52 protein-coding genes and 2 tRNA genes (1 of these 54 cut by a window edge) are annotated in these 56,995 nt (G+C 63.6%); 45 read left to right on the top strand and 9 right to left on the bottom strand.

Annotated features, from left to right (window positions below):
- On the bottom strand, positions 1-104 hold the 5' portion of the coding sequence (locus tag AC0L30_RS32380) for a hypothetical protein (RefSeq protein WP_007591288.1). The gene continues 76 nt to the left of window position 1, outside the view; the window shows 104 of its 180 coding nt (coding positions 1-104); the start codon lies at positions 102-104; its stop codon lies beyond the left edge, outside the window.
- A 226-nt stretch (positions 105-330) separates the two neighbouring features.
- Here AC0L30_RS32380 and AC0L30_RS32375 point away from each other — a divergent pair, with 226 nt between their 5' ends.
- Both AC0L30_RS32375 and AC0L30_RS32370 read left to right on the top strand, forming a co-directional pair.
- Positions 331-480 (top strand): hypothetical protein, encoded by a 150-nt coding sequence (locus tag AC0L30_RS32375; RefSeq protein ID WP_473406078.1) that lies wholly within the window; start codon positions 331-333, stop codon positions 478-480.
- Between the two features lie 237 nt (positions 481-717).
- Positions 718-936 (top strand): hypothetical protein, encoded by a 219-nt coding sequence (locus AC0L30_RS32370; protein ID WP_007591284.1) that lies wholly within the window; start codon positions 718-720, stop codon positions 934-936.
- A gap of 126 nt (positions 937-1,062) precedes the next feature.
- Here the strand turns inward: AC0L30_RS32370 and AC0L30_RS32365 are convergent, their stop codons facing one another.
- Positions 1,063-1,290 (bottom strand): DUF2171 domain-containing protein, encoded by a 228-nt coding sequence (locus AC0L30_RS32365; protein WP_007591282.1) that lies wholly within the window; start codon positions 1,288-1,290, stop codon positions 1,063-1,065.
- Between the two features lie 150 nt (positions 1,291-1,440).
- On the opposite strand from AC0L30_RS32365, the gene AC0L30_RS32360 reads away from it, so the two are divergent.
- The gene (locus AC0L30_RS32360) at positions 1,441-2,724 is read left to right on the top strand and encodes a hypothetical protein (protein ID WP_473406077.1); all 1,284 of its coding nucleotides are present in this window, start codon (positions 1,441-1,443) and stop codon (positions 2,722-2,724) included.
- A gap of 15 nt (positions 2,725-2,739) precedes the next feature.
- On the top strand, positions 2,740-3,105 hold the full coding sequence (locus AC0L30_RS32355; RefSeq protein ID WP_007591279.1) for a hypothetical protein: 366 nt from the start codon (positions 2,740-2,742) through the stop codon (positions 3,103-3,105).
- A gap of 58 nt (positions 3,106-3,163) precedes the next feature.
- Here AC0L30_RS32355 and AC0L30_RS32350 read toward each other — a convergent pair whose 3' ends face one another.
- On the bottom strand, positions 3,164-3,406 hold the full coding sequence (locus AC0L30_RS32350) for a hypothetical protein (RefSeq protein ID WP_473366236.1): 243 nt from the start codon (positions 3,404-3,406) through the stop codon (positions 3,164-3,166).
- Between the two features lie 337 nt (positions 3,407-3,743).
- On the opposite strand from AC0L30_RS32350, the gene AC0L30_RS32345 reads away from it, so the two are divergent.
- The 19 genes from AC0L30_RS32345 to AC0L30_RS32255 all read left to right on the top strand — a co-directional run bounded on the left by AC0L30_RS32345 (position 3,744) and on the right by AC0L30_RS32255 (position 19,111).
- Positions 3,744-3,998 carry a DUF6074 family protein gene (locus AC0L30_RS32345; RefSeq protein WP_473406076.1) on the top strand — a complete coding sequence of 85 codons (255 nt, stop codon included), beginning with the start codon at positions 3,744-3,746 and terminating at the stop codon, positions 3,996-3,998.
- Positions 3,999-4,919, top strand: a complete 921-nt coding sequence (locus tag AC0L30_RS32340) for a hypothetical protein (protein ID WP_473406075.1) — start codon at positions 3,999-4,001, stop codon at positions 4,917-4,919.
- Entirely contained in the window at positions 4,916-5,146 is a 231-nt protein-coding gene (locus tag AC0L30_RS32335; RefSeq protein WP_473406074.1) for a hypothetical protein, read from the top strand. Before AC0L30_RS32340 ends, AC0L30_RS32335 begins: the two co-directional genes overlap by 4 nt.
- Positions 5,147-5,367: 221 nt before the next feature.
- Positions 5,368-5,778 (top strand): hypothetical protein, encoded by a 411-nt coding sequence (locus AC0L30_RS32330; RefSeq protein ID WP_473406073.1) that lies wholly within the window; start codon positions 5,368-5,370, stop codon positions 5,776-5,778.
- A 4-nt stretch (positions 5,779-5,782) separates the two neighbouring features.
- Positions 5,783-6,205 (top strand): hypothetical protein, encoded by a 423-nt coding sequence (locus tag AC0L30_RS32325; protein ID WP_473406072.1) that lies wholly within the window; start codon positions 5,783-5,785, stop codon positions 6,203-6,205.
- Positions 6,206-6,271: 66 nt separating this feature from the next.
- Complete coding sequence (locus AC0L30_RS32320; RefSeq protein WP_473406071.1) at positions 6,272-6,913, top strand: hypothetical protein; 642 nt, start codon at positions 6,272-6,274, stop codon at positions 6,911-6,913.
- Complete coding sequence (locus AC0L30_RS32315) at positions 6,907-8,064, top strand: phage major capsid protein (protein WP_473406070.1); 1,158 nt, start codon at positions 6,907-6,909, stop codon at positions 8,062-8,064. Before AC0L30_RS32320 ends, AC0L30_RS32315 begins: the two co-directional genes overlap by 7 nt.
- Positions 8,065-8,197: 133 nt before the next feature.
- Positions 8,198-8,368 carry a hypothetical protein gene (locus AC0L30_RS32310; RefSeq protein WP_473406069.1) on the top strand — a complete coding sequence of 57 codons (171 nt, stop codon included), beginning with the start codon at positions 8,198-8,200 and terminating at the stop codon, positions 8,366-8,368.
- A gap of 11 nt (positions 8,369-8,379) precedes the next feature.
- Complete coding sequence (locus AC0L30_RS32305) at positions 8,380-8,580, top strand: cold shock domain-containing protein (RefSeq protein ID WP_473406068.1); 201 nt, start codon at positions 8,380-8,382, stop codon at positions 8,578-8,580.
- A 50-nt stretch (positions 8,581-8,630) separates the two neighbouring features.
- Complete coding sequence (locus tag AC0L30_RS32300) at positions 8,631-8,810, top strand: hypothetical protein (RefSeq protein WP_473406067.1); 180 nt, start codon at positions 8,631-8,633, stop codon at positions 8,808-8,810.
- Positions 8,807-10,795, top strand: coding sequence for a hypothetical protein (locus AC0L30_RS32295; protein ID WP_473406066.1), 1,989 nt, complete (start codon positions 8,807-8,809; stop codon positions 10,793-10,795). Before AC0L30_RS32300 ends, AC0L30_RS32295 begins: the two co-directional genes overlap by 4 nt.
- A complete protein-coding gene (locus AC0L30_RS32290; protein ID WP_473406065.1) occupies positions 10,795-11,232 on the top strand; it encodes a hypothetical protein in 438 nt (145 codons plus the stop codon). Before AC0L30_RS32295 ends, AC0L30_RS32290 begins: the two co-directional genes overlap by 1 nt.
- A gap of 37 nt (positions 11,233-11,269) precedes the next feature.
- Complete coding sequence (locus AC0L30_RS32285) at positions 11,270-11,542, top strand: hypothetical protein (RefSeq protein ID WP_473406064.1); 273 nt, start codon at positions 11,270-11,272, stop codon at positions 11,540-11,542.
- Positions 11,529-13,508: a hypothetical protein gene (locus AC0L30_RS32280; protein ID WP_473406063.1), complete on the top strand. Its 1,980-nt coding sequence runs from the start codon at positions 11,529-11,531 to the stop codon at positions 13,506-13,508. Before AC0L30_RS32285 ends, AC0L30_RS32280 begins: the two co-directional genes overlap by 14 nt.
- The gene (locus AC0L30_RS32275; protein ID WP_473406062.1) at positions 13,477-14,232 is read left to right on the top strand and encodes a hypothetical protein; all 756 of its coding nucleotides are present in this window, start codon (positions 13,477-13,479) and stop codon (positions 14,230-14,232) included. The genes AC0L30_RS32280 and AC0L30_RS32275 overlap by 32 nt, the downstream gene beginning before the upstream one ends.
- A complete protein-coding gene (locus AC0L30_RS32270; protein WP_473406061.1) occupies positions 14,229-15,848 on the top strand; it encodes a hypothetical protein in 1,620 nt (539 codons plus the stop codon). Before AC0L30_RS32275 ends, AC0L30_RS32270 begins: the two co-directional genes overlap by 4 nt.
- 834 nt (positions 15,849-16,682) lie before the next feature.
- Positions 16,683-17,183 (top strand): hypothetical protein, encoded by a 501-nt coding sequence (locus AC0L30_RS32265; protein ID WP_473406059.1) that lies wholly within the window; start codon positions 16,683-16,685, stop codon positions 17,181-17,183.
- A gap of 392 nt (positions 17,184-17,575) precedes the next feature.
- Complete coding sequence (locus AC0L30_RS32260; protein ID WP_473406058.1) at positions 17,576-17,782, top strand: helix-turn-helix transcriptional regulator; 207 nt, start codon at positions 17,576-17,578, stop codon at positions 17,780-17,782.
- 192 nt (positions 17,783-17,974) lie between these two features.
- Positions 17,975-19,111: a tyrosine-type recombinase/integrase gene (locus AC0L30_RS32255; protein ID WP_473406057.1), complete on the top strand. Its 1,137-nt coding sequence runs from the start codon at positions 17,975-17,977 to the stop codon at positions 19,109-19,111.
- A gap of 65 nt (positions 19,112-19,176) precedes the next feature.
- Here AC0L30_RS32255 and AC0L30_RS32250 read toward each other — a convergent pair.
- Positions 19,177-19,253, bottom strand: a tRNA-Arg gene (locus tag AC0L30_RS32250).
- A gap of 402 nt (positions 19,254-19,655) precedes the next feature.
- Here AC0L30_RS32250 and AC0L30_RS32245 point away from each other — a divergent pair.
- The 6 genes from AC0L30_RS32245 to AC0L30_RS32220 all read left to right on the top strand — a co-directional run bounded on the left by AC0L30_RS32245 (position 19,656) and on the right by AC0L30_RS32220 (position 30,849).
- A complete protein-coding gene (locus AC0L30_RS32245; RefSeq protein WP_219680187.1) occupies positions 19,656-24,860 on the top strand; it encodes an alpha-2-macroglobulin family protein in 5,205 nt (1,734 codons plus the stop codon).
- Positions 24,861-24,955: 95 nt separating this feature from the next.
- Positions 24,956-27,064 (top strand): penicillin-binding protein 1C, encoded by a 2,109-nt coding sequence (gene pbpC / locus AC0L30_RS32240; RefSeq protein ID WP_473406056.1) that lies wholly within the window; start codon positions 24,956-24,958, stop codon positions 27,062-27,064.
- Between the two features lie 50 nt (positions 27,065-27,114).
- On the top strand, positions 27,115-28,857 hold the full coding sequence (locus AC0L30_RS32235) for an ArnT family glycosyltransferase (protein ID WP_473406055.1): 1,743 nt from the start codon (positions 27,115-27,117) through the stop codon (positions 28,855-28,857).
- 1 nt (position 28,858) lies between these two features.
- Positions 28,859-29,704, top strand: a complete 846-nt coding sequence (locus AC0L30_RS32230; protein ID WP_473406054.1) for a phosphatase PAP2 family protein — start codon at positions 28,859-28,861, stop codon at positions 29,702-29,704.
- A 63-nt stretch (positions 29,705-29,767) separates the two neighbouring features.
- The gene (locus tag AC0L30_RS32225; protein WP_007591225.1) at positions 29,768-30,514 is read left to right on the top strand and encodes a glycosyltransferase family 2 protein; all 747 of its coding nucleotides are present in this window, start codon (positions 29,768-29,770) and stop codon (positions 30,512-30,514) included.
- Entirely contained in the window at positions 30,511-30,849 is a 339-nt protein-coding gene (locus AC0L30_RS32220) for a lipid-A-disaccharide synthase N-terminal domain-containing protein (RefSeq protein ID WP_007591223.1), read from the top strand. Before AC0L30_RS32225 ends, AC0L30_RS32220 begins: the two co-directional genes overlap by 4 nt.
- A 10-nt stretch (positions 30,850-30,859) precedes the next feature.
- On the opposite strand, the gene AC0L30_RS32215 is transcribed toward AC0L30_RS32220, so the two are convergent.
- Positions 30,860-32,551 carry a Na/Pi cotransporter family protein gene (locus AC0L30_RS32215; RefSeq protein WP_473406053.1) on the bottom strand — a complete coding sequence of 564 codons (1,692 nt, stop codon included), beginning with the start codon at positions 32,549-32,551 and terminating at the stop codon, positions 30,860-30,862.
- Between the two features lie 156 nt (positions 32,552-32,707).
- Positions 32,708-33,892 (bottom strand): cystathionine beta-lyase, encoded by a 1,185-nt coding sequence (gene metC, locus AC0L30_RS32210; protein WP_473406052.1) that lies wholly within the window; start codon positions 33,890-33,892, stop codon positions 32,708-32,710.
- A gap of 395 nt (positions 33,893-34,287) precedes the next feature.
- On the opposite strand from metC, the gene AC0L30_RS32205 reads away from it, so the two are divergent.
- The 6 genes from AC0L30_RS32205 (at position 34,288) to AC0L30_RS32180 (ending at position 41,811) form a co-directional block, all read left to right on the top strand.
- Positions 34,288-35,304: an amino acid ABC transporter substrate-binding protein gene (locus AC0L30_RS32205; RefSeq protein ID WP_007591217.1), complete on the top strand. Its 1,017-nt coding sequence runs from the start codon at positions 34,288-34,290 to the stop codon at positions 35,302-35,304.
- A 25-nt stretch (positions 35,305-35,329) separates the two neighbouring features.
- Positions 35,330-36,535, top strand: coding sequence for an amino acid ABC transporter permease (locus AC0L30_RS32200; protein ID WP_219680181.1), 1,206 nt, complete (start codon positions 35,330-35,332; stop codon positions 36,533-36,535).
- Entirely contained in the window at positions 36,532-38,052 is a 1,521-nt protein-coding gene (locus AC0L30_RS32195; protein ID WP_219680178.1) for an amino acid ABC transporter permease, read from the top strand. The genes AC0L30_RS32200 and AC0L30_RS32195 overlap by 4 nt, the downstream gene beginning before the upstream one ends.
- Positions 38,053-38,063: 11 nt before the next feature.
- Complete coding sequence (locus AC0L30_RS32190; protein ID WP_007591212.1) at positions 38,064-38,801, top strand: amino acid ABC transporter ATP-binding protein; 738 nt, start codon at positions 38,064-38,066, stop codon at positions 38,799-38,801.
- A gap of 100 nt (positions 38,802-38,901) precedes the next feature.
- The gene (locus AC0L30_RS32185) at positions 38,902-41,142 is read left to right on the top strand and encodes an O-linked N-acetylglucosamine transferase, SPINDLY family protein (RefSeq protein ID WP_473406051.1); all 2,241 of its coding nucleotides are present in this window, start codon (positions 38,902-38,904) and stop codon (positions 41,140-41,142) included.
- Positions 41,143-41,277: 135 nt separating this feature from the next.
- On the top strand, positions 41,278-41,811 hold the full coding sequence (locus AC0L30_RS32180; protein ID WP_354128223.1) for a DUF805 domain-containing protein: 534 nt from the start codon (positions 41,278-41,280) through the stop codon (positions 41,809-41,811).
- Between the two features lie 21 nt (positions 41,812-41,832).
- On the opposite strand, the gene AC0L30_RS32175 is transcribed toward AC0L30_RS32180, so the two are convergent.
- Complete coding sequence (locus tag AC0L30_RS32175) at positions 41,833-42,867, bottom strand: cysteine synthase A (protein WP_354128224.1); 1,035 nt, start codon at positions 42,865-42,867, stop codon at positions 41,833-41,835.
- Positions 42,868-43,626: 759 nt separating this feature from the next.
- On the opposite strand from AC0L30_RS32175, the gene AC0L30_RS32170 reads away from it, so the two are divergent.
- From AC0L30_RS32170 to AC0L30_RS32130, 9 genes are all read left to right on the top strand, one after another.
- Positions 43,627-45,078, top strand: coding sequence for an efflux transporter outer membrane subunit (locus AC0L30_RS32170; protein WP_376707486.1), 1,452 nt, complete (start codon positions 43,627-43,629; stop codon positions 45,076-45,078).
- On the top strand, positions 45,068-46,465 hold the full coding sequence (locus AC0L30_RS32165) for an efflux RND transporter periplasmic adaptor subunit (protein ID WP_219680164.1): 1,398 nt from the start codon (positions 45,068-45,070) through the stop codon (positions 46,463-46,465). Before AC0L30_RS32170 ends, AC0L30_RS32165 begins: the two co-directional genes overlap by 11 nt.
- A gap of 36 nt (positions 46,466-46,501) precedes the next feature.
- Positions 46,502-49,651: an efflux RND transporter permease subunit gene (locus AC0L30_RS32160; RefSeq protein ID WP_007591193.1), complete on the top strand. Its 3,150-nt coding sequence runs from the start codon at positions 46,502-46,504 to the stop codon at positions 49,649-49,651.
- Positions 49,651-52,755 carry an efflux RND transporter permease subunit gene (locus AC0L30_RS32155; protein ID WP_354128226.1) on the top strand — a complete coding sequence of 1,035 codons (3,105 nt, stop codon included), beginning with the start codon at positions 49,651-49,653 and terminating at the stop codon, positions 52,753-52,755. Before AC0L30_RS32160 ends, AC0L30_RS32155 begins: the two co-directional genes overlap by 1 nt.
- A 41-nt stretch (positions 52,756-52,796) precedes the next feature.
- Complete coding sequence (locus AC0L30_RS32150) at positions 52,797-53,531, top strand: tRNA-uridine aminocarboxypropyltransferase (RefSeq protein ID WP_219680157.1); 735 nt, start codon at positions 52,797-52,799, stop codon at positions 53,529-53,531.
- 198 nt (positions 53,532-53,729) lie between these two features.
- Positions 53,730-54,446 carry an ABC transporter permease gene (locus AC0L30_RS32145; protein WP_354128227.1) on the top strand — a complete coding sequence of 239 codons (717 nt, stop codon included), beginning with the start codon at positions 53,730-53,732 and terminating at the stop codon, positions 54,444-54,446.
- Between the two features lie 10 nt (positions 54,447-54,456).
- On the top strand, positions 54,457-55,203 hold the full coding sequence (locus tag AC0L30_RS32140; RefSeq protein WP_473366234.1) for an ABC transporter ATP-binding protein: 747 nt from the start codon (positions 54,457-54,459) through the stop codon (positions 55,201-55,203).
- A gap of 57 nt (positions 55,204-55,260) precedes the next feature.
- Positions 55,261-55,334 (top strand) — tRNA-Cys (locus AC0L30_RS32135).
- Between the two features lie 189 nt (positions 55,335-55,523).
- On the top strand, positions 55,524-55,670 hold the full coding sequence (locus AC0L30_RS32130; RefSeq protein ID WP_354128228.1) for a hypothetical protein: 147 nt from the start codon (positions 55,524-55,526) through the stop codon (positions 55,668-55,670).
- A gap of 86 nt (positions 55,671-55,756) precedes the next feature.
- On the opposite strand, the gene AC0L30_RS32125 is transcribed toward AC0L30_RS32130, so the two are convergent.
- A complete protein-coding gene (locus AC0L30_RS32125; protein WP_219680153.1) occupies positions 55,757-55,951 on the bottom strand; it encodes a hypothetical protein in 195 nt (64 codons plus the stop codon).
- Between the two features lie 254 nt (positions 55,952-56,205).
- Between AC0L30_RS32125 and AC0L30_RS32120 the strand changes: the two genes are divergently transcribed.
- Positions 56,206-56,469, top strand: a complete 264-nt coding sequence (locus AC0L30_RS32120) for a hypothetical protein (protein ID WP_007591186.1) — start codon at positions 56,206-56,208, stop codon at positions 56,467-56,469.
- Positions 56,470-56,637: 168 nt separating this feature from the next.
- Here AC0L30_RS32120 and AC0L30_RS32115 read toward each other — a convergent pair.
- The coding region (locus tag AC0L30_RS32115; protein WP_473406050.1) for a hypothetical protein at positions 56,638-56,995 on the bottom strand (358 nt) is incomplete at its 5' end.

The following is a 56,995-nucleotide window of genomic DNA, read 5'->3' as shown; positions in this document are numbered from 1 at the left end:
ATGGTCGCAAGATAAGCGATGCCGAGCGGGTCGGATCTTTCGCGTCGCGTCGGGACGGCAATTTCGGCTGCGGCTTCTTGCGTCATGACGGGAATATCTCCCATGCCTTCTCCCTCTCTGGGAGCGCTGAGAACTGTTTAGCGGAGGCGCCGGGCGCCGGCTGTGACGCACTTCACAGATCGGTACGCACCAAGCCCACAATCGGGGGGATCGTTCGACAGATGCGTGAGCTGGATCGCGTCGCAAATCCGTGTCGGGAGGCATTAACCCCGCAATCATACGGACGAAATTGCCACGCGCTTGTCCAGATCGTCCGGCTAGAATTGCTTCATGTGTACCAAGTACGATCCACAGCACGAAGCCGAGGCGGCGATGAAGCGCGCCGTGGCGGCCGATGGCCCCGACCGGCAACGTCTCATCGAGCTGGCCCTGGCCTGGCACCAACTCGCCCGCGACCGGCGCCAAGAGCGGACGGACTGAGCCCACGCTCTTACGACAATATCCGTATTCAAAGAAAAACCCTGTGCCCGGGGGGACGAGCACGGGGTTCTCGAGAGCCGATCGGGGCTGGCAAATCGGCACCACTCGATATCGAACGCGCTGATCGCAGGTTCGTTCCGCGCCCCCTCAATACTTTTCGCGCGAAGATCATGAAGGGCGACCGGGGGAGGGCGTCTTGCCGATGGAACGTCGGTTCCCCGCCGACGTTGAGCCGCTATGACCGATCCCGAGTTGCGCGCACAGTCCTTCGAGATTGCCTGGAAGTATCTCGACCAATCCGGCCTGCTTACTGGCGAGCGCAGGGACGCGGCCCGGTTCATCCTGAACAGGATCGACCGCATGATGTTGGGTGGCGAGAGGCGACGATTGCTTCTGTCCAACGCCGCGATCGACGCCTACCGCTTCCGGCCCGTGCTCGTGACGCTCGAGGCCTGACGCGAGCCGTCGAAACGCGACGTTAAGACTCGTTCGGGCGACGATTTTCCGATCGCGTTTCGTTTCGGAGAACGAAGCGGAGCAGGACCGTGAACAAACAAAAAGTCCCCGAGGGGACTTGCTGGCTCAGGCTGCTTCCGACTTCGGCACCGCGTCGGCATTGACCGAAAGCTTGACGACATCGCCTTCGACGGCACCGACATATTTCGTGTCGATGTAATGATGATGGTCCTTGTGACCTTCCGGGCTGTCCTTCCGTGTCAGCTTGATACGGTTGCCCTCGACGCGGTCGACGGTGCCGACATGTGCGCCGTCCTTGCCGACGATCTTCATGTGCTCTCTGATCTCGCTCATGATGTTCTCCTTGTGCAGTGTCAACGGCGAGGATCGGTCTTCGTTGCAAGGACGAGCGGGGGGCCGACTGTTGGAGCCAATGCGTTCGCCGAACGTTGAAAGGCAGTCGCAATTGCCAAGATCCGCATCAAGACCCTCATCAAGATCCGCATGGAGACCTCCGAGGCCTATCTCGAACGAAAGCACAGGGAAATCAGGCTGCTGAACGATTGCCTGAGGAGCCCGCTGCATTTGGCTCGGCCGCAATCGGTCGACGAGGTCGTGGTCTCCAAGTTTCAGCTCGCTGCCGCGCTGCGCGCGGAGCATGCGCTCCAGGACTGGAAGGCGACGGAGACCGCCTGGTCGCACGCGGCGTCTCCCAGCAGCGGTCCGTTCGTGTTCAGCTACGATTATCAGCGCGCGGACCTCAAGGTGCGTGGTCCCTCGTTCTACGAACTCGAGCGGAGCTGCGGGAGCGAGGCGATCTATACCGCATCCGGCATGGCCGCGATCTCCGCGCTGCTGCTCGCGTCCGCACGAATCATCGGCAAGGCAGACGTCGTGGTGCTGCCGGGCACCTACGGCGAGACACTGGAGCTGATCGAGAGCCTCGTCCCCCATTTGCGGCTTGTCACCGCCAGACTCCCGCTGGGCGAAGCGTTCGCTGCGGCAGCCTTGCCACGGTTTCTCCTGCTGGATTCGTGCGCCCCTGCCGGGGCGTTCGAGGCGGCTTTGTGTTGCGACGGTTCGGGGCTCGATCTGTTGATTTTCGACACGACATGCTTCGCCGGTAGATCGGGGCGCATCCGGCGCGTTCTGAGATGGGCCGCGCGATGGGACATTCCGGTCGTGTTGGTGCGAAGCCACAACAAGCTGGATTCGCTCGGGGTGGAATACGGCCGGCTCGGCTCTGCCGTATTCGTGCATTGGAGCCGGAAAGACCTGAATGCAGGCCAGCTGCTGTCCGAGAGCCTGGCGGCGGAAACCGGCAATGCCGTCCGGCTTCTCGGTGGCGCGGCGTTGCCGGCACACTTCCCGCCATTCGTGGGCTCAGCGGGCTATTGGGCCCTGACGAAAAAACGCGTCGCGGCGATCCTGCGCAACGGTCGCCACACGGCGCGATATTTCGCCGCCGAGCTCGGTTCGCTCTCGGCCGAGCTGCATTTCACCCACGGCCTCTATGTCACGCTTCGCGGCAGGCGCTCCCTCGATGAGGCGACCGCGCGGCAGGCGGCCGAGGACATGAGCCGCGACCTCGGCGGCGAAGGCTTCCCCATCCGCCACGCCGGCAGCTTTGGTTTCGATTTCGCGGCGACCGAGTGGTTTCACGACGCGACTACGGATCGGTACAGCGTCCGGGTGGCGGTGCCGGATCTGCCGACCGAGTCGTGGAAGAATCTTGCGGCGGCGATCGCCGGATGGTGGGCGCGACATCAGGGCGACACTGAAGAGTGAGTGCGGTGCAAGGCCATGACAGAGCGACCGACAGCGTTTCCTTACAGGGAATGCACGTGGCATGTTTCAGACGAACAGTCCCAGCAATGGCTTGCGGTGCTTGAAAAGACGGGTGCAGCCAACGTCCGAGCGCGCCTAGCCCAGACCGACGCGGCATCCGCAGGAGCGATTGCGATCGGAACCGCGCCCGTCATGACGATCGGGTTCGCCCAGGAATGGCTGAACTGGAAAGATAATCAAAAATCCGAGGCGGATATCGAACGGCACGAGCGGCAGATCTGGTGGACTCGGACCGCGGCAATCGCCGCATCGGTCGCCGCCTTGAGCGCACTGTTCGGCTGGATTTGGACGATCTTCATCCGGGGGAATAATGGCCTGTAACAAACATGATTGTTACGTTGCGCATACATCCGCGAGACGAGCGGCAAACTGCGCTGTTTCAATCGATCGCCAGGCATTCTTCCACGGCCGGCTTCTGGTGGCCGCGACGTGCCCAGGCTTGAACGGCGAAGGCGAGTTGGTGCTGACTCGCCGCCGCGTCCACGATGGAGGCCCGCGCCGTCGCGATGGGCTTTGTGATCACCCCGGAGTTCACGACTCCCGCGTCAACTGCCAGGAACGATATTGCCACAACCGCCACCGCAGATGCGATCGCCATTCTCGTCAAGTCGGATAGTGGCATCAAAGTCCTTATCGGGGCGCAAGTCGCTCGGCGGATACATAGGGTTCGTTTGCCCGGATCAAAGCCCGGAGGGAGGCGACCCACGCGTTCGTGAAGGACGGTGGATTCTGCAGGCGCGCGTCGTAGACCGGGCTTACAGTGAACGCCGGTGTATCGAGTCAGCGTGCGCCGGACGATGTCCCCGTCCGATGAGACTGAATATGGCGATCCCGGCAGGAACGCCAAAACCTAGAAACGTCAACAGCTTACAGCGGCTAACGAAGATAACGGGCACCGGCGACGTTATAGGGTCTCCGGAGTATGTGGCTAACGCATTCGTTGAGCGCGGAGCTTGCGCATGACGGCGGAAATGATTCCATTTCCCGCGGCCCGACGCGTTGACCTCGTCCGAAGCATCGTGCGTCGAGCGCTAGAGCTGCCGGCTCAGGCTGGCGAGCACCACATCGTTCGTTCCCTCGATCTGCAAGCCATCGTGATGCGCCGGAAGGGCGTTACCGAAGATCTGATCGCGCGTGAGCGAATCAGCTTGGAGACCGCCATTCGGCAGAGGCTGTGGGACGTCGTCATGAAGCCGCGTGGGGGCGCCCGCTGAATGGCCGCTGATCAGGAAAGTCAGGACCGCACGACGGCACTTTTCGCATGGCTTAACCAGGTGAAGGCTGACAACAGCGCCTCGCTGCCTGCGAGCGCCTTCAAGGTAGCGTTCGAGCTAGGGCAGTACGTCAACAAGACGCTGTTCTCGAATGAACGCGCTTTAGTCGCGTGGCCTGCCCTTGAAACGATCGCCGCTGGCATAGCGATGAGCGAGCGAACGGCGCGCGATATGGTCAAAAGATTGGAGGCACGCGGCCACTTGTCTATCGAAGTCGGACACGGCCCGGGGCATGCAAGCCGCTATCTCTTCCTGATGAAAAACCGGCAGCAGGCTGCCGGTTTCATTGAAGAACAAAGCGGCAGCCTGCTGCCGGTTTCGCCGGAACAAATCCGGCAGCCGGCTGCAGCGAAACCGGCAGGCTGCCGCACTGAAACCGGCAGCCGGCTGCCTACTAACCATTGTGAACCATCTTTTAAACATGAGGGAGAGCGCACGCGCGCGACGTTCATCCCTGATGATTTTAGGCTCACGGGCGAGACCTACACCGCGGCGCTGAGCAAGCTCGGTTCCAAAGACGCGGTCGACCGGCTGACCGAGCGCTTCGTAAATTACCATCGGCAGGTCGACGGGAGGTCCGCGAAGTCGCGCGACTGGCAAGCGAAGTTTCTGCTGTGGGTGGTCGAGGACGCGGGGAAGCCGGGGCGCGTCACCAGCATCGCCAAGTCCTCCGACGCCGGATCCGGCAATGGCCTCGGCATCAGCGATGCCGAATGGGACGACATGGCCAAGACCTATGTCAGATACGACGGGCGGTGGAATTCGCGCGGCATTTACGGGCCGCCTCCCAGCGATCCCGCTTGCATCTTGCCGGAGAAGTTCTGGATCAAGCACAAAATCACCAAGAGGGCGGCTGCATGAGGACGCTTCGTCAACAGCACTCTCGTCGCGTGCCAAAGCTCGGTGGCGTGGTCACCATCAGGCCTGTGCGCAGCCGATTGCCTGACGAAGACGGCGGCTATTCGATCTCCTGGCACTCACCCGGCGGCGACCTCTGCTGGCTGTCCCCGCGCGTCTCCACCGAGGAAGCCGCAGAGGCAGCGGCCGCCGTGCTCGCCAACTTTGCGCAGGCGGTGGTGGTCCGATGAGCATGGCCGCGGCGTCGCAAACAACAGCCTTCTCAGCCGGTAGGGGTGGGGGGTTTAAATCCCGGATAGCAAATGCTTTCCGGAACCGCACGTTTCCCCACGCGCAGAATCTGGGGTCCAATAGGATTTTGGCCCGAAAATCAAAGACATTCGAAAAATCAAACGACGCTGCAATTCGCGGCGCGCCTCAGCATTTGCAATCAAACTGAAGGAGTTTTGAAATGACGAAATCAAAAGGCCATGGCCGAGGCGGAGCCCGTAAGGGAGCCGGCAGGAAGCCGAAGTCCGCCAAGCTCGACTGGAACGCAATTGGCCGCGCCTATTTTGTTGGGCGGGAGCACGCGAACGAAATCTGTGACAAGTTCGACGTAACCCACGGCGATCTGCTGGCCTACGCAGCCGCGCGCGGCTGGGTCCGGCCTTCCCCAGCGGGGCACCCCGACGACTTCGGCGAACTCGGCAGCGCGCTTGCAGTGGCGATGTTCGGCCTGGACGGTGGAGTTCAGCACCGAGCTCGCTGTTTTGTTCGCGCCATGGTGGCGCTCGGAGCAGGCGTGAGCGACATCGCCGAGGCGCTGCACGTCACTGGCGAAGCCCTTCGCGCGGAATTCTCCAAGGAGCTCGCGCGTTGAACGCATGACGGCAGCCCTCACCAAGTGGTTTGCTATCCGCGACGCCGCATCTGCGGCTGGCGGAGTGCTGTCCGATTTGGCGAGGGCAATGGACGACTCCATCACTACAGGGCTGCATGTTGAGCAGGTACTTGGTTGCCACGGCCGCTGGAAAATCGAAGGTCGGCAAATCCTCAATCGACGGCGACGAAGCGCCGCGCTTCCGTCGAATTATCGGGACATTCGCAGGGGTGACGTCTGCGCCCACGCGCGCGACTTGCTGGCGCAGCTGACCGGCTACGCGGCAGACGGCTACGCGCAGCACAAAGCTGGGGGGACGATGCCCGACGGTCCAGCTGGCGAGTTGTACCGGATCCTCGAGAACGAGGGCGGCGTCGTGCCCTCGTTTAGAACTTTGCGCCGACGATTGTCGCAGCAGACCCCGTAGGGCCTTTTTTACACTTGGCCAAGTTCGAACCTGTAGTTGGCCAGCTTATGCCTGCATGGTCACGCCATGGCAAAAGCAGCAACACCCATCACCAGGCCCGAAACCGCGGCGCGCGAGGCGTTTGCGAAAATTCAGGCGAAGATCCCCGAACTGTCGGAGCGCAGGCGCAAGCTTGCCGCCGAGATCGTTGCAATCGAGCAGGTCGGGATAGCCGGCGTTCCTCTGGTTTTCGCGATGGAGCCGCCGGACGAAACGAAAAATCTCGACGCACCGGCGTTCGCACTCCTGAATGGGGCCGCGATTGGCTCAGCGCCGAGCAGGGGCAACGACCCCGCCGTAAAGCTGCACGAGCTGCAACGAGAGATCGCAATCATCGATCGGGCGATCGTGTTCGCTGAGCGACAGGTCGGAGTCGCAGCGAACGCCGCAAGCCGGGAGGCGTCGGCCGAGTATGAGGAGACCAGCCGCGCGCTGCATCGGCATCGCGCGCTGCTGATCATCTCGCTCTTGAAGGCGAACGCTGACATCGAGGCGCTCCGCGCGCGTACCGCGGTGGGCGGCTCGTCGGCGGACTCCGTCATGGAAGGATTCACGCTGCGACTTTTCGGGCTGCCATCGCAGCCGTCACCGATGAACACCTGGCCGCGCCGGTATCTCGAGGCTTGTGTGGCCGCCGGCGTCATCACTGAGGACGAAATCACATGCTAAACCCCAGAAGCCGAACTTCTCCTCAATCGCGCGAGGGGCTAGATCATTTCAAAAAGTTTGTCGGGAGCGTCGACGAGCTGTCGTCTTCCGTTAAACTGCTGCGATCCGTCGTCGACAGTCGGCGTCGCGACCGGCACTCGGCCGAGGAGCGGGTACGCAGGATCGGGCGCTGGGTTCAGGCAGAGATTGGCTCCGATGAGGCGCGCGCTTGGTGTTCCTCTCAGGGTCTGACTGTTAACCGGGCGCAGGGTACCGGAACCACCGCGGCCGGCGGCGCCTTGGTGCCTGACGAGATCGCCGATGCGATCATCGCGCTCAGGGACACGCGCGGTGCTTTCCGTGCGGCGGCGGGCCCAATGCGAATGCGATCCGACACGAAGCATGCGCCACGGCGACTGACCGGGCTCACAGCGATTTTCGCGACCGAGAATCTTTCGCTCGCCGAGCAGACTATGGCCTGGGATTCGGTGCGACTCGTCGCCAAAAAGATTCTGGTGCTCGCTAGGTTCTCCGCGGAGCTCGTCGAGGACGCAGCAATCGACGTCGGCTTGGCCTTCCTGCAGGAGGTCGCATACGCGTTCGCCGACAAGGAAGATCTCTGCGGCTTCTACGGTAACGGGACGTCGACCTACGGCGGCATCAAGGGGCTCTTCACCTACCTGACCGACGGCGCGCACGCAGCGAGCGTAGTGACCGCAAGCGCGAGCACCTTTTCCACGATCACCATGACCGATCTTTCGGGCCTGATGGGCACGGTCCCTGCCAACGCGGTACCTGGCGCGCGGTGGTTCGTCAGCCAGCGTGGATATGGATTGGCATTCTGTCGGTTGGCAGGGGCGGGCGGCGGCATCATCGCGCGTTACGTGAACGGAGTGTTGACGCCCACCTTCATGGGCTTTCCGGTTCAGCTAACGCAGGTCATGCCACAGGCCGTTACGAGCCTGTCGGGTCAGGTCATGATCGCGTTTGGTGATCTCAGCCTCGCAGCGACGCTCGGCGACCGGCGAGATGTCAGGGTCCGCTTCTCGACCGATCGTTACATGGACAGCGACCAAGTTGGCGCGCTTGGCACCCAGCGCTTTGACATCAACGTTCACGATGTGGGTGACGCAACCAACCCCGGACCCGTAGCCGGCCTTGTCGGTCTCTAACTAATTCGCGCGGCTCTCCAGTCCGCGCGAAGCTATGGACCTTTGTTATGTGGGGTCCTCCGTCCTCGCCAATATGACCAGTCGGCTACGGCCGGCTGGTCAAGCAAAATGAATTCACACAGAAGGTTCGAATATGCGCACGCTAGATAATCCAAAACTGAAGGTGAGGCGCCTCGCGCCGGATATCAAAATTGTCTCGATCGAGGCGTCTACCGGCGAGACGATTGCCTGCGAGATCAGCGACGCAACGGCGGCCGAGTGGGCTGCCGCGATTGCTGCGACCGAAGATGCGCAAGCCGAGTAAAGCGAGGAATCATGTTCGAGGGCATTTGTGTTGGCTGGAGTGACCGCGGCTTCGGATTCATTAGACCCGCGGAGGGCGGTGCAGACATCTTCGTGCATGCCAAGGAAATCATGAATCGCGACGTGCTTAACCACGGCGACAAGGTCACATTTGACAGTGTATTCGACGACCGCCGCGGCAAGCTGCAAGCGCGCAACGTCCGGGTTCTCTGATGGAATCATCGTCCGGCGGGCGCGGAGCAAATTGCGAGGACGCGGCAGCTATGCCGGGGAATTCACTCGAACTTGGGTCACTTCCGCCGGAATTCGCCGAGCCCCCGGCGGGTGCGCGTGGCTGGCTCGCCTTCCAGCCATCCACCGGCAAGGTCTGGCGCAAGCTCGATGGCGTGTGGCTGCCGATTGAAGAAGCGCTGGCGCGCATCGAAGCAAGGAAATCAAATTGACCACACCGCTCAATTCATACTCCACCGGCACTGTTTCGGTCGCAGCAGACGGCACGACCGTAACTGGCACCAGCACCATCTGGTCCAGCGCCGGAAACGTCAAGCCTGGCGATCTGTTTCAGAGCGGGCACTTCCTGGCCACGATTACCGACGTCACCGACGACACGCATTTGGTCATCACGCCGTGGTCGGGTTCGACGCTGAGCGGTGCGGCTTACGTCGTCTGGAAAGTCTCGCAGCAGCGTATCGTCGGCGAGACCTATGCGCGCGACGTCGACAAGGCGGTGTCAGCATGGAACACCAGCGGCTTTTTCGTGTTCGTCGACATCAACCAAACCACGCCCGACCCCTCACTCGGCGACGACGGACAGTACGCATTCCAGCCGACCACGGGCAAGACTTGGGCGAAGTCTGCCGGCGTTTGGTCGTATCTCGGCATTTACAAGGCATTCCAACTCAAGGGCGCTTGGAGCGGCGCGACGGCATACACGGTTGGCGACGTCGTCTCGCTCAGTGGGTCGAGTTACGCCTGCGTCCTAGACCACACCAACCATACGCCGCCGAATACGACCTATTGGCAGGTGCTGGCGAGCATCGGAGCAACGGGCAACACGGGCCCTACGGGCGCTGGCTATGGCGGCACGTCAACCACACCGCTTGCCATCGGCACCGGCTCGAAAGCATTCACCACGCAAGCCGGTCTTGCCTACACCAATGGCGCGCGCGTGCGGGCCACGGCTACGGCTGGTGCTACGGGGTGGTTGGAGGGTGTCGCGACGTATAGCGGCACGACGCTGACCATCACCAGCGATAAGATCAGCGGCAGCGGCACCGGGACCGCGTGGAATCTCAACGCGGTTGGCGAGCCGGGCGCGGGCGACGTTTCGTCCGTGAATGCTCTTTCGGAGTATACGGGTGTTGCTGCGACGGCACTAAACAATCTCAGCGGCGTGTCGTTTGGTGCGACGCAATCGTTAACGGCTGCTCAGCAATCGCAAGCGCGCTCAAACATCAACGTTCAAAAGAAAAACTACATCATTAACGGCGGCATGCAGGTGTCGCAGGAGAATGGCGCGGCTGCGGGCAGTCCTTTCGGCTCTGGATACTTTCCAGTCGATATGTTTGTTGTTGTAGCGAACAATGCTGGCAATGCTACTGCGGGACAGGTGGCGAGCTTGACGCCGGGCGGTTCGCCCAACCGAATGCGATACACCGTGACAGCGGCGGACGCATCAGTCGGAGCCGCTGACTTTGTTCAAATCATATGCGGGATCGAAGGGCTCAGAACCGCTGATCTGAAGATCGGCACAGCCTCCGCAAAACAAGTGACGTTGCAGTTCGGCTGTAAAGGTCCAGCCGGAACGTATGGCGTATCGTTCGGCAACAACGCGGCCAATCGGGCTTATGTGGCAGAGTTTACGATCAGCGCAGGCGAAGCGAACACCGACGTTGTCAAGTCGATAACGCTGATGCTTGATACAACCGGCACATGGCTTGCTGATAATGGCAAGGGGATTGATCTACGCTTCTTCCTGATGGGCGGATCAGGCTTTCAAACCGGAACACCTAATACCTGGCTAGCTAGTGCCTTCTACTGCACGGCCTCCCAGTTCAATATTATGGGCACGAACGGAAACGTCTTCGAATTGTTCGACGTCGGGCTATACGAGGGCAGTGTCGCGCCCGCTTTTCAATTGCCAGACTACGCGAGTGAATTGCAGTCGTGCAAACGACATTGGTATAAGGCCCTCGTGGGTTTGCAAACTTCTGCAAGCTCAGGCGGCTTCTATTCGGTGGCGTGGATGCACCCGGTAGAGATGCGCGCCGCGCCAACCATCACCCGATTGGGTGATGTGCAGCTATCCAGCTTCAATACTCCGATTTCAGAGGTCCCGACGACTTTAAGTTTTCGAGCCACAGCGCAGGCTAATGCCGGGGGGCAGGCCGGGTTTCTAACAAGCTATTCAGTAAACGCGAGGCTCTAATGGCAGACTATAAACTCACTGCATCTGATGTCGTCATCCGCACCTCGGACAGCGCATGTATCCCGGCTGACCCCGCGAACCGCGATTGGATCGCATATCAAGCGTGGATTGCGGATGGCAATACGCCGGACCCGTTTATTCCACCTCCGCCCCCGGTGCCGCAATCGATCAGCGATCGTCAGTTCTTCCAGCAACTCGCGGTCGCCGGCATCATCACGGAAGCCGATGCGCTCGCATCCAACGCTGCCGTCATTCCTCCGCCACTGCTTGCGATCATTGATGCCATGCCTAGCGATCAACAGTTCGCGGCCAAGATGCTGGTTTCAGGCGCGACGGTATTCGAGCGCAGTCACCCGATGACCATCGCAATCGGTGCGGCTTACGGCATGACGTCGGACGAGATCGACGCGTTCTTCCGGGCCGCGGCGGCGCTCTAGCGTTCGCTCGATCGCAGAATGAAGTGGGACAGAAGCTATGACACAGGTAACGGTCACCGAAATCGGCCAGATCGGCCGGGAAGACGGTGAGTGGATGCTCGACATTTACCGGCGCCTCAAAGCGCGCCAGATCGGATCCGCCTACGTCGTGAGGTCTGCTTTCGAGCAATGGGCCGCCGAAGAGATCGCCAAGTGCGAGGGACGGCTTCGGAACGCGGGCTGCTCTAACGATCATCTGCAGGCCTGGAGGCAGGCCTGCGGAGAGGCGCTTCTAGCCGGCGAAAAGGAACTTCAGCATGCCGACGCTTGATGTTATCCGACGCGTAGAGATCCGCGGTAGCGCTCCTGGCGTTGACGAGGCGGCGGGCTCGCTGGACCGGCTCAAGGCTTCGATCGCCGCGGCCAATGACAATCTGGTCAAAGCAAATGCGTCGGCTAAGGCGAACAGTGACGGCTGGAAGATTACCGGTGAGGGGGCGGTCAGCGCGGCTAACCATCTTCGCCAGGCTGCGGAGGCCGCCTATGTGTTCTCGCCAGCGTTCCGGAATGTCGTCAACAGCCTTGCGGCGCCGGCAATAAAGGGCGCGGCCACCGCGCTGGAAGCAGTCGCGGCCGGCATCGTGACGGCTACCAATGCGTCGGGCGCGGGCGTGATCAGGCTCGGCACGGCGATCGAGACCACGTTTCCAGCATTGGCGCTGCTTGGCGTCAACGTGAAAGCAGCCGGCACCTGGATGGAGGCCTTCTCTCCGACGCTTGCGGGGGTCGGATCAACGATCCTCTCGAGGCTGCTACCGGCGTTGAGCCTGCTTAGTAAGGGGCTGTTGATCGTGGACGCGATCAGACTGGTGGCCCAGGCATGGCAGCTCGGTGGAGAGAGGCTGGCCGAATATGTCGCGCTGTCGGAAAAGGCGGCTGCGGCCGGCGTCTCAACGGACTTCTTTCAGCGCATCACCAAGGCCGCGGAGGACGCCAAAACGCCCGTCGACGCGCTGACGGAGGCGTTCAAGAATCTCGCTGCGTCCGCGGCGCCGACTCTCGGTGGGACGCTCGCGCAGAACCGCCTTAACGACTTGGTCAAGGCCGGCAACTTCGGGGGCAACTCCGGCGTTGGCGAACTCAAGGCTGCCAATTCCACCGAGGAGCGACTTCGCGCGCTCCGCGACCTGGTGGGCCAGGCGCTGGACAAAGGCGAGCGTCTCGCCGCGCTAGACATCGCGAAGGCGTTCGGCGGAGACAAGATCGCGGCCAACTTGGCGAAAGACAGCGACTATCTCAACAAAATGATCGCTGCTGCCGATGAAATTGCTCGCAAGGAACTGATCCCGGACAGCGCGGTAAACAACGCAACGGAGTTGCAAAATCGGCTCGATGCTGCCGAGAAGATACTTTCGCAGCGATGGCATCCGATCCAGGACCTGTTGACGCAGCTCGGCATCAAAATGCGGGAGGTGTGGGTCGACATCGTCGAGGCGATTGCTAAGGCCGTCGATGCGATCTTCACGCTCGGTCAGCGTATTGCGGGGATGCTCGCTCCTTTGATGAGTTTCATTCAGTCAGCGGGGCAACTGATCGGGAAGGCCGCGCCATATCTGGCTCTCGCGCCAGGTGGGCTTGGTATTCCTGCAGCCGCTGGCGCGGCATCCATCGGGTTCTTGTCTTCGCCCAGTCCTACTGTCACAGACGACGCACGAAGCCGCCTAGCGAGCGGGCTGCGCAATCCCAACGTGGTTGCATCAGCGCGCGATTATACGAATTCCGTCTATGACGCGGTCCGCAAGGACACGTCGTTCGACCCGAACGCGGTCAAGCCACTTGAAGAGGCATGGAAGCGGGCCACTGACGCGGTCAACAAGTACATTCAAACGACGCTTGCGGAAGCCGCCACCGTTGGCAAATCGGCCGCCGAACAGGAGAAGGCAAGAGTGGTTGCGCAGTTGACGGCAGCCGCGATCAAGGATGGAACGGCGATCACCGCCGGCATGCGAGCTGAGATGGAGAAGCTTGGAAACGCTGCCGGAACAGCCGCTCTGGCGCTCGAAAAGGCCAAGATCGCATCCGACATCAAATTCAATCGCGATACATCGCTGTTGTCGCAGGAAGATGTGCAGATCGCGCAGACTTTGAACAAGATTTACCCGGACGTCGCAACTGCATTGGGAAGTATCGAGGCCGCTGCGATGCGCGCGAACGGCTCACTTAAGCCTTGCAATGACAATCGGCCGCCAGAGGAAAAGAAGAGCGATGAGCGCGATCAACGTCCTGCGGCAGCGTAAATCAGTCCATCTGATCACGGATATGGCGGCCTACGATCGCACTGGCGTTTTGGCCGCGGTTGACCATCGGAAGTGTGTCAGCATGCCGACCATGAGGGCCGCCGTAGCGTGTACCGGTCCCGCAATGCTTGGGCATTTCTTCGCTGGGCGCCTTCCGAGTCTCTTCGACTCGTTCGACAAGCTTGTGAAGGATGCAAACGCCTGCCTGCCTGCACTGTTTGAGGAGTACGCAAAAGCAGAGCGGGGCGGCGACGCGTCCTCGACGCTCTACCTTATCGGCTGGCACGAGAAGCAACGGCGACCCGCTGCTTACGCTATGGACATGTGGACGTCGGCGAGTTCGCGAATTGAGCAGGTCCTGGCGAACAGCCCTAACGCGGACAAGGTGCGAAACTTCCGCTTGGAGGAACAGCTCGTCGCCGGCACGCCTCTGCCCGGGCCAGATCTGTGCGCAGAGGCCGGCTTCGTTGTTCCAGATGACGAGAACGACATGATCCCTGAGCGGGATTTGCTGCACCTCCTCCAGGTCCAGCGTCACGAGCGGATCGAGGGTGCTCATTGGGTTGGAGGAGGCGCTTGGCTGACCTCAGTCGACCGCCAAGGGGTTAAGCAACGAGTGATCCACCGGTGGGAAGAAGATCAGATCGGCGAAGTTATCGCGCCGCGACCGATCGATTGGGGCGCCTTGCGGCTGCCAGCGGGCAGGGCCGCGAGGAGCCGATGACAGAATCGGCCAACATTGCACTCGACGCGGGCAGCCGATTCATTCAAGCTTCAACCAGGGATGGAATGCTGGCTGGAGGGGTAATGGTCGACCAGAAGAAGCTTGCCAGGCTGCGGCAGCTTATCACCGAGGGGCTGCGCGTTCAGCTTGGAAATGAAGCGATCACCTACATAAACGTAGGGCACGCCATGGAGGACATAAGCGCCAGGCAGAACCACGCTGTTTTTGCTCGCCGCGGGTGCGGAAAGACGCTGTTGCTGCATGATTCGGCGAAGCAGCTTCCGCCAGAAATCAAGGCCATTTACCTCAATTGCGAGGACTTCAAGCAACATACGTTTCCGAACGTGCTGATCGAAATCCTGTCCTCGCTGTTTTCGGAGATCGACTCGCACCTGTCGGGATGGTTCGGCAAGAAGGCTAGAACTAAACAAATAATCGGCGAGATACGCGCAAACCTCACCACGATGCACCAATCTCCCGACGAACGAGAGGAAGAGGTCAAGCACAAGGCTTCAACCGAGGGTGAGCTGCACGCCGAGGGCGGGCTGCAGATCGAAGCGGTTAAGCTCTCGTTGGGCGGCTCGAACAAAACAAAATCCGAAACTGAGCGATCATTCACCAGTCATCGGCGGAAGCTGCAGGAGCTGGATCTCTGGCTTCCTGAGCTCAAAAAAAGCATCCGCGAGTTCTTTTCTGTTTCCTCCGGGGTAAAGTGCATTTTCTTGCAAATCGACGATCTGTACCACCTCAAGCGTGCCGATCAGGCCTTCGTCGTCGACTACATCCATCGCCTCTGCAAAGACGTCCCGTTGTTTTTCAAGATTGCGACGATGCGGCACGCGACCACGATGTTCTCTGATCGCGAGGGGCAGCCGATTGGCGCACAGGAGCGCCACGACTATCAGCCGATCAATATCGACTATACCTTCAGCCATTTTGCACGGACCGAGAGCCAGAACTGGCAAATTCTTATGGAGTACGGCCGTCGTGCTGCTATGGACAAGAAGGAGCTCGAGGCTCTTTTCAAGGGCGAGGGATTCGCTCGTCTCGTCATGGCTGGCGGTGGCGTCCCGCGCGATGTCCTGTCGCTTTTTCTTGAATCCATGAGCCAGAGCGAGGGCGAAGCTGTAGGAAAGGATGAGGTGCGCGTACTGAGTCGGTCGAATCTTGAACGGCGCATTGAGGAGTTGAAGCAGGATTCTCAGATCGACGAGCAAAACGTCCTCATCGCTGGCATCTACGTCCTGAGGGAGTTTTGCCTGAACAGAAAGACAAACGTCTTTTTGGTTCCGGAGCAGTTGCTTCAGCAAGACGAGGACTGGAGAACGCTCTTCAGCCGACTGGTCGACTATCGCATCATCCACCAGTCTGGCAGCGCTCTCACGCACAAATCTCAGCCAGGGAATTTTCAGGCTTTCGCGATCGACATTGGGTGCTATGCCCATTTCCGGAAAATGGAGGCGCGGTTCAACGAGATCGATGTTTCAACGGCGGCTGCGAAAGATCAGATGCGTTCGGCCCCTGTGCTTAATCTTTCTGACCTCCAGGCTTTGTTTAAGAGTGTTCCCGGAAATGCAGAGCAGGTCTTGAAGGAGCCTGTGGCCGAAATAGGTTGAGCCCTTATCCGGCCCGCTCGGTTCTCCCGGTCGTGCGATTGAGTGAGGCAGGCAAGCAGGAGTGGGGCCGGTTAGGACTAATTCTGCTTGCGGGCTCGATACTGTTCCAGGTCGGCCTCAATGCCTTCAGCCGTTTTCTGGAAGGCGTTGGGATCGCTTGCTTCTTGCTGCTTTATGAGAGTGTCGACTTCTCCGACAAACCTCTCCATATCGCGCCGAAATAATGGGCACAATGAACCTCAACCGCTACGCGAGATCAAGAGGTTGCGCGCGTGAAAAGCTGCCACTCGGGAAAAATATGCAGCTTGTGTGCGGCGCCAGGTCACCGAGATGAAGCAGCCTTGGTTATATTTCTGGTTATATTCGCCCCTGGTCTATCAAGCCATTACGGCACCTAATGACGTAATGACCATTCACATCTCGCCCTCAGGGGCGGCGCGCGCCGAAGCGCCCCGAAAGGGGGTGGACTTTCTTTACCAAATCATGGTGGGGTCGGGGCGGAGCTTAGCAACTCTCGCAGCGGTCCCTTGCCGGGGATTGCGCTGCATCCGCGATAGGTGGGGCGACGGCTTGCCGGCCGAAGTACCACTGAAAGACTAACCGGGCTCACAGCCAGTGAGCACCGACCGGCTCACTATGCCGGGAGGCCGCTGGCTATGCAATACCCTTCGGGGAAAGGCCAGTCGGGCATGTCTTCGCGGACATGTTGCTAACCTCCCGGTGCCAGCCTGCCGCTGGCAATCGGAACGCCGTTCCTTAGCAGGGCGTCGCTCCCCGGCCGTAGCAAGCCGGTCCTACCGCGAGAACCACCCCACCATGACCATTGCTAGACCTATGTTTCCGCCAGCAGCGGGCCGCCTCCGTGCGTCCGTTCCGGCCGGCCTTGCTCGGCAAGAGCGTCGCCGCCAAACCGCACTCAGGCGCCTCGACCGGCTCAGGGCAACCGCCCGGGCGGAGATCGACCGGCTGATCGCCTTCCTCGATGCCTCCGATGTCTACGTTATGACGGAGCTGGAGGGTGACGATGAGCGCGAGCCGAGCTTGGGCGCATTCGACGACGTCACCAGCCAAGCGGATTCTTGGCGCCATGGGTGCTGGGCACCGGCGATCGATCTGGAGGAAGACGATTGCGACGAGGAGGAGAGCGCGGACTACGAGCCGTCCCTTGCTTCGCTCGATCGCCGGATCGATCAAACCCACTGGAATGGCGGCGGCACCGCTGAGCTAGAGCACGAGCACGATGGCCGCGAACCGGACGACAGCGGGATAGGAGACCACGAGGGCCTCTTGGAGCAGGTCGGCAGTCAGGATTGGCAAAACGTGGTGATGGCATGAAGGGCGACTCATGGCACCGGCGGCACGCCATTCAAGTCGCATGCTCGCTTCCCGAGGGGCGCGAAGATGCGCTCCTCGTGCTGCGGCTGGCGACGCAATTGGTGACTGACTTCCTCGCCGAACCGGAGCCGACCAAGAGGCCGTCGACTACGGTCGTAACCTTGGTCCCGGGTGAGGCACGAATCTAGGTGAGCACAGCCCGTTGGCAGAGATGCCAGCGGGCTTTTTAAGGGCAGACCGACGAATTGAAGACGCGGCTGGGATAGTGTGGATTACTTGCGGGCCCCAAGGAAACGACGCGAAATTCCGCTTGGGAATTTGGCTTTGCAGTCGCCTTATCAAGACCGGGCCGGGCCGGGGACGCTTTCTGATTTTAATCTAGGAGTGCGTCTATGACCGAGCCGTCATCATCCCTCGTTTCACGTCGCGAGGTGATTCAGCGATCCACATTGTCCACCGTGACGCTCTGGCGCTGGGAGAAGCAAGGCAAATTCCCGCGGTCGGTCAAAGTCTCTACTCGCCGGGTAGCTTACCGTCGGGCTGAGTTCGATGCTTGGCTCCGCGACCCGCAAAACTGGCGTCAGGCCCCGGAGTCTTAAAGTGTCGCGGGGCCAGCAAACATTCAAACAGCGCGACCTGACCAAAGCGATAAAGGCCGTAAACCGAGCGGGAGTGCGGGGGCGCGTCGAGATCGGTCGCGACGGACGCATTGTGGTGATGGTCAATCCACCACAGGATGAGCGCGAGAGTCCCCGTGCTGATGAGTGGGATTAAAGAGGGGAGGGACGTTTATGGCCGACGTGAAATTGCCTTTTCTGCACAGCTTCAAAGATGCTCGTGGGAAGAGACGGCATGTATTTCGCCGGAAGGGCCACAAGACGGTCACCATCAAGGGGACTCCCGGATCTTCTGAATTTCTAGAGGCCTATCAGACGCTGCTCGAAAAGACTGGGGGCGATCCGCCGGCGACGATCGGCACCAGCAAGGCTAAATCTGGGACGGTCGACGCGTGGGTGATCTCTTACTTGAAGAACGACGCGTTCACCAAGGGGCTCGCGAACGACACACAAAACAGTTGGCGGCCTATCCTGGAGCGCTTCCGCGAGCACAAGACGCCCAGCGGTCGCCGATACGGCGAGAACCGGATTGCCACCGTGCGCGAGAAATCGGTCAGGGACTTCTTGGAAGGCAAGACGGCCAATCAACAAAAAAACGAATTGAAGGTTGTCCGCGGCCTCATTCGCTTCGCTAAGTCAAAAGGCGAGTTGTCAAGCGACCCTACCGAAAGCATCGTGACGCTGAAGTCTGGCATCAAGAGCGCGGGGCATTTGACTTGGCTCGAGCCGCAAGTGGCGCAGTATCGCAATCGCTGGCCCCTGGGCACGGTCGCGAGGTTAGCGCTCGAATTGCTGCTCAACATCGCTGCTAGGCGTCACGATGCCCACCTCCTGGGAGAACAGCACGTCAAGGCCGGCTCCAAGCTCTCGTGGCGGCCGCACAAAACGTTGCGGACTACCGGGAAGCTTCTGTCGATAAAGATTACGTCGGCGCTTCAGGACGCGCTTGACGCTATCCCTGTGGGCACGCGCTCCGATGGAGTCCTGACTTTCTTGGTCAATGACTACGGTCGTCCGTTCGCCTCTGCAGCGGCATTCGGAAATAAGTTTGCTGACTGGTGTCGCGCGGCTGAACTCAAGCCCGTCGTGTGCGATGACGGCCGGACTCGGAATTATCGCGCGCATGGACTCCGAAAGGCCGCGCTGAGAGCGCTAGCCCACGCGGGTGCAACGGGCGTCGAGCTCATGGCTGTCTCTGGTCACAGCTCTCTCGATCAGCTTCAGGAATACCTCGATGAGGTCAATCAAGAGATAGCTGCGGAAGCGGCGATGACGAAGCTCGCGAACAGCGCAGGAACAACAAATGGCTAACGCGTTCCACGGCGTTGGCTAACACGGAGACAAGTGGTTGAAAACGAATGGAAAAGATTTGGTAGTGGCGATCCCGGCAGGAATCGAACCTGCAACCCTCAGAGTAGAAATCTGATGCTCTATCCAGTTGAGCTACGGGACCGTCTTGAGCCGCCCTGGTTGGGGCCGGCTGTTCATCTACCATGCCATTATGAAAAATATCGTCTTTCGCCAAGCCTGAACCGAACCGTTTTCCTCGAAGCCGCGACAAAGCGGAACGGTGGGGTGTCAGGGTGCCGGGTTGAGCGGCAGCGGACTGGACGATGGATCACATCGCCGGGAACGCTGGCCAGCTTCCGGGACACGGCCGCCGGACGACTGGTCGGGTATTACTGCGCCATCAGGACGGCGTGCGCGGCGGTAGCTTGATCGGTCTCCTCTGGGCGTGCCTTGTCATGGCGAATGCGACGGTTTGCACCTTTGGTTCCATCGCCTTGAGTCGGTCACCTTTCCGCGCATTTCATGCGACAAGCGGCGTTCGTCCGCGATTTCCGGGAGTCCATCCATGATCGGTCTTGTTCGCGCCGTCACACTCTGCGCCACGCTGGCGTTCGGCCTTAGCGTAGCGCAGGCCGCCGACAAAGCCTTCAAGCGGGACGACCTCGCCGATTCCGCGATCAAACTGGAGGCGCAGATCAAGGGCGAGGCGGGGCCGGTCGCCAAGAGCGGCGCGAGCTTACGCACCGACGCCGATGCTGCCTTCCGGCGCAACGACTATCGCACCGGCCTGTCGGTGCTCGGCCAGATCGCGGCGACCACGCCGGAGGACGCCGGCAACTGGCTGCGCCTGGCGAAAGTCATCTTCCAGATCACGCCCAAGAGCTCGAGCGAACAGACGTTTCTGCTGGAGCGCGCCTCGACTGCCGCCTACATCGCCTACCAGCGCGCCGGCAATGCGGGCGAGGAGGCCGATTCGCTCGCGGTGCTCGGCAAGTCGCTGTCCGAACGCAAGCTGTGGCGGCCGGCGCTTGATGCACTGCGGCTGTCGCTCGACATGCGCGAGGTCGCCGACGTCCGGGGCCAGTACGAGAAGATGCGCGACGAGCACGGGTTTCGGTTGCTCGACTACACCGTGGACTCGGACTCCGCCAGTCCGCGCGCCTGCTTCCAGTTCTCGGAGGAGCTGGCAAAACGCACCGATTTCGCGCCGTACCTCGCGCTGGCGGGCCAGGACAAGCCGGCTTTGTCGGCCGAGGGCAAGCAGCTCTGCGTCGATGGGCTCAAGCACGGCGAGCGCTACAACATCAATCTGCGCGCCGGCCTGCCGTCCACCGTGAAGGAAGGCCTGCCGAAATCGGCCGAGTTCAACGTATATGTGCGCGACCGCAAGCCCTTCGTGCGCTTCACCAGCCGCGCCTATGTGCTGCCGAGGACGGGCCAGCGCGGCATTCCCGTCGTCAGCGTCAACACGCCAGCCGTCAACATCAACGTGTTCCGGATCGGCGACCGCAATCTGATCAACACGGTGGTCGACAGCGATTTCCAGAAGACTCTGTCGAAATACCAGCTCAGCGATCTCGGTGGCGAGCGCGGCGTCAAAGTCTGGACCGGCGAGCTCGCGACCGCGATGACGCTCAACCAGGACGTCACCACGGCGTTCCCGGTCGACCAGGCGCTGGGCGAGCTCCAGCCCGGCGTCTATGTGATGACGGCCGCAGCCAAGGGGCCGGGCTCGGACGACGATTACCAGCTCGCCACCCAATGGTTCATCGTCTCCGATCTCGGCGTCACGGCCTATTCCGGCAATGACGGCATCCATGTCTTCGTGAATTCGCTGGCCTCGACCGATCCCGTCGGCAAAGCCGAGGTGCGACTGGTCGCGCGCAACAACGAGATCCTGGCCACCCGCAAGACCGATGAGAGCGGCCATTTGCTGTTCGAGGCGGGGCTTGCGCGCGGCGAGGGCGGCCTGTCGCCGGCGATGCTCACCGTGACCGGTGAGAAGGCCGACTATGCTTTCCTCAGCCTCAAATCCTCTGCCTTCGACCTGTCGGACCGCGGCGTTTCGGGCAGGGCCGTGCCTGTGGGCGCCGACGCCTTCGTCTATGCCGAGCGCGGCGTCTACCGCTCCAGCGAGACCGTCTATCTCACCGCGCTGTTGCGGGACGGGCAGGGCAACGCCGTTACCGGCGGGCCGATGACCCTGGTGATCGAGCGTCCCGACGGCGTCGAATATCGCCGCGCCGTGCTGTCCGACCAGGGCGCCGGCGGGCGCACCTTGTCCGTGCCGCTCAACTCGGCCGTCCCGACCGGGACCTGGCGGGTGCGCGCCTTCACCGATCCGAAGGGCTCTTCGGTCGGCGAGACCACTTTCATGGTCGAGGACTACGTCCCTGATCGGATCGAATTCGACTTGTCTTCCAAGGACAAGCTGATCAAAGCTAACGCTCCAGTGGAGCTTAAGGCGGACGGTCATTTCCTCTATGGCGCGCCGGCCTCGGGGCTGGCGCTCGAAGGCGACATGCTGGTCGCGCCCGCGTCCGAGCGGCCGGGCTTCGCCGGTTACCAGTTCGGCGTCGCCGACGAGGAGACCACCTCGAACGAGCGCACGCCGCTGGAAAACCTGCCCGAAGCTGACGCCAACGGCGTTGCGACCTTCCCGGTCACGCTCGACAAGCAGCCGGCCTCGACGCGGCCGCAGGAGGCGCAGATCTTCGTTCGCATGGTGGAGACCGGCGGCCGCGCCGTCGAACGCAAGATCGTGCTGCCGGTCGCGCCTGCTGCCGCCATGATCGGCATCAAGCCGCTATTCGGCGACAAGAACGTGGCCGAAGGCGACAAGGCCGAGTTCGACATCGTGTTCGTCTCGCCCGAGGGCGAGAGGCTACGCCGCGACGGCCTGCGCTACGAGCTCCTGAAGATGGAGTCGCGCTACCAATGGTATCGCCAGAGCAATTACTGGGAGTACGAGCCGGTCAAATCGACCTCGCGCGTCTCTGACGGCGACGTGACCGTCGCCGCGGACAAGCCGTCGCGGATTTCGCTGACCCCAAAGCCCGGCCGCTACCGGTTGGACGTGAAGTCGAACGATGCCGACGGGCCCGTGACCTCCGTACAGTTCGACGTCGGCTGGTATTCCGACGGCAGCGCCGACACGCCGGACCTCCTGGAGACCTCGATCGACAAGCCGCAATACGCCTCGGGCGACATGATGACCGTGTCGGTCAACGTCCGCAGCGCCGGCAAGCTGACGGTCAACGTGCTCGGCGATCGCCTGCTGACGACGCAGACCATCGACGTCAAGGAAGGCACCGCCCAGGTGAAGCTCCCGGTCGGCAAGGACTGGGGCACTGGCGCCTATGTGGTGGCGACGCTGCGCCGTCCGCTCGATGCGGCCGCGCAACGCATGCCAGGCCGGGCGATCGGACTCAAATGGTTCGGTATCGACAAACAGACCCGCACGCTCCAGGTGAAGCTGACCCCGCCGGCGCTGATCCGGCCGAATGGGTTGCTGAAGATCCCCCTCAAGCTCGACGGGCTCAATCCGGGCGAGGACGCCAAGATCGTCATCGCCGCGGTCGACGTCGGCATCCTCAACCTCACCAATTACAAACCGCCGGCGCCGGACGACTATTATCTCGGCCAGCGCCGCCTCAGCGCGGAGATCCGCGATCTCTATGGGCAACTGATCGACGGCATGTCGGGCACGCGCGGTCAGATTAAGTCCGGCGGTGACGCCGGCGCGGCCGAATTGCAGGGCTCGCCGCCTGCGCAGAAGCCGCTCGCGCTCTATTCGGGCATCGTCACGGTTGCTGCTGACGGCACCGCGGAAATCAGCTTCGACATTCCGGAGTTCGCCGGCACCGCGCGCGTCATGGCGGTGGCGTGGACCGCGACCAAGCTCGGTCGCGCCAACACGGACGTGGTGATCCGCGATCCTGTCGTGCTGACCACGACCCTGCCGCGCTTCCTGCTCAACGGCGACCACGGCACGGTCAATCTCGAGATCGACAATGTCGAGGGGCAGGCGGGCGACTACGTTATCAACGTGAAGACGGGCGGCCCGGTCAAGATGACAGGCAATCCCGCAACCACGGTCAAGCTCGCCGCCAAGCAGCGGAATTCGTTCACGCTCGCCATCGACGCGACGGCGGCGGGGCAGGCGACGCTCGACGTCGACATCAAGGGGCCGAACGGGCTTGCACTCGCGCGCCACTATGCGCTCGACGTCAAGGCGGCGACGCAGGTGCTGGCGCGGCGCTCGATCCGGACGCTGGCGAAGGGCGAGAGCCTGACGCTGACGTCTGATATGTTCGCCGACCTCGTACCGGGCACCGGCAGCGTCTCGGTCTCGGCGAGCCTGTCGACCGCGCTCGATGCGGCGACGATCCTGAAAGCGCTCGACCGCTATCCCTATGGCTGCTCGGAGCAGATCACGAGCCGTGCGATGCCGTTGCTCTATGTCAACGATCTCGCCGCGGGCGCGCATCTCGCCATGGACACCGAAGTCGACCAGCGCATCCGCGACGCGATCGAGCGGCTTTTGGCCCGCCAGGGCTCCAATGGCTCGTTCGGACTGTGGTCGGCGGGCGGCGACGATGCGTGGCTCGACGCGTACGTGACCGACTTCCTGACCCGCGCCCGCGAAAAGGGCTTTGTGGTCCCGGATGTGCTGTTCAAGACCGCGCTCGATCGTATCCGCAACTCGGTCGTCAACGGCAACGAGCCGGAGAAGGACGGCGGCCGCGATCTCGCTTACGGCCTCTATGTGCTCGCGCGCAACGGCGCGGCGCCAATCGGCGACCTCCGCTATCTCGCCGACACCAAGCTAAGCAACCTCGCAACTCCCATCGCGAAATCGCAGCTCGCCGCGGCACTCGCGCTGGTCGGTGACCGCAACCGCGCGGAGCGCGTTTACGGTGCCGCGCTCGACAGTCTCGCGCCAAAACCCGTGCTGGAGTTCGGCCGCACCGACTACGGCTCGCAGCTTCGCGATGCCGCAGCGCTGGTGTCGCTTGCCAGCGAAGGCAATGCCCCGAAGGCGACGCTGACGCAGGCGGTGTCGAGGGTCGAGACTGCCCGCGGGCTGACGCCCTATACCTCCACGCAGGAGAATGCGTGGCTGGTGCTGGCGGCACGCGCGCTCGCCAAGGAGAACCTGTCGATGGAGGTCGACGGCCAGCCGGTCAAGACCGCGCTGTACCGCAGCTACAAGGCGGCGACCCTGGAGGGCAAGCCGCTGAAGATCACCAACACGGGCGATGCGCCGGTGCAGGCCGTGGTCTCTGTGTCGGGTTCGCCGGTGACGCCGGAGCCCGCGGCATCGAACGGCTTCAAGATCGAGCGCAGTTTCTTCACGCTCGACGGCAAGCCCGCCGATATCAGCAAGGTGAAGCAGAACGACCGCTTCGCCGTGGTGCTGAAGATCACCGAGGCCAAGCCCGAGTACGGCCACATCATGGTGTCCGATTATCTTTCGGCCGGCCTCGAGATCGACAATCCGAAACTGGTGTCGTCGGGCGACAGCGGCACGCTGGGCTGGATCGAGGACGGCCAGGAGCCCAAGGATACCGAGTTCCGCGACGACCGCTTCACGGCGGCCGTCGACCGGGCCTCGGATTCCAAGGCGGTCTTCACGGTGGCCTATGTCGTCCGTGTGGTCTCGCCCGGCAAATACGTGCTGCCGCAGGCCTATGTCGAGGACATGTACAATCCCTCGCGCTACGGCCGCACCGGGACGGGCACCGTCGAGGTGCGGGCGGCGAAGTGAGTGGTGAGGGGATGAGCGACAAGGAGCCACATGCTCCGCCGTCATGCCCGGGCTTGTCCCGGGCATCCACGGACTTTTGTGCGAGGGGCAAGGACGTGGATGGCCGGGACGAGCCCGGCCATGACGGAGCGCGGAGCTTGGACCTGCATGTCCTCTCCGCGCTGGCATTCTCGCTCATTCTCACCATCGTCGGTTTCGTCGCCTGGGTCTACGCCCTCGGTCCGCTGCCTTTCGACGAAGCCCGCCAAGTTTCCACCACCATTGTCGATCGCAACGGCAAGCTGCTGCGCGCCTATGCGATGGCGGACGGGCGCTGGCGACTGCCGGTTGAGACAAATACGAACGTCGATCCGACCTATCTGAAGCTGCTGCTCGCCTATGAGGACCAGCGCTTTTACGCGCATGACGGTATCGACCCGCTGGCACTAGGGCGCGCTGCGTTTCAGCTTGCGACCCGCGGCCACATCGTCTCGGGCGGCTCGACCATCTCGATGCAGCTCGCGCGGCTGATGGAGCCGCGGCGGCAGCGTTCGCTCCATGCAAAGCTGCGGCAGATGGTGCGTGCGATCGAGATCGAGCGCAGCTTGAGCAAGCAGCAGATCCTCGACCTCTATCTCGCGCTCGCGCCCTACGGCGGCAATCTCGAAGGCATCCGCGCTGCCTCGACCGCCTATCTCGGCAAGGAGCCGAAGCGGTTGTCGCTGGCTGAAGCCGCATTGCTGGTCGCGCTGCCGCAATCGCCGGAGACCCGTAGGCTCGATCGCTATCCCGATGCGGCGCGCAAAGCGCGTGACCGCGTGCTCGACCGCATGGTCGAGGAGCAACAGATCAGCCTCGACGATGCCAAGCAGGCCAAGGCCGTTCCCGTGCCGAAGCTGCGCAGGCCAATGCCGATCCTGGCGCCGCATGCCTCCGATGCGGCGCTTGCGACGGTCAAGGACGCGCCCGTCATCAAGCTGACGCTGGATGCCAACCTGCAAAAGGTGCTTGAGCCGCTGGCGCGCGACCGTGCCATTGCGCTGGGACCGAACATCTCGGTCGGCATCATCGTCGTCGACAATGAGAGCGGCGACGTGCTCGCACGCGTCGGCTCGGCGGATTATTTCGACGAGCGCCGGGCAGGGCAGGTCGACATGACCCGCGCGGTCCGCTCGCCGGGCTCGACGCTGAAGCCGTTCATCTATGGGCTCGCTTTCGAGGACGGTTTTGTTCACCCCGACAGTCTGATCGACGATCGGCCCGTGCGCTTCGGCTCCTACGCGCCGGAAAATTTCGACATGACGTTCCAGGGCACCGTGCCGGTGAAGAAGGCGCTGCAGCTGTCGCTGAATGTGCCCGCGATCGTCCTGCTCGACCGCGTCGGCGCGAGCCGGCTGGCCTCGCGGCTGCATCAGGCGGGCGGCAATCTGGTGCTGCCCAAAGACGAGGCGCCGGGACTTGCCATGGGCCTTGGCGGCGTCGGTGTGACGCTGCAGGACCTCGCCCAGCTCTATGCGGGCTTCGCCCGGCTCGGCACCACCAAGCCGCTGCGCGAGATCATGAGCGACAGGGACGTGCGCGAGCCGCTGCGACTGCTCGATCAGGTCGCGGCCTGGCAAGTCGGCAATGTGCTGCTCGGCACCCCGCCGCCGGAGAACGCGGCTCGCAACCGCATCGCCTTCAAGACCGGCACCTCCTACGGCTACCGCGACGCCTGGTCGATGGGCTTCGACGGGCGCATGACCATCGGCGTCTGGGTCGGCCGGCCCGACGGCGCGCCGGTTCCGGGCCTGATCGGGCGCGTCGCCGCCGCGCCGATCCTATTCGACGCCTTCGCCCGAACCGGCAAGACGCTCCTGCCGTTGCCGAAGCCACCGAAAGGAACTCTCGTTGCCAGCAACGCCAAGCTGCCGTTGCCCTTGAGGCGGTTCCGTCCGGTCGGGGATCTGGTGCGGACCGGGGGCGAGCAGGCTCTGCACATCCAGTTTCCGCTGAACGGTTCGCGGATCGACGTCGATCGCTCAGGTGGCGAGGGGGGCGCAGCCATGCCGGTCAAGGTCGCCGGAGGCGTTCTGCCTATGACCGTCATGGTTAACGGAACGGCGCAGGGCGAGATCGACGGACGGCGCCAGCGGCTGATCGATCCGCCTGGTCCGGGCTTTGCGCGGCTGACCGTCATCGATGCCGCGGGCGCCGCGGACACAGTTGTCATTCGAATTCAATGACCCTGCCTCAAGCGGTTGTGGCGATGGCGGTTTCAGCGTAAGCGGAACCGATGGCCGAGACCTACCCAACACCCCGTTTTGGAGCTCCCCGCGAGCCGAAATCCCCGGTGAATCCGGGCAGTCGGCTCGTGTCCATGTTCGACATCGCCACCGCCAGCCACGTCCGCGCGGTCGCCTTCCTGCTGCTGTGCGCGCTGCTGCTGTTCCTGCCAGGCTTCTTCACGATTCCGCCGGTTGACCGCGACGAGGCGCGCTTTGCGCAGGCGACCAAGCAGATGGTCGAGAGTGGCGATTATGTCGATATCCGCTTCCAGGAGGACGTCCGCTACAAGAAGCCGGTCGGAATCTATTGGCTGCAATCGGCTGCGGTCGAGACGGCATCGGCGCTCGGTCTGCCGAAAGCCGAGTTGCGGATCTGGGTCTACCGGCTGCCGTCTCTGATCGGCGCTATCGGCGCCGTGCTCATGACCTATTGGACGGCGCTCGGCTTCGTCACGCGGCGCGCCGCGGTGCTTGCAGCCCTTCTAATGTGCGCCTCCGTGCTGCTCGGGGTCGAGGCGCGGCTTGCGAAGACCGACGCCATGCTGCTGTTCTGCGTGGTCGCCGCGATGGGCGCGATGGGGCGGGCCTATCTGTCGTGGCAGCGCGCCGAGGACGAGACGCGTCCGCCCTGGAGCTGGCCCGCGATCTTCTGGACCGCGCTCGCTGTCGGCATCCTGATCAAGGGTCCGCTGATCCTGATGTTCGCGGGCCTGACCATCGTCGCGCTCGCGATCCAGGACCGCGACGCCTCCTGGCTATGGAAGTTGCGCCCGCTCTGGGGCCTGATGTGGATGCTGGTGCTGGTGCTGCCCTGGTTCGTCGCGATCTTCTGGCGCGCGGGCGATGCCTTCTTCGCCGATTCCGTCGGCGGCGACATGCTGAGCAAGTTGGGCGCTCAGGAATCTCACGGCGCTCCGCCCGGACTGTATCTGGCGCTGTTCTGGATCACGTTCTGGCCCGGCGCGCCGCTCGCGGCGATGGCGGCGCCCGCGGTCTGGCGCGCGCGGCGCGAGCCCGGCGCGCAGTTCCTGCTGGCCTGGCTGATCCCATCCTGGATCGTGTTCGAGGTGGTGCTGACCAAGCTGCCGCATTACGTGCTGCCGCTGTATCCTGCGATCGCGATCCTCACCGCGGGCGCGCTCGAGCGGCGCGTGCTGTCGTGGTCGTGGCTGATGCGCGGCTCGGCCTGGTGGTTCGCGATCCCCGTTGGCGGCTCGATCATCGCCGTCGTCGGCGCGGTGATGCTGACGCGGCAGCCTGCTTTCGTGGCTTGGCCGTTCATCGCGGCCTCGCTGATCTTCGGCCTGTTCGCCTGGTGGCTTCACGACAACAATCACGCCGAGCGCTCGCTGCTCAACGCGCTGGTCGCAGCCCTGATGCTCGCGGTGACAGTCTACGGCATCGTGCTGCCCTCGCTGACGCCGCTGTTTCCGAGCATCGAGATCGCACGCGCGCTTCGCAACGTCACCTGCGTCGGCCCGAAGGCGGCCGCGGCCGGCTATCACGAGCCGAGCCTCGTCTTCCTGACCGGTACGCAGACGCTGCTCACCGACGGTTCGGGCGCGGCGGATTTCCTGCGGCAAGGAAGCTGCCGTTTCGCGCTGATCGAGCAGCGTTCGGAGCGCGGTTTCGTGCAGCGCGCTGAGGCGATCGGGCTGCGCTACAAGGTTGGTACCCGCATCGAAGGCTATAATTTCTCGCAAGGGCGTGCGATCTCGATCTCGATCTTCCGCTCGGAAGGCACCGAGTAGGATGTCGGCACCAACCGACATCTCGCCGCGCGCGAGCTATCCCGCGCAATTGCTCACGCTCTCCGGGCGCGCCCTGGCGCAACTCGTGCGTACGCCCTCGCATTCGCGCCGCGCCGAGGCCGCGCGAAAGCTGGCGCGGCATTCGCTGTGGCTGAGTGCGGCAGGTGCAGCCCTGGTCATCGCGCTGATGGTCGTGTTCGACCTGACCGAGATCCAGCTGATGCCGGCACGTGGCGCGCCCGGCCTGTGGCCGATCCGCATCCTCACCGATTTCGGCAAGGACGAGTATGTGCTCTCGGTGCTCGGGGGCCTGCTGGTGGTCCTGGCGCTGGTTGCGGCGGGATTGCACGGCACCAGCCGCGCGTTGCTGCTCGGCCTCGGCACGCGACTGCAGTTCATGTTTCTGTCTGTTGCCGTGCCCGTATTCGTCGCCGAGATCCTGAAATATCTCATCGGTCGGGGACGTCCGTTCGTCGGCGGCAAGGCCAATCCGTTCAACTTCATCCCGTTCGAGGGGACCGGGGCCTATGCCAGCCTGCCGTCGGGGCATGCGGTGACGGCGTTCGCGCTGGCGTTCGCGGTCTCGGCGCTGTGGCCGCGCCTGCGCGTGTTCATGTTCACTTACGCGATCGTGATCCTGCTGACGCGACTGGTGCTGCTTGCGCACCACCCGAGTGACGTTGTGGCCGGCGCCTTGGTCGGCTTGGTCGGCGCCTTGGCGGTGCGCTACTGGTTCGCGGCCCGCAGGCTCGGCTTTGCCATCCGTGCCGACGGCACCATTGTGCCTCTTGCAGGGGCGGTCTCGGGCCGCCTCAAAAGGGTTGCCCACGGGGCATCCGCCCCATAAAAGCGGCTGCCTGCCGGGACCGCCGGTTCCCGAGCCAAGCCAATTCTAACCACGAGCTTCGATTTGTCGTCCCAGCCTTCGGTTTTCCAGCCCTCGGTTTCCATCGTCGTTCCCGTGCGCAACGAAGCCGACAACATCGTGCCGCTGATCGAGGAGATCGTCGCAGCGCTCGACGGCCGCTGGACCTATGAGATCATCTACGTCAATGACGGTTCGAGCGACGCGACCGGCGAACGGCTCGGCGCGGTCATGAAGCAGCGGGACAATCTGCGCCAGCTGCGCCATGCCAGATCAGGCGGCCAGTCCGCGGCCGTGCGCAGCGGCGTGCGTGCGGCACGCGGTGCCATCGTGGCGACGCTCGACGGCGACGGCCAGAACAATCCGGCTTTCCTGCCCGACCTGATCGCGGCGGTCGAGAACGGAAGCAAGGTTGGACTTGCCGCCGGACAACGCGTCGGCCGCAAGGATACCGGCTTCAAAAAATTCCAGTCGCGCATCGCCAACGGCGTCCGCAACGCGATCCTGAAGGACGGGACGCGCGATACCGGCTGCGGCCTGAAGGCGTTCCGGCGCGAGGTGTTCCTGATGATGCCCTATTTCGACGGGCTGCATCGCTTCCTGCCGGCACTGGTGCGCCGCGAGGGCTACGAGATCGCCTATGTCGACGTGATCGACCGGCCGCGCCGCTCCGGCGTTTCGAACTACGGTTTCTTCGACCGGCTGTGGATCGGCATCATGGATCTCGGGGGCGTGTGGTGGCTGATCCGCCGCAAGAAGCCGACGCCGGATGTGACTGAGGTGACGGCATGATCATCCAATACGGTCAGGCGCTGAGCAATTATTTCTACGACGTCTTCGTGGCCAAGTTCGACTTCTGGCTCGCGTTCGGCCTCGTCGCGCAACTGTTCTTCACGGCACGCTTCCTGGTGCAGTGGATCGCGAGCGAGCGCGCCGGCAACAGCGTCGTGCCGATGGCGTTCTGGTTCTGCTCCATGGGCGGCGGGCTGATGACGCTGGTCTACGGCGTCGTCAAGCGCGAGCCCGTCATTATCCTCGGCCAGGCGCTGGCGACCATCATCTATATCCGCAACATCATGCTGATCGTGAAGAACCGCGGCCGCGCGTCAAAGACGCTGGAGCGCTGATCCGACGCGACTAGCGCGGCAAGGCCGACGCCGCGCCCGTTGCGGGCAGGGCGGCGGTCTCCGTCTCGGTCCTGCGATGGGGCTCGCCGGCTGCGTCGAGCACGGGATAGGCGACCGAGCAGATGTGCGAGTGGATGCGGCGCAAGTCCCGCAGCACGTCGAGATGCAGCGACGTGGTTTCGATGGTCTCGGGACGGCCCTCGCGCAGGCGATCGAGGTGGCGCTCGACGGCGGCAAGCTCGGTGTTGCGCAGCGCCGTCTTCTCCACCAGCAGCTTGCGCGCCTCGTTGGCGTCGCCCGACATGAAGACACCGAAGGCGATGCGCAGCGAATCCATCGTGCGCTTGTGGAAGGCGGCGAGCTCCTCGGCGCCCTCGGGCGAGAACTGGAAGCGGCGCTTGATCTTCTTGGTCGCCAGCTCGCTCAGGCTCTTGTCGATGATGTCGCCGATATGTTCCAGATTGATGGCGAAGGAGATGATCTCCATGGCGCGCCGGCCCTCGCTCTCGTCGAGGCTGCCGCGCATGAGTTTCGTCACGTAGAGCTTGATGGCTTCGTCGAGGCCGTCGACGATGTTGTCCATCTTCGAGACCTGGTCGACCAATGCGCGGTCGCCGCTCATCATCGCCGCCATCACCTTGCGCAGCATGACTTCCACGAGATCGCCCATGCGCAGGGTTTCGCGGCCGGCATCGGCCAGCGCCAGCGACGGCGATTCCAGCGCGGTCTCGTCGAGATAGCGCGGCCGGGCCGGATCGGCCTCCTGAACACGATCGGGCAGGAGCCGGGTCAACAGGCGCGACATGGTATCGAGCAGGCCGATGAAGATCATGGCCGTACCGACGTTGAAGGCGATATGAAACGCCGCCGTCATCCTGGCAAGATCAGGCTGCCAAGCGTGGAAGTGCTCGGCGATCGGGCCCAGGAAGGGCAGGACGAGCGCGATCCCGATCACCCGGTTGACGAGATTGCCCACTGGCAGGCGATAGCTGGCGGGATCGTCACGCTTGGCGCCTTCGAATACGGGATTGATGGCGCTGCCGAGATTGGCGCCAAGCACCAGTGCGAGCGCGGCGTAAGGCGAGATGAACTGCGAATAGGCCAGTGACATGATCAGCAGCACGCTTGCGACGCTCGAATGCACCGCCCAGGTGACGAGCGCCGCGGTCACGATGCACAGAACGGGATCGCCCGTGATGGAGGACATCATGACGCGGACGCCCGGTGCGTTCTCGGCCGGGGCCAGCGTGTCGAGCAGGATGTGCAGCGACAGCAGCATCAGTCCGAGACCGATCGAGACACGGCCGACATCCTTGATCCGCGAGCGCGGACCCACGCGGAAGGCGACCAGTCCGAGCACGAACAGGACCGGCGCGACGGCCGCGATGTTGAACGACAGCACCTGCACGATCAACGTCGTGCCGACATTGGCGCCGAGCATGATGGCAAGCGCGGTGACAAGGCTGAGCAGGCCCTCGGCTGCGAACGAGCTCGTGAGCAGCGCAGTCGCGGTGCTGCTCTGGAGCAGCGCCGTCAGCCCGAGACCGGCAGCAAACGCGTTGAAGCGGTTACCAAGAGCCTTGCCGAGCAGCCGTCGCAGGTCCGGGCCAAAGGCACGCAGAATCCCGCTGTGGACCATGTGCAGGCCCCACAGCAACAGCGCCACGCCGCCCATCAGATCGAGCAGTACCAACGTTCCCATGCTCCGAGTCCGGATTGGAGTCGATTGGTGAGGCTAGCGCCAAATGCTTGAGGTTCAAACCATTTGTTGGCGCAGGGGGCGTCAACGTTTGCAGCGGCTACACGTTCCTGCGGCGCGCGTTGGCGCGTGCGCAGGCGCAGTGCCTTGTGAACAGGCTCACATTGCTGCTTTGAGGGCAGCGAAGCCGCGATCGAGGTCGGCCTTGAGGTCGTCAGTGCTCTCCAGCCCGATGTGCAGACGCAGGGTAGGGCCGCCCGGCGCCCACTTGGTCGCCGTGCGATAGCCGTCGCAGTCGAAAGGAATCGCAAGGCTCTCGAAGCCGCCCCAGGAAAAGCCCATGCCGAACAGCTTGAGCGTGTTGAGCATTGTGTCGACCGCCTTCTGCGGCGCCGGCTTCAGCACGATGCTGAATAGGCCCGACGCGCCCGTGAAGTCGCGCTTCCAGATCGCATGGCCCGGATCGGTCTCGAGTGCCGGATGCAACACGCGCGCGACCTCTGGCCGGTTGGCGAGCCAGCGCGCCATGTCGAGGCCGGAGCGATGATGCTGCGCCAGCCGCACCGACAGCGTACGCAGGCCGCGCAGCGCCAGGAAGACGTCATCGGGACCGGCGCAGACGCCGAGCAGGCGGATGCCTTCGGCGATCTGCGGCCATGCCCTGGCATTGGCCGAGATGGTGCCGAACATGATGTCGGAATGGCCGCCGATATATTTGGTGGCGGCCTGCATGCTGATGTCGACGCCCTGTTCGAGCGAGCGGTGATAAAGCGGCGTCGCCCAGGTGTTGTCGTCGATGACGAGCGCGCCGCGCGCATGTGCGACATCGGCGATGGCGCGGATGTCGGGCATCTCGAACGACTGCGAGCCGGGCGCCTCGACCAGGACGGCGCTTGTGTTGGATCTGAACAGCTTGTCGATGCCGTCGCCGATCATCGGATCGAAGTAGGTGGTCTCGATGCCGTAGCGGGTGAGCATGCCATTGCAGAAATTGCGCGAGGGCCGGTAGACGTTGTCGCAGACCAGGATGTGGTCGCCGGCCTTCAGCACCGAGAGTAGGGTGGTGGAGATCGCCGACAGGCCCGACGGCACGATGCCGACGCCGGCGCATTGTGGCCCCTCCAGCGCCATCAGCGTCTCCTGGAACGCCTTGGTGGTGGGGGAACCATGGCGACCATAGGTGAACTCGCCGCGATGGGCGTGCAGGTCCTCGGCGGTCGGATAGAGCACGGTCGAGCCGTGGAACACCGGAGGATTGACAAACCCCTTCTGCGCCTTGGTGTCGCGGCCGGAGGTGACCAGCCGGGTCTCGGCGTGCTGTTCGGAGGGGTGTGAGGAATCCATGCGTCTGCTTTCAAAAGCGCGTTTCCACCAGGCGCGCTGCGCCCGCGGGCAGGCCGAAAGGCCGCTGTCGTTAATAACAGAACACAGAAGAGTCCCGTCAACCCCTTGACCCGGCACGCCAGCCGTTCTGTTATCGCAGGTGCTAGTCAGTCGCCGCATGTTGAGGGGCCTGCCGCGACCTTCGATCCATCGCCTGACCGGACCACGCGCCACAGCCGTAACGGCGGGCGCCTTTCGGCGGGGATTAAGGTAGGGCCTCCCGGGATCGGCGGGTGATCGGCAAGGTTTTCCAGCATGACTCTTGCAGGGCTGGTCCTGATACGGCTAGCCCTGGCAGAGACGATCGCAAAGACAACGTTCCTGACCTTGAGACGACTTTGAAAGGCCCCAAGCCCATGAAACGCGTAATCCTGGCTCTCACTCTCGCCCTCGCCGCCGGCCTGACGGCCCAAGCCGCCGAGGCGCAAACGCTCAAGACCGTCAAGGACCGCGGCATGCTGTCCTGCGGCGTCAGTCAGGGCCTGCCCGGCTTCTCCTCGCCGGACGACAAGGGCAACTGGACCGGGCTTGATGTCGACGTCTGCCGCGCGATCGCCGGGGCGATCTTCAACGATCCGACCAAGGTCAAGTACGTGCCGCTCTCCGCCAAGGACCGCTTCACGGCGCTGCAATCCGGCGAAGTCGACGTGCTGTCGCGCAACACCACCTGGACCATCTCGCGCGACACCTCGCTCGGCGCAAACTTCACCGGCGTGACCTATTATGACGGGCAGGGCTTCATGGTGAAGAAGTCGCTCAAGGTGAACTCGGCGCTCGAGCTCAACAGCGCCTCGGTCTGCGTCCAGACCGGCACCACCACGGAGCAGAATCTCGCCGACTACTTCAAGGCCAACAACATGAAGTACGAGGTGATCGCGTTCGGCACCAACGACGAAACGGTCAAGGCCTACGAGGCCGGGCGCTGCGACGTCTTCACCACCGACCAGTCGGGCCTTTACGCCAACCGCCTGAAGCTTGCCAATCCCGGCGATCACATGGTGCTCCCGGAAATCATCTCGAAGGAGCCGCTCGGACCGATGGTGCGCCACGGCGACGACCAGTGGTTCGACATCGTGAAATGGACGCTGTTTGCCATGATCACCGCCGAAGAGCTCGGCGTGACCGCGAAGAACGTCGACGAGAAGGCGAAGCAGGAAAATCCGGAGCTGAAGCGCGTCCTCGGCACCGACGGCAATTTCGGTGAACAGCTCGGCCTGAGCAAGGATTGGGTGGTGCGCATCGTGAAAGCCGTCGGCAATTACGGCGAAGTGTTCGACCGCAACGTCGGCGCAGGCTCGCCGCTTGGTATCAATCGGGGACTCAACAATCTCTGGAATAAGGGCGGTCTCCAATACGCGCCGCCGATCCGCTGACCCCGCCTGACCCGCGCTCGCGGCGATGAGCATCGAGGCCCGCAAACCCCCGCCCCAGATCGCGCTGAAGATCAGGCGCGTCCTGGGGGGCAAGACAGGCTGGAACGGCATCGCCGTCCAGTTTGCCTTCGCTGCGGTCCTGGGCTGGATTGCCTATGAAATCGTCTCCAACGCCCGCGCCAACCTCGAGAACCAGCACATTGCGGCCGGCTTCGGCTTCCTCGCGAACAACGCCGGTTTCGACGTCAATCAGACGCTGATCTCGTATACCGGCTCGGACACGTTCCTGCGCGTGTTCCTGGTCGGGCTCCTCAATACGCTCGTGGTCTCGGTGGTGGGCATCGTGTTTGCCACCGTGATCGGCTTCATTGTCGCGCTGTGCCGGCTGTCACCCAACTGGTTGCTCGCGCGCATTGGCGAAATCTATGTCGAGATCATCCGCAACCTGCCGGTGCTGTTCCAGATCCTGTTCTGGTACCTGGCGGTGCTTGCTGCCTTGCCTAATCCACGACAGAGCATTTCGCTGCTCGGCATCGCTTTCGTCAGCAATCGCGGTCTCGTCATTCCCCGGCCGATCGGCGAGAGCGGCTTCGAGGCGTTTCTTGTGGTGCTGGCGCTCGGCATCGTGGCTTCGGTGGTGCTGCGCATCCACGCGCGCCGGGCGCTGTTCCAGCGGGGGCAGATGATCCGGATCTGGCCCTATGTGCTGGGCCTGCTGTTCGGACTGCCGCTCGTCACCATTCTGGTAGCGGGTCTGCCCTTCAGCTTCGAGCTGCCGCAGCTCAAGGGCTTCAATTTCGCCGGCGGCTCGCGGATCATCCCGGAGTTCGTGGCGCTCACATTGGCCTTGTCGACCTATACGGCTGCCTTCATCGCCGAGATCGTGCGCGCGGGCATCCTCTCCGTCCACAGCGGGCAGATGGAGGCGGGATCGTCGCTGGGCCTGAGCCGCGGCACCACGCTGCGCCTGGTGGTCGTACCGCAGGCAATGCGCGTCATCGTTCCGCCGCTGACCAACCAGTACCTCAATCTCACCAAGAATTCGTCGCTGGCCGTCGCGATCGGCTATCCTGACCTTGTCTCCGTGTTCGCTGGCACGTCGCTGAGCCAGACCGGGCAGGCCATCGAGATCATCGCCATGACGATGGGCGTCTATCTCCTGATCTCGCTGATCACCAGCGCCGTCATGAGCGTCTACGGTTGGCGCATCAGCCGGAGTCTCGGCGCATGAGCGATATCACCTCGTCCAGCTTCGTCCGCCAGGATCTTCTCGATGAGCGTCCCGCGCCGGTGAAGACCACGGGCTTCGTCGGCCTGGTGCGGACGCGCCTGTTCAACTCGCCGACCAACATCCTGCTCACGATCGTCGGCGCCTTGCTGCTATGGTTCACCATCATTCCTTCCGTCAGATTCCTGATGGTCGATGCAGTCTGGACCGGTAAGGATCGCACGGCCTGCCTCGCCGAGAACGCCGGCTTTACGGTCGGCGCCTGCTGGCCCTACATCCAGGCCAAGCTGCCGCAACTGATCTACGGCTTCTACCCCGAAGCCGAACGCTGGCGGGTCAACCTCACGCTCGTCCTGTCGGTGGTCCTGTTGGTGCCGTTGCTCATTCCACGACTGCCGTCGAAAGGATTGAACGCAGGCCTGTTCTTCTTTGCGTTTCCAGTGGTCGCATTCTTTCTGCTGCATGGCGGCGGCATCAAGGGATTTGGCCTGAGCTGGACCGCTGACCTGCTGCAACTGTTCGACGACAGCATCATCGGCGCCGGCAAGGCTCTGCTCGGTCTCGGCAAGACATCCTCTGCCGCACCGCTGTTGTGGGTCGTCGGCAATGTCATCATGCTCGTGGGGACCGCGATCTACTGGCTGATCTTTCCGCTGACCTGGCTGCGTGACCAGCTGCAGGGGACGGGCCAGTCGGTCTGGGCCGATTTCGCCATCACCGCCGCGATCGTCTCGCTGATCGCCTTCGTTCTCGGCGGCGGCCTCCGCACGGGGGGGCGGGCCCTGACGTCCAGCGTCGTCACCTTCGCCGCCATCGCAATCGTGATCAAGCTGATGGGGCTCGATCACGGCGGACTGCCGATCGTGCAGACGAACCTATGGGGCGGACTTCTGGTGACGCTGGTGGTCTCCGTCACGGGCATCGTCACCTCGCTGCCGATCGGCATTGCGCTGGCGCTTGGCCGCCGCTCGACCATTCCGCTGATCCGGATCTTCTCGATCGCCTTCATCGAGTTCTGGCGCGGCGTGCCGCTGATCACCGTGCTGTTCTTCGCCACCTACATGCTGCCGCTGTTTCTGCCGGGCAATTTCACAGTCGACGGGTTGGTGCGTGCGCTGATTGGAATTTCGCTGTTCACGGGCGCCTATCAGGCTGAGAACGTCCGTGGCGGGCTGGCTGCTATCCCGCGCGGGCAGGGCGAGGCGGCCGCGGCATTGGGGCTGTCCTGGTGGAAGACGACCTCGCTGATCGTGCTGCCGCAGGCGCTGCGCCACGTCATTCCGAACCTCGTCAACAGCTTCATCTCCCTGTTCAAGGACACGTCGCTGGTCTCGATCGTGGCGCTGTTCGATCTGCTGGGCTCGCTGCGGGCGTCGTTCTCGGATCCGAAATGGTCGTCGCCGTCGACCGCGTTCACCGGGTTCGCCTTCGCCGGGATCATCTACTTCATCTTCTGCTTTGGAATGTCACGCTACTCGCTCTTCGTCGAGCACCGCCTCAACGCTCACCGCCGCAACTGATCGAGGTCACCATGTCCGACCCCATCGTCAAAATTTCCGGCTTGAACAAATGGTACGGCGAATTTCACGTGCTGCGCGACATCGACCTTGCGGTCGAGAAGGGCGAGCGCATCGTGATCTGCGGCCCCTCCGGCTCGGGCAAGTCGACGCTGATCCGCTGCATCAACGCGCTCGAGGAGTTTCAGGAAGGCGAGATCGTCGTTGACGGCATCGAGCTCGGGCCGAACCTGAAGCATGTCGATGCGGTGCGGCGCGAAGTCGGCATGGTGTTCCAGAGCTTCAACCTGTTTCCTCACCTGTCCGTGCTGGACAATTGCACGCTGGCGCCGATCTGGGTGCGCAACATCCCCAAGAAGGATGCCGAAGCGGCGGCGATGAAGTTTCTGGAGCGGGTCAAGATCCCGCACCAGGCCAACAAGTTTCCGGGGCAGATGTCCGGTGGTCAGCAGCAGCGCGTTGCGATTGCCCGCGCGCTGACGATGAACCCGAAGGTGATGCTGTTCGACGAGCCGACCTCGGCGCTCGACCCCGAAATGGTCAAGGAGGTGCTGGACACCATGGTCGACCTTGCCGAGGAGGGCATGACCATGCTGGTCGTCACCCACGAGATGGGCTTTGCCCGCGAGGTCGCCAACCGCGTGGTGTTCATGGACGCGGGCCAGATCATCGAAGCCAACACGCCCAACGAGTTCTTCGCGGCCCCGCAGCACGCCCGCACAAAACTGTTCCTGAGCCAGATCCTGCGCTGAGCACCTGCAATCCGGTGGCGTCGCTGGTCTAACCGATCCGCCAGCTTGGCACCATGCGAATCGGCCAGCCTCTTTTCGGGCCATACTCCGGAGAGAGACTTTGCAGAGCAGCGCCGGCGCGCGCGCATTCCAGAACGCGCGATTGCAAAAGAAATTGAGGAAGCAGGCGGACGCGCTCATGTCCGCCGCGGTTCAGGCACTCGGGCAGGGCAGATACGCAGAGGTCGAGACACTCTGCCGGCGGATTCTGACGGAGGTTCCGGATCATTTCGACGCCGCGCACCTGCTTGGCCTGCGCGCGTATGATGGCGGGCGCCTCGATGAGGCGCAACAATTGCTCGAGCGCGCGACCGTGCTCGATCCACGTTCGCCCGATGCCCATGGCAATCTCGGGGCAGTGTATTTCACCCTCCAGAAGTTTCAGGACGCTCGCGCATGCCAGGAGAAAGCCATTGCGCTGAAGCCGAATTCTCCGATCGCCTTGACCAATCTCGGCAATACGCTGCTGCACATGGGCTTCGCCGAGCAGGCTATCGAGCTGCACGAACGCGCTATCAGGCTGAAGCCGGACTATGCCGATGCATTCTGCAATCGTGGCATGGCGGAGCTGATCGAAGGGCAGTTCCAGCGCGCCAAGGAGAGTTTCGATCGCGCCCTCGCGTTTCAACCGCGTCATGCGGAAGCGATCGCGGGCAAGGGCATGGTGTGCATCGAGCTCCGGCACTACGAAGAGGCGGCCGCGGCGATCGCGGCAGGGCTCGCGATCAAGCCGGATTCGCCGAAGATTCTGGCGCAGCGCGGACGGCTCAATCTCGATCTGTTGCGGCTGGAGCAGGCGCTCGCGGATTTCGATGCGGCGCTGGCGCTTTCACCGAGGCTCGAAGTGGCCTTGCAGGGGAAGGCGCAAGTCAACATTCTCAAGGGCAATACGGCCGGGGCGATTGCGGTCGTCAAGAAGTTGCTCGAGGAACATCCGCGGTCCGACATCGGAATTGCGCTCCTGGCTTCCTGCTATGCGAGCCAGGGAGACATCGCGACGGCGCTCGAACATCTCGATGCAGGGCTGGCAATCGCGCCTGACTATGCGGACTTGATCGGGCGCAAGATATTCTTGCTGGACTATCTCCCCGACGCGGATTTTGCGGTCCAGCAGGCTGCGCGAAAACAGTGGTGGGACGCGATCGGCTCGAGATTGCCGCGAAGGACTCTTGCCCCGCGGCAGCTCGATCCCGACAGGCGGATCGTGGTTGGCTATGTTGCTGCCGAGTTTTGGCATCACTCGGCAGCGTTCGCTCTGTTACCGGTGCTGCGCCATCATGATCACGCCAGGTTCGAGATCGTCTGCTATTCGTGCTCGCCGGTAAGAGATGAGATGACCGCCGCATTCAGGTCCTCGGCGGACGTCTGGGTCGACGCCTGGCAGCTTTCGGACGACGAACTCGCCGATCGCATCCAGGCGGACAAGGTCGATATCCTGATCGACGTGTCCGGGCACACCACCGGCAACAGGCTCCACGTCTTCGCCCGCAAGCCGGCCCCGATCCAGGTCTCGGGTTTCGGACACGCTACGGGCACGGGCCTGCAGACCATGGACTACGTGCTCGCGGATCCCATCTTCATTCCGCAATCGGCGCGCCATCTGCTGGCTGAAAAGGTCTACGACCTGCCGTGCCTGATCACGATCGATCCCATTTTGGATGTACCTGCATCGGAGCCGCCCATGCTCCGCAACGGCCATGTCACCTTCGGCGTGTTCAACCGCATCTACAAGATCTCGGACGAGGCCATCCGGGTGTGGTCGAACGTGATGCGCGAGGTGACCGGTTCGAAGATCGTCATCAAGCATACGCTGCTCGACGATCCCATGCTGCGCGATAGTCTGATCGCGCGGTTCGTGGCGCAGGGCGTTGCCGAGGAGAATGTCATCTGCCTGGGCTCGACGCCGCGCCACGAGCACCTGCGGGCGTTTGCAAACGTCGACATATCGCTCGACACGTTCCCGCAAAACGGCGGCGTCAGCACCTGGGAATCGCTCTATGCGGGCGTTCCGGTCGTGGCCAAGCTCGGCAACGGCGCCTCGTCGCGTGCCGGCGGTTCGATCGTGGCTGCTGTCGGTCTCGACGACTGGGTCGCCGAGGATGACGAGGGCTATGCCGCGATCGCCTGCAAATATGCGGCGCAGCCGGCGCACCTGGCGAAGTTGCGTAGCGAGTTGCCGGCTCGGATCGCAGCCTCCCCCGCCGGCAATGTCGAAATCTACACGGCCAGGGTCGAGGCGGGCTATCGCCAGTTCTGGCGCGACTATTGTGCCGCGGCTGCCGAAGGCGGCGAGGGCGCCTGACCCTCTCGGGTGGGGCGAAGTCTCGAATTGCGCTGGCCAGCTTGGTCGTCCGGAAACCATGCGCCGGCGCGCGATAGTGCCGGTTCATGGCTCCGAAAGCCATTTCTGGGCATATGGCGCTAAAAGGGTACGCCAATGCTCGGTTTCGTCTTCGGCTTGAACGCCCGGCTCGGGCGATTGCATTTCTTCCTCGCCACGGTCGCGCTTGCGATCGTGATGACGGCGATCTGCTTTGCAATCGCAATGGCCGTGCTGCGCAACACCTCGCCCGGCGCGATCCGGCCTGAAGATCTCACCAGCAGCTCGGCGATGATCGCTGCGATCGTCTTCTTCGGAGTTGTCACCTTCACGTTGCAATCGATGCGCATCCGCGACATCGGCTGGGATCCGGTCTGCGTGGTGCCTGCCTGGTTCGCGCTGGTGATCGTCGACCATGTCGTCGCGGGCCGGTTTCCGGCCTGGGCGATCGGGCAGGAGCATCAGGCAACGGCGGTCGGCGCGCTCGTCAACCTCGCGCTGATGCTCGCGCTCGTGTTCTGGCCGAGCGGCGACAGCGAAGGCTCCTACGGCGCTCCCCTCCCGCCGCGCACGCGCGCGATCAAGCCCTCGCTATCGAACGAGCGCCTCACGCGGGTGTCGCAGGGATCGTCGCGGCCGACCTGGAGTTAGACGGCCGGCTTCCGGAACGTTCTAGACGAACGGCAGCTTGATGTTGCTGCGCTTCTCCAGCCATTCCGGCACCGGCAGGTTCTTGGCGCGCATGAAGTCGGCGTTGAACAGCTTTGACTGGTAACGGCTGCCGGAATCGCAGAGCACGGTGACGATCGTCTTGCCCGGTCCGAGCTGCTTTGCGAGGCGGATGGCGCCGGCGATGTTGATGCCGGTCGAGCCGCCGAGGCACAGGCCTTCGTGCTGGAGGAGTTCGTAGATCACCGTCACCGCTTCGGCATCGGGAATGAGATAGGCGTCGTCGACCTTTGCGCTCTCGACGATTGCGGTCGCCCGGTTGAGGCCGATGCCCTCGGTGATCGAGCCGCCCGGCGTCGCCTTGGCGTCGCCCGTTCTGAAATATTCATACATGCCGGCGCCGTGCGGGTCGGCGCAGGCGATCCTGACGTCCTTGCTCTTCTCTTTCAGGAAGCGGCTGGTGCCGGCCAGCGTGCCGCCGCTGCCGACGGAGCAGACGAAACCGTCGACCTTGCCGCCGGTCTGCTCCCAGATCTCAGGACCTGTGGACTCGTAATGCGCCTTCGCATTGTCGAGGTTGTTCCACTGGTCGGCGAACAGCACGCCGTTCGGCTCCGTCTTACGCAGCTCGTCGGCAAGACGGCGGCCGACATGCTGGTAGCTGTTCGGATTGGAATAGGGCAGTGCCGGTGATTCCAGCAGCTCGGCGCCGCACAGCTTCAGAAAATCCTTCTTCTCCTGGCTCTGCGTTTCCGGGATCACGATCAGCGTGCGGTAGCCGCGCGCGCTCGCCACGACCGCAAGGCCGATGCCGGTATTGCCGGCGGTCGATTCCACGACGAGACCGCCGGGCTTGAGCTCGCCGCGCTTCTCGGCCTCCAGGATCATCCATTTGCCGGCGCGATCCTTCACCGACTGGCCGGGATTCATGAACTCGGCCTTGCCCAGAATGGTGCAGCCGGTCAGTTCGGAAGCGCGCTTGAGCTTGATCAGCGGGGTGTTGCCGATGGCTTCGACAACGTCATTTTTGATGGTCATGTCAGGGGAAATCACTGGCAAAGGGTTGATCAGGTTGGCCAGAACCTAGTGCTTGGGCGGTCAAAGGGGAAGGCTTTTGCGCTGCGGCGAAACCGGCGGAAGTGCCCGGAAGCAGTGAATTTTTGGGAGGAGAGATCGCCGATGCTGCTGCTGTGCTACGCTGCGGGATATCGGTAGGAGGATCTGGCCGGTCCCTGCCAAAACATGGAAGATAAGGGTCGTCGCCAGCGCACCTTCGCCATTGGATCTGAGACATCGCCCTCGAAGAGTGCGGCTGGTACGCGGGAGGCGGTCAAATCTCTGCACGACGAATGCCCATTCGTTTCGACAATGGACGGCCTCGCGAGAGTGGCCCACCTCGGTTTCGAGACCGGACTGAAGCCGCATCGCGAGCGGTGCAGGCGGATTGAAGGGACTGGCGTCGGTGTGGCGGCATTATCACATGAAATCTTGGTAAGCTTGAGCAGGCTCCACGGCCGCATAGGAATGCGAAAAAGCGCTGCAACACAGCACTATTTCGTGCTTTCTTCGTGTTGATGGCGGTGCGCTTTGGCGGTCATTTCGCACCTGCGGGACTGTCCCGCTGTTCCGCACCCGGCTAGTATGGGTGTCCGGTTCCGCAGAAAGCATCATCGCTGTGAACGAGTTATCCAACGCCCGCCGACTGTCCAGCCGCGAATCGGTTAATCCGGCTTCGCGGCGGCGGCTCGATCTGCCCGGCGGGGGGTGGATTTGACACAAGATGATCCTGCGATCGCGGTGCGGCGGTCTCTAGGTTCCGCGTCCCGGACACGACGTGCGGCGCGCTGGCTTGCGGTCGCTTGCCTCGCCGCCGGCTCGGGCGCTTGCGTGCTCACGCAGGATCTTCCCGATCCCGCGCTCGACGTTCCCACGCAGTACAAATACGCCGGCAAGGGCGATGCGCCGCCGTCTCTGGATTGGTGGCGCAGCTTCCGCTCGGCGGAGCTGACACAGCTGATGGAAGAGGCGCAGACCGTCAACCTCGACATTGCCGCCGCCGTTTCGCGCATCGTCGAGGCCGACGCGCAGGCGCGGCAAGCGGGTGCGGCGCTGCTGCCGAGCCTTTCCGGCACCGGGCAGGAGGCCTATTCGCGCACCTCCGGCTCCTCCGCCTCGGGGCTCACCAATGGCGGCCGTGAGGTCGTCAACTACCAGGCTTCGCTGAGCGCGAGCTACCAGCTCGATTTCTGGGGTCAGAATCGGGACGCACTCCAGACCGCGGAAGAAACGGCGCATGCCAACCGTTTCGATCGCGACGTCGTTGCGCTGACGACGCTTGCGGGTGTGGCTAACGCCTATTTCCAGGTGCTGGCCTCGCAGGATCGCATCCGGACCTCACAGCGCAACATCGCGAGCGCGCAACGCATCCTCGATGCCGTCAAAGAACGGCGTAAGGCTGGCACGGGCACCGATCTCGACGTCGCGCAGCAGGAGAGCGTGCTCGCAAACCAGAAGGCCCTGGTGCCGCCGCTGCGCCAGACGCTCGACCAAAACGTCAATGCGCTTGCAGTCCTGGTGTCGCGGCCGCCGGAGAGCGTGCGCGTGCTCGGCGGCTCGCTGAACCGGATCGCTATACCCCGCGTGACGCCCGGCCTGCCGTCCGAGCTCCTGACGCAGCGGCCCGACATTCGCCGGCAGGAGGCGCAACTTGCTTCTGCCACTGCGAACGTCGGCAATGCCCGCGCGCAGTTCTTTCCGACCATCCAGCTCACCGGCAATGGCGGCTATCAGAGCTCGGCCCTGGTCTCGCTATTCCAGCCGCATGCGGCGTTCTTCCAGCTCGTCGGCAGCGCGACGCAGCCGATCTTCGACGGCGGCAAGATCCTCGGCAATTTCGAGTTTGCCAAGGCGCGGCAGGACGAACTGCTCCAGACCTACCGCAAGACCATCATCCAGTCTTTTGCCGATGTCGACAATGCGCTGTTCTCGATCAAGCAGACCACGATCAGGCTGCAATTGCAGCGTGACGTCCTCAACGCCTCCCGCCGCGCCTTCGATCTCTCCGAGCAGCAATTGCGCGCCGGCACCGCCGACATCGTCACCGTGCTCAACACCCAACTGACCCTGTTCCAGGCGGAAGACGCGCTGTCGCAGGCGCAACTTGCCCGCCTTCTTGCTATCGTCAGCCTGTATCAGGCGCTCGGCGGCGGCTGGGAGCCGAGGATGGAGAAACCGGTCAATGCTCTTTAAGCCGGATACGAAGCAGGGCGCGAAGGAGGGAACGGCGAAGAAGTCGCGCGGGCGCGGCTTCGTCATGACCCTGATCACGCTGGCGATCCTCGGCGGGCTCGGCTACTACGGCTGGACCACCTGGCATCAGCAGCCGCAGCAGGCGAACGGCCGCAATCAACGGCCGGATCTGCCGGTACCGGTGCTGGCGGCGACGCCCCGCATCCAGGACGTTCCCGTCTATCTCGACGGCGTCGGCGCGATCCGCGCACTCAACACCGTGACCGTCCGCTCTCAAGTCGACGGCAAGCTGATCGCGGTCAATTTCACCGAGGGACAGGACGTCAAGAAAGGCGACGTGGTCGGCGAGATCGACCCGGCGCTCTACCAGGCGACGTACGATCAGGCTGTCGCCAAGAAGGCGCAGGACCAGGCCCAGCTCGCCAACCAGCGCATCGACCTCACGCGCTACGAGCAGCTCGCCGCGTCCAACGCCGGATCCAAGCAGCAGGCCGACACCCAACGCGCGCTGGTCGCGCAGACCGAGGCGCTGGTCAAGGCTGACCAGGCGGCGATCGACAATGCGGCGGCGACGCTGAGCTACACCAAGATCGTGGCGCCGATCTCGGGCCGCGCCGGCCTGCGCCAGGTCGACCAGGGCAACATCATCCACGCCTCCGACACCACCGGCCTCGTGGTGATCACGCAATTGCAGCCGATCGCGGTGTGGTTCAGCCTGCCCCAGCAGCAGATCATGCGGGTCAACGCCGCCGCGTCGAAGGGCGCGCTCGCCGTCGACGTGTTCGGCAATGACGGCCTCACCGTGATCGACACCGGCAAGCTCACCGGCATCGACAACCAGGTCGACCAGACCACCGGCACGCTCAGGCTCAAGGCCGAATTCCCGAACGCCAATTACCAGCTCTGGCCCGGCCAGTTCGTCAATGTCCGCCTCAAGGTCGAGACCTTGACGCAGGCACTGGTGGTGCCGACCTCGGCCGTGCAGCGCGGACCGATCGGCACGTTCAGCTATGTCATCGGCGAGGACAATTTGGTTGCGGCCAAGCCGGTGACGGTGACGCAGCAGAACGAGCATGACGCCGTCATCGCCAGCGGCCTGTCGGCGACAGACAAGGTCGTCACCACAGGCTTTGCCAATCTGTCCGATGGCTCCAAGGTGGTCATCGGCCGCGACGACCAGACGCCGTCGGCCGATCTCGCGCCACGCAAGCGCTCGCGCGGACCGGATGGTCAGAAGAAGGACGGCGCCAAAGACGGCCAGAGGGACGGACAAGATAAGGACGGCGAGTTCCGCGCCAAGCGCAAGAGCAGCGAGGGCGACCAGAAGGGCCAGACCGGACCGGCACCAGGGCCGGGTGCATCGGGAAGTGGAGCCAAGCAGCCATGATCCCGACGACAGCCGCCTGAGCGGCAGGCGCATCCCATGGGCGTCTCCGAACCCTTCATCCGACGGCCGATCGCGACCTCGTTGCTCGGCATCGCGCTTCTGATCGGCGGGCTGCTCGGCTATTTCGCGCTGCCGGTGTCTGCGCTGCCGCAGGTCGATTTCCCGACCGTGCAGGTGACGACGCAATTGCCCGGCGCGAGCCCCGACGTGATCGCCTCGCTGATCACCGCGCCGCTGGAGCGGCAACTCGGCCAGATCCCGTCGCTGTCGGCGATGAACTCGACGAGCTCGTTCGGCGTCAGCCAGATCTCGCTCCAGTTCGATCTCAACCGCGACATCGACGGCGCGACCCAGGACGTCCAGGCCGCGATCAACGCCGCGGCCGGCGTGCTGCCCAAGACGCTGCCTTATCCGCCGACCTACGCCAAGGTGAACCCGGCCGATGCGCCGGTGATGACATTGGCGCTGCGCTCCGACACCATCTCGCTACGGGCGATGAGCGACATTGCCGACACGCTTCTGGCGCAGCGGCTGAGCCAGATTTCCGGCGTTGGACGCGTCTCTGTGCTCGGCGGACTGAAGCCGGCCGTCCGCATCCAGGCGGATCTCGCGCGGCTCGCCGCCTATGGCATCGCCATGGAAGACCTGCGCACCGCGATTGCCAATGCCAACGTCTCGGGGCCGAAAGGCTCGCTCGACGGCGCGCAGCAATCCTACATCATCGCCGCCAATGACCAGATCGCCGCCGCCGACGCCTACAAGCCTGTCATCATCGCCTACCGCAACGGCTCGCCGGTCACGATTGCCGACGTCGCCCAGATCGTCGATGGCCTCGAGAACGACCGCACCGGCGGCTGGTATCAAGGCTCGCCCGCGGTCATCATCGACATTCAGCGGCAGCCCGGCGCCAATGTGATCGACGTCGTCAGCCAGATCCGGGCGGAAATCCCAAAGGTCCAGCGCGCTATTCCGGCCGGCGTGAATCTCACCATCGTCTCCGACCGTACCGTCACCATCCGTGCCTCGGTCCGCGACGTGCAGTTCACGCTGATCCTCAGCGTGGTGCTGGTGACGCTGGTGGTGCTGCTGTTCCTGCGCTCGCTCAGGGCCACGCTGATCGCCGGGGTGGCGCTACCACTCTCGCTGATCACCAGCTTCGGCATCATGTATTTCGCCGGCTTCAGCCTCGACAATCTGTCGCTGATGGCGCTCACCATCGGCACCGGCTTTGTCGTCGACGACGCCATCGTGATGATCGAGAACATCGTCCGCCACATGGAAAACGGCGATAGCGCGATGGAGGCTTCGCTGAAGGGCGCCAGCGAGATCGGCTTCACCGTGATCTCGCTGACGGTGTCGCTGATTGCGGTGTTCATCCCGCTGTTGTTCATGTCGGGCCTGGTCGGCCGCATGTTCCGCGAATTCGCGCTGACGCTGACGATCGCGGTCGTGACCTCGGCCGTGGTCTCGCTGACGCTGACGCCGATGATGTGCTCGCGTCTGCTGAAGCACGCCCATGAAGAGCTGGCAGTGCCGGGTCTTGCCGCGGTCAGCCGCTTCATCGACCGCACCGTGGGGTTCTATCACCGCACGCTGCTCTGGGTGTTGGAGCGCCAGCGCGCGACGCTGGTCGTGACCTTCGCCACACTGATTGCGACCCTGGCGCTCTATGTCGTCGCGCCAAAGGGCTTCCTGCCGCTGCAGGACACTGCCTCGATCACGGCGGTGACGGAAGCGGGTCCCGACGTGTCGTTCGCGGAGATGCAGAAGCGGCAGGCCGACGCGGCCGACGCCATCAAGGCCGACCCCGATGTAACAGGCGTGGTCTCGGTGATCGGGGCAGGCTCGGTCAATCCGACCACCAATGTCGGCCGTCTGGTCATGACGCTGAAACCCCGCGGCGAGCGGCGCGACGATGTCAGCGTCGTCATCACGCGGCTGAAGGAGCGGGTGGCAGCCATCCCCGGCATGACCGTCTACTTCCAGCCGGTGCAGGATGTGCAGATATCGACCCAGTCGAGCCGCTCGCAATACCAGTACACGCTGACCGGCACCGACGCCGCGCTGGTGTCGGAATGGGCGCGCAAGCTGGTTGCCGAGATGCGGCGCGATCCGCTGTTCCGCGACGTCTCCTCGGAGGCGCAGGAAGGCGGTCTGCGGGCGCAGCTCACGGTCGACCGCACCCGCGCCGGCCAGCTCGGCGTCAGCCTCCAGGGCATCACCGACACGCTCAACGACGCGTTCGCGCAGCGCCAGATCTCGACCATCTACGGCCAGGCCAACCAGTATCGCGTGGTGCTGGAAGCGCTGCCGATGTACCAGCGCGATCCCTCGATCCTGTCGAAGCTCTATCTGCCGGGCGGGGCGAGCGCGACCGCCGGCGCGCCCAACGCACAGGTGCCGCTCTCCGCCGTGGCGACGCTGACCCGCACCACCGCGCCGCTCGCGATTTCGCACCAGGCCCAGTTCCCGTCGATCTCGCTCAGCTTCAACCTCGCCCCGGGCGCTGCGCTCGGCGATGCCGTCGAGGCCGTGAAGACCATCGAGACCCGGATTGAGATGCCCAACAGCATCGTCGGCGTCTATGCCGGCGACGCCGCCGAATTCGCCAAGGCACTCGCCGGCCAGCCCTGGCTGCTGCTGGCCGCGGTGATCACGATCTATATCGTGCTCGGCGTGCTCTACGAGAGCTACATCCATCCGATCACGATCCTCTCGACGCTGCCGTCGGCCGGCGTCGGCGCGATCCTGGCGCTGATGCTGTGCGGGCAGGATCTCTCCGTGATCGGGCTGATCGGCATCATCCTGTTGATGGGCATCGTCAAGAAGAACGCGATCATGATGATCGACTTCGCGCTCGAGGCCGAGCGCAGGCAGGGGATGTCGCCCAACGAGGCGATCGTGCAGGCTTGTCTGCTGCGCTTCCGTCCGATCATGATGACGACGCTGGCCGCGCTGTTCGGCGCGCTGCCGCTGGCGATCGAGAGCGGCACCGGCGCCGAGCTGCGCTTTCCGCTCGGCATCTCCATCATCGGCGGCCTGCTGCTCAGCCAATTGCTCACGCTCTACACCACGCCGGTGATCTACCTCGCCCTCGACCGCATCAACCGCCGCCTTGAGCAGGCGCTGCCGCCGGTCGAACCCGGCGGGCCGCCCGTCGCGGGCGCGACCGAGGGGATGCAGTGATGGCATCGATCTCGGAGCCCTTCATCCGCCGCCCGGTCGCGACCACGCTGCTGTCGATCGGGTTGTTCCTGCTGGGTATCGTGGCTTACGAGTTCCTCCCCGTCGCCTCGGTTCCGAACATCGATTTCCCCGCCATCTTCGTTTCCGCCAGCCGTCCCGGCGCCGATCCGTCCGTGATGGCCGCGACGGTTGCTTCGCCGCTGGAGCGGCGGCTCGGCGAGATCGCGGGCATCAACCAGATCACCTCGACCTCTTCGCTCGGCACGACCAGCATCCAGCTCCAGTTCGACATCGGCCGCAACATCGACAAGGCCGCGCGCGACGTGCAGGCGGCGATCAACGCCGCGCTGGTCGACCTACCCAGCGATCTGCCGACGCTGCCGCGCTTCCGCAAGGCCAATACCGCAGGCGCCCCCGTGTTCGTGCTGGCGCTGACCTCGAAGACGCTGTCCGCCAGCGCGGTCTACGACGTCGCCGATACCGTGCTGGCGCAGCGCATCTCGCAGGTGCCGGGGGTGGGCAATGTGACGATCTCGGGTGCCGACCAGCCGGCGGTCAGGATTCAGCTCAATCCCGTCGCGCTGTCGAACGCCGGCATCGCCACCGACGACGTGCGAACTGCGATTATCAACGCCAATCCGCTCGGTCCGGTCGGCATCTTCAATGGCGAGCGCCAGAGCGAAACGCTGTCGCTCAACAGGCAGATGCGGACGGCGAAAGAGTTCCGCGACATCGTCATCAAAAGCGCGAACGGCAATTTCGTCCGGCTCTCCGATGTTGCCGACATCGAGGACGGCGTCCGTAACGCCCGATCCATCGCTTGGTTCAACAAGCAGCCGGCGGTGCTGATCCAGATCACCAAGCAGGGCGACGCCAACGTCATCGAGACCGTCGACCGGGTGAAGGAGCTGATCCCCGCGCTGAAGCAGTGGATCCCGGCCGGCGTCGACGTCTCCACCTTGGTCGATCGCACCAGTACGATCCGCGCCAGCGTGCTCGACATGCAGTGGACCTTGTTCGCGACCGCCATTCTCGTGATGGTCGTCGTGTTCGTATTCCTGCGACGGCTGACGCCGACGATCGCGGCCGGAATCTCCGTGCCGCTGGCGCTGGCCGGGACCTGCGCCGGCATGTGGGTCGCGGGCTTCTCGATCGACAATCTGTCGCTGATGGCGCTGGCGATCTCCGTCGGCTTCGTGGTCGACGACGCCATCGTCATGATCGAGAACATGTACCGCAATCTCGAACAGGGCATGCGGCCGCTTCAGGCGGCATTGGACGGCGCCCGGCAGATCGGCTTCACCGTGGTGTCGATCAGCCTGTCGCTGATCGCGGCCTTCACGCCGCTGATCTTCATGGACGGCATCGTCGGCCGTCTCTTGCGCGAGTTCTCGCTGACGCTGACCTTCGCGATCCTGGTCTCGACCCTGGTGTCGCTCACGGTGACGCCGATGATCTGTGCCCACTATATCAGGCAGACCACGTCGGGATCCGCCACACTGTTCGATCGTGTCATCGAGGGCTCGCTGACGCGCATCGTCGCCTTCTACACCCGCACCCTGCGCACGGTGCTGGAGTATCCGCTGCTAACGCTGCTGGTGTTCTTTGCCACCATCGGCCTCACCGTGGTGCTCTACATCAAGGTCCCCAAGGGCTATTTCCCGACCGACGATTCCGGCTTCGTCATCGGGGCGACGCGCGCCTCGGCCGACATCTCGTTCCAGTCCATGCTCAGCCTGCAGCAGCGGCTCGCCGACATCGTGATGCAGGATCCGGCCGTGGCCGGCATCGGCTCCACCGTCGGCAGCGGCGGCGGGCCGGGTGGCGCGACCTCCAATCGCGGCACCATGTTCATCAGCCTGAAGCCGCCGGAGGAGCGCGACCACGTCTCGACCCAGGTGGTGATCGACCGTCTCAGGCGGGCGTTATACCCGGTGCCCGGCATCCGCCTGTTCATGTTCGCCGCCCAGGACGTGCGCGCCGGCGGACGACAGAGCGATTCCGACTACCAGTACACGCTGACCAGCACCGACCTCGGCCTGTTGCAGAAGTGGGCGCCGATCGTGGCCAAGCGCATGGAGAGCGTCGAAGGCATCACCGACGTCTCCAGCGACCGCGATCCCGGCGGGCTTCAATTGACCTTGTCGATCGATCGCCAGAAGGCCTCGGCGCTCGGCGTCCGCGTCCAAGATATCGACAACGCGCTCAACAACGCGTTCTCGCAGCGGCAGATCGGGATCATCTACACCCAACGCAACCAGTACATGACCGTTCTGGAGATGGACCCGAAATTCCAGGTCGACCCGTCCAACCTCGATCGCATCTATGTCGCCGGCGCGGGCGACGCGCAGGTGCCGCTGTCGGCCGTGGTACATGCGACGCGCGGGCTCGCCGCCCTCGCGGTCTATCATTCGCAATCGTTCCCATCGACCACGGTGTCGTTCAACCTGTTGCCGGACGTGCAGATCCAGGCCGCAACGCAGAACATCCAGCGCGCGGTCGAGGAATTGCACATGCCGGAAGGGATCCGCGGCAGTTTTGACGGCAACGCCGGCGATTTCGCCAAGACCAGCGGCCGCCAGCCGCTCCTGATCCTCGGCGCGCTGGTGGCGATGTATATCGTGCTCGGCGTGCTCTATGAGAGTCTCGCCCATCCGCTCACGATCATCTCGACGCTGCCCTCGGCGGGCCTCGGCGCGCTGCTGGCCTTGCAGATCACCAACACGCCGCTGACGGTGATCGCCTTCGTCGGCATCATCCTGTTGATCGGCATCGTCAAGAAGAACGGCATCATGATGGTGGATTTCGCGCTCGATGCCGAGCGCCAGCGCGGCCTGTCTTCGGCGGAGGCGATCTTCGAGGCCTGCCAGGCACGCTTCCGTCCGATCCTGATGACGACCATGGCTGCATTGTTCGCCGGCATTCCGCTGGTGGTCGCGACCGGGCCCGGCACGGAACTGCGCCGCCCGCTCGGCATCACCATCATCGGCGGGCTGTTCGTCTCGCAGATCCTGACGCTCTACACCACGCCCGTGATCTACCTGCTGATCGACCGCCTGCGCCGGCGCCGCGAGCCGCGCCCGGTGCCTGCGCCGGCGGAATAGGCGGGTTGTTGAACAGCCCCGCAAAGCGTATAGCGGCGACCATGTCGAACCCCACCGCCGCTGCGCCGGCCGATCCAATCCCCGAATGCCCGCACTGCCAGAAGCCGATGCCGCTGTGCATCTGCGACAGCGTCACGCCCATCAAGAACCGGCTCTCGCTCCTGATCCTTCAGCATCCGCAGGAGCAGGACAGGGCGCTCGGCACCGCGCGGCTGCTTGCGAAGCATTTCGCCGGTGCCACGCTGCGGGTCGGCTTGTCCTGGCCGAGCCTGTCCAAGGCGCTGGGGCAACCGATCGAGAACGCCTCGCACTGGGCCGTGCTCTATCTCGGCTCGGCGCACGCCGCCGATCTCGAGGCCGAGGGCGAAATCCTGGCGCTCAACCGCAAAGGCGAGGGCGCGGACAACCAGCGCGCGCGCCTCGGCAAGCTCGAAGGTGTGGTGCTGCTCGACGGCACCTGGAGCCAGGCCAAGGCCCTGTGGTGGCGCAACCCCTGGATGCTGAAATGCCAGCGCGTCATCCTCAACCCGGCCGCGCCATCGCGTTACGGCCGCCTGCGCAAGGAGCCTCGGAAGGACGGCCTGTCGACCATCGAAGCGGCAGCGACGATCCTCTCCGTTCTGGAGAAGCGCCCGGACATCGCCGAGACGCTGAATGCCAGCTTTGAACGGATGTTAACCCGCTACCGCGAGGTCCAGACCGAGATGCCCGAATTGGCGCCGAAGCCGCCGGTGAAGGACCGCCGGCGCGGTGTCCGGCGGGTCAAGCGAGCCTGACTCCGGTCCGGATCATCCGTCCGGCCGATTGTCCCGCGAGAGGCGGGCGGATAGAGACCATCGGCCAACAGGCCGCGATCTGCTATCCTGTCGCACCATCGGAACGCCGGAAACGGAAGGGACCGTCGCATTCAGCTTGCAGCCAAGGAGATCCTTGCCCAGGCGGCGCGGTTCGATCGTTGGGGCACGCTCGCCCTGATGGACATTTCGCTGCGCTACCGGCGCACCGTGATCGGCCCGCTCTGGATCACGCTGACGCTCGCCGCGACGATTGCCAGCGTCGGCACGGTCTATGCGGCACTGTTCAAGCAGGACATTGCGAGCTTTCTGCCGCCCTTTGCCATTGGCCTGATCGTCTGGACGCTGATCGCGACGACGCTCCAGGAAGGTTCCAACATCTTCGTGGCATCAAACCATTTGATCAAGGCGGTGCCGGCGCCGCTGATCGTGCATGTTCTCCAGATGATGGCGCGCAACGTCCTCATCTTCGCGCATCATCTGGTGATCGTCGTACTGCTCTATCTGGTAATGCCGTGGCCGCTGCATGGGAGCATGCTGCTCGCGGTGCCGGGCTTTGCGATCCTGCTCGTCGTGCTGCTGGGCGGCTCGGTCGCGCTCGGCATGCTCTGCGCGCGGTTTCGTGACATCGGCTCGGCGATCGTCAGCGGCCTGCAATTCGTGTTCTTCCTGACGCCGATCATCTGGACCGAGGACACCGTGCGCGGCACCGCGTTTTATTGGCTGATCCGCGCCAATCCGTTCGCGACGCTGCTCGATCTGGTGCGCAGGCCACTGCTCTCACAGCCGACCGATGCGGAGCAATGGCTGCTCGGGGTCATCTATGCGACCGTCGTGGCCGTCATCGGCCTCGGCTGCTACGCGAAATACCGCCATCGCGTGGCGTATTGGCTGTGAGGCGCGAGATATGACCCCCGCAGCTCATATCGCGCTTCGCAACGTCTCGGTGAGATTTCCGGTGTTGTCGTTCCGCGACCGCTCGCTGCGCAGCCGGTTCGTCAACGCGGTGACACTGCGGCGGACGACCCCGCACATCGTCTCCGCGTTGAACGATGTCAGTCTCGACATCCGTGCCGGCGACCGCGTCGCCATCATCGGCGCCAATGGCGCCGGCAAGACCACGCTGCTGCGGGTGCTCGCCGGCATCTACCATCCGACGTCCGGCAGCGTGGACGTGCTGGGCCGCTGCCAGCCGCTGTTCGATCTCTCGGCCGGATTCGACGAGGAAGCGACCGGCTACGAGAACATCGTGCGGCGCGGGCTCGTGATCGGCGCGCGGCGCTCCGAGATCGACGACCGGCGCGCGGAGATCGCCGCATTCACCGAGCTCGGCGAACGGCTCGACTTGCCGCTGCGCACCTATTCCAGCGGCATGATGCTGCGCCTGATCTTTGCGGTCGCAACCGCCGTCGAGGGCGAGATCGTGCTGCTCGACGAATGGATCGGCGTCGGCGACCAGCAGTTCCGCAAGAAGGCGCGGCAGCGGCTCGACGAGATCGTCGTGCGCGCCGGCATTCTGGTGCTCGCCTCGCACGACGTCGAGCTGATCAAGAGCACCTGCAACCGCGCGATCCTGCTGGAGGAGGGGCGGATCGTGGCGGCCGGTGCGACCGATGAGATTCTCGGCCAATATCTCGGCGGCGCGAAGGCGTAGCTGCCCGGTCGGGGTTGCCTAAACCCGTGATCCCCTATATTGCTCCGCCCTCGTTGGGGCCACGTGGCGGAGTGGTTACGCGCCGGTCTGCAAAACCGTTTACTCGGGTTCGAGTCCCGACGTGGCCTCCATCACAACCTCCTGATATCTCAGCGAATATCCGATCGTGTCGCGGCTGCCATCAGCCTGCGGGGGCGATGCGTGCCGGCTGCGCACACCGGGTTTACCCGGGGCCCGGCGGAAACCCACCATTCAGCCCGCTGGCATAGTCTTCGCATCTGCGAAGTGATGCATCCCAACGATCGAGCGCTGGAGAGCACGTGAGCGAAATCGTCCGATTTGTCCCGAAATCCGAGCTGGAGCGGGCTCGCCTCATTCGCGAGGCCCGCGCGATCTATGACAGCATCTTCCCCTCGGCCGCACCCGACCGGGCGCCGCTGGACGGCGAGGACCGCCTCAAGACTTGATCGCGGTCGCGCCGGATTTCGCGGCGTAGAGCCCACAGCAAAACGCCCGCAGAGCGCGGGCGCATCGGCTCACGGCGAGATTGGCTTCAGCAGGCCGCGTACCAGCCGTCCGGGAAAGGTAGCAGGGGCCACGCGCCCTCGTTGTCATTGGCAGCTTTGGGCTTCGCGTAATAGGTCCACGAGCGCGGCACGAAATCCTCCCCCGGCACGAACGCCAGATCTTCATGGATCATGGCGTCCTGGACGGCGTCCAGCAGTAAGTTGAACTCGGCTTCGCTCATCACACCCTCCGGCCCGCGGATGGCGCAATATCGCAAAGCGGGTTTGCTTCCCGGTTGAGCCGATCGTTCGTATTTTAACGATCGGCCAATCGGGTCCCGATTGGTTAGCGATTGATGAAATCCCGTTGGAAAACTTAGGTTCCTGCCGGGTGCCCGCAGTGTGAAGGAGGTCACATCGTCCGCTGTTTATTTCTCCTACCCCTTCGCACACCGGCCAACACAGGCCGGCGGGCAAGGCAGACGGGAGACTGGTCATGAAGGCGAGGTTCTTGCGGTTTGCGGGTGTGAAAAGCCGGGCGCGTCGCGCCTCGACGGTCGGGCTGTTCCTGACGCTGTTTGCCTCCGCCGCCCATGCTCAGCAGGGAACGCCCGAGCAGCGCCGGGCCTGCACCCCCGACGTCTACCGGCTCTGCGCCGGCGAGATCCCCAACGTCCGGGCCATCACGGCGTGCCTGCGCCGTAACAGGTCAAGCTTGAGTGAGGCTTGCCGCACCGTGTTCGATCAGGGCGGCGGCTGACATACCGGGCCTGTGGGTTTGTGCGCAGCAAGTGGCTCGCGCGGGCTCGCGAATCCGGCATAGTCGGCCTGTGGATATGCCTGTGGGTATGCTGCGGAAAGACTGTGGACGGGGGTGATGTGCTTCGGATGCCGGCCGCAGATGCGTCCTTCGATTGTCATATCTGTGTCAAATGACCTCACCGCATGATTCCCTAATCGGGCAGATCGCTGCGTCGCGCAAGATCATGTTGTTTCTCCGAATTCGGAAATTGATGCCGCGAGGGTTCCTCACGAGCAGTTTTTGGCAGCCGGCTGCTAGGACGCACTGATCGAGATCGACCCGGTGTGTCGGCGGCCGTGAGGCGACAGCCGATAGCCCGGATTCGCGAAGCAATCCGGGCTTCAATCCCTTGCGTTGCCCGACGGGCAAAACACCCAAACGACGGGTCAATCCGCTCGCGCAAAAATATTCCGCTTTACCGAAATTCGGCTTTGGCGTATTCAGCCGCCACCTCATCCCGGTCAGAGGGGCGTATCGCGATCGT

It is taken from the genome of Bradyrhizobium sp. MI1.11, assembly GCF_055811255.1.
The sequence above is the reverse complement of the archived record's forward strand: the minus strand, read 5'-3'. Positions and strand labels throughout refer to the sequence as shown.

Bases quoted from the DNA above. Each gene is read 5' to 3' on its own strand.
- AC0L30_RS32375 (WP_473406078.1), top strand. From the start codon at position 331: ATGTGTACCAAGTACGATCCACAGCACGAAGCCGAGGCGGCGATGAAG.
- AC0L30_RS32370 (WP_007591284.1), top strand. From the start codon at position 718: ATGACCGATCCCGAGTTGCGCGCACAGTCCTTCGAGATTGCCTGGAAG.
- AC0L30_RS32365 (WP_007591282.1), bottom strand. From the start codon at position 1,290: ATGAGCGAGATCAGAGAGCACATGAAGATCGTCGGCAAGGACGGCGCA.
- AC0L30_RS32360 (WP_473406077.1), top strand. From the start codon at position 1,441: ATGGAGACCTCCGAGGCCTATCTCGAACGAAAGCACAGGGAAATCAGG.
- AC0L30_RS32355 (WP_007591279.1), top strand. From the start codon at position 2,740: ATGACAGAGCGACCGACAGCGTTTCCTTACAGGGAATGCACGTGGCAT.
- AC0L30_RS32350 (WP_473366236.1), bottom strand. From the start codon at position 3,406: ATGCCACTATCCGACTTGACGAGAATGGCGATCGCATCTGCGGTGGCG.
- AC0L30_RS32345 (WP_473406076.1), top strand. From the start codon at position 3,744: ATGACGGCGGAAATGATTCCATTTCCCGCGGCCCGACGCGTTGACCTC.
- AC0L30_RS32340 (WP_473406075.1), top strand. From the start codon at position 3,999: ATGGCCGCTGATCAGGAAAGTCAGGACCGCACGACGGCACTTTTCGCA.
- AC0L30_RS32335 (WP_473406074.1), top strand. From the start codon at position 4,916: ATGAGGACGCTTCGTCAACAGCACTCTCGTCGCGTGCCAAAGCTCGGT.
- AC0L30_RS32330 (WP_473406073.1), top strand. From the start codon at position 5,368: ATGACGAAATCAAAAGGCCATGGCCGAGGCGGAGCCCGTAAGGGAGCC.
- AC0L30_RS32325 (WP_473406072.1), top strand. From the start codon at position 5,783: ATGACGGCAGCCCTCACCAAGTGGTTTGCTATCCGCGACGCCGCATCT.
- AC0L30_RS32320 (WP_473406071.1), top strand. From the start codon at position 6,272: ATGGCAAAAGCAGCAACACCCATCACCAGGCCCGAAACCGCGGCGCGC.
- AC0L30_RS32315 (WP_473406070.1), top strand. From the start codon at position 6,907: ATGCTAAACCCCAGAAGCCGAACTTCTCCTCAATCGCGCGAGGGGCTA.
- AC0L30_RS32310 (WP_473406069.1), top strand. From the start codon at position 8,198: ATGCGCACGCTAGATAATCCAAAACTGAAGGTGAGGCGCCTCGCGCCG.
- AC0L30_RS32305 (WP_473406068.1), top strand. From the start codon at position 8,380: ATGTTCGAGGGCATTTGTGTTGGCTGGAGTGACCGCGGCTTCGGATTC.
- AC0L30_RS32300 (WP_473406067.1), top strand. From the start codon at position 8,631: ATGCCGGGGAATTCACTCGAACTTGGGTCACTTCCGCCGGAATTCGCC.
- AC0L30_RS32290 (WP_473406065.1), top strand. From the start codon at position 10,795: ATGGCAGACTATAAACTCACTGCATCTGATGTCGTCATCCGCACCTCG.
- AC0L30_RS32285 (WP_473406064.1), top strand. From the start codon at position 11,270: ATGACACAGGTAACGGTCACCGAAATCGGCCAGATCGGCCGGGAAGAC.
- AC0L30_RS32280 (WP_473406063.1), top strand. From the start codon at position 11,529: ATGCCGACGCTTGATGTTATCCGACGCGTAGAGATCCGCGGTAGCGCT.
- AC0L30_RS32275 (WP_473406062.1), top strand. From the start codon at position 13,477: ATGAGCGCGATCAACGTCCTGCGGCAGCGTAAATCAGTCCATCTGATC.
- AC0L30_RS32270 (WP_473406061.1), top strand. From the start codon at position 14,229: ATGACAGAATCGGCCAACATTGCACTCGACGCGGGCAGCCGATTCATT.
- AC0L30_RS32265 (WP_473406059.1), top strand. From the start codon at position 16,683: ATGTTTCCGCCAGCAGCGGGCCGCCTCCGTGCGTCCGTTCCGGCCGGC.
- AC0L30_RS32260 (WP_473406058.1), top strand. From the start codon at position 17,576: ATGACCGAGCCGTCATCATCCCTCGTTTCACGTCGCGAGGTGATTCAG.
- AC0L30_RS32255 (WP_473406057.1), top strand. From the start codon at position 17,975: ATGGCCGACGTGAAATTGCCTTTTCTGCACAGCTTCAAAGATGCTCGT.
- AC0L30_RS32245 (WP_219680187.1), top strand. From the start codon at position 19,656: ATGATCGGTCTTGTTCGCGCCGTCACACTCTGCGCCACGCTGGCGTTC.
- AC0L30_RS32235 (WP_473406055.1), top strand. From the start codon at position 27,115: ATGGCCGAGACCTACCCAACACCCCGTTTTGGAGCTCCCCGCGAGCCG.
- AC0L30_RS32230 (WP_473406054.1), top strand. From the start codon at position 28,859: ATGTCGGCACCAACCGACATCTCGCCGCGCGCGAGCTATCCCGCGCAA.
- AC0L30_RS32220 (WP_007591223.1), top strand. From the start codon at position 30,511: ATGATCATCCAATACGGTCAGGCGCTGAGCAATTATTTCTACGACGTC.
- AC0L30_RS32215 (WP_473406053.1), bottom strand. From the start codon at position 32,551: ATGGGAACGTTGGTACTGCTCGATCTGATGGGCGGCGTGGCGCTGTTG.
- metC (WP_473406052.1), bottom strand. From the start codon at position 33,892: ATGGATTCCTCACACCCCTCCGAACAGCACGCCGAGACCCGGCTGGTC.
- AC0L30_RS32205 (WP_007591217.1), top strand. From the start codon at position 34,288: ATGAAACGCGTAATCCTGGCTCTCACTCTCGCCCTCGCCGCCGGCCTG.
- AC0L30_RS32200 (WP_219680181.1), top strand. From the start codon at position 35,330: ATGAGCATCGAGGCCCGCAAACCCCCGCCCCAGATCGCGCTGAAGATC.
- AC0L30_RS32195 (WP_219680178.1), top strand. From the start codon at position 36,532: ATGAGCGATATCACCTCGTCCAGCTTCGTCCGCCAGGATCTTCTCGAT.
- AC0L30_RS32190 (WP_007591212.1), top strand. From the start codon at position 38,064: ATGTCCGACCCCATCGTCAAAATTTCCGGCTTGAACAAATGGTACGGC.
- AC0L30_RS32180 (WP_354128223.1), top strand. From the start codon at position 41,278: ATGCTCGGTTTCGTCTTCGGCTTGAACGCCCGGCTCGGGCGATTGCAT.
- AC0L30_RS32175 (WP_354128224.1), bottom strand. From the start codon at position 42,867: ATGACCATCAAAAATGACGTTGTCGAAGCCATCGGCAACACCCCGCTG.
- AC0L30_RS32165 (WP_219680164.1), top strand. From the start codon at position 45,068: ATGCTCTTTAAGCCGGATACGAAGCAGGGCGCGAAGGAGGGAACGGCG.
- AC0L30_RS32160 (WP_007591193.1), top strand. From the start codon at position 46,502: ATGGGCGTCTCCGAACCCTTCATCCGACGGCCGATCGCGACCTCGTTG.
- AC0L30_RS32155 (WP_354128226.1), top strand. From the start codon at position 49,651: ATGGCATCGATCTCGGAGCCCTTCATCCGCCGCCCGGTCGCGACCACG.
- AC0L30_RS32150 (WP_219680157.1), top strand. From the start codon at position 52,797: ATGTCGAACCCCACCGCCGCTGCGCCGGCCGATCCAATCCCCGAATGC.
- AC0L30_RS32145 (WP_354128227.1), top strand. From the start codon at position 53,730: ATGGACATTTCGCTGCGCTACCGGCGCACCGTGATCGGCCCGCTCTGG.
- AC0L30_RS32140 (WP_473366234.1), top strand. From the start codon at position 54,457: ATGACCCCCGCAGCTCATATCGCGCTTCGCAACGTCTCGGTGAGATTT.
- AC0L30_RS32125 (WP_219680153.1), bottom strand. From the start codon at position 55,951: ATGAGCGAAGCCGAGTTCAACTTACTGCTGGACGCCGTCCAGGACGCC.
- AC0L30_RS32120 (WP_007591186.1), top strand. From the start codon at position 56,206: ATGAAGGCGAGGTTCTTGCGGTTTGCGGGTGTGAAAAGCCGGGCGCGT.